At 51.2% G+C, this 57,256-nt stretch carries 57 protein-coding genes, 1 tRNA gene and 1 pseudogene (2 of these 59 cut by a window edge); 16 read left to right on the top strand and 43 right to left on the bottom strand.

Annotation, left to right across the window (positions count from 1 at the left end; translation table 11 throughout):
- Nucleotides 1–666, bottom strand: the 5' portion of a protein-coding gene (locus tag FDX19_RS22435) for an iron ABC transporter permease (protein WP_137384453.1). 348 nt of this gene lie to the left of the window's left edge; 666 of the gene's 1,014 nt are visible here — the first part of the coding sequence; it begins with the start codon at nt 664–666; the stop codon falls past the left edge of the window.
- The gene (locus FDX19_RS22430; RefSeq protein WP_137384452.1) at nt 663–1,490 is read right to left on the bottom strand and encodes an ABC transporter ATP-binding protein; all 828 of its coding nucleotides are present in this window, start codon (nt 1,488–1,490) and stop codon (nt 663–665) included. The genes FDX19_RS22435 and FDX19_RS22430 overlap by 4 nt, the downstream gene beginning before the upstream one ends.
- 446 nt (nt 1,491–1,936) lie before the next feature.
- Between FDX19_RS22430 and FDX19_RS22425 the strand changes: the two genes are divergently transcribed.
- Nucleotides 1,937–4,099, top strand: coding sequence for a TonB-dependent siderophore receptor (locus FDX19_RS22425; RefSeq protein ID WP_137384451.1), 2,163 nt, complete (start codon nt 1,937–1,939; stop codon nt 4,097–4,099).
- 180 nt (nt 4,100–4,279) lie between these two features.
- Nucleotides 4,280–4,789 carry a hypothetical protein gene (locus FDX19_RS22420; protein ID WP_137384450.1) on the top strand — a complete coding sequence of 170 codons (510 nt, stop codon included), beginning with the start codon at nt 4,280–4,282 and terminating at the stop codon, nt 4,787–4,789.
- A gap of 104 nt (nt 4,790–4,893) precedes the next feature.
- Here the strand turns inward: FDX19_RS22420 and foxA are convergent, their stop codons facing one another.
- The 3 genes from foxA to FDX19_RS22405 form a co-directional block, all read right to left on the bottom strand.
- Nucleotides 4,894–7,002 (bottom strand): ferrioxamine B receptor FoxA, encoded by a 2,109-nt coding sequence (gene foxA, locus FDX19_RS22415; protein ID WP_137384449.1) that lies wholly within the window; start codon nt 7,000–7,002, stop codon nt 4,894–4,896.
- A 121-nt stretch (nt 7,003–7,123) separates the two neighbouring features.
- A complete protein-coding gene (locus FDX19_RS22410; RefSeq protein ID WP_137384448.1) occupies nt 7,124–8,107 on the bottom strand; it encodes a helix-turn-helix transcriptional regulator in 984 nt (327 codons plus the stop codon).
- 115 nt (nt 8,108–8,222) lie between these two features.
- Entirely contained in the window at nt 8,223–9,128 is a 906-nt protein-coding gene (locus FDX19_RS22405; RefSeq protein ID WP_137384468.1) for a LysR substrate-binding domain-containing protein, read from the bottom strand.
- 109 nt (nt 9,129–9,237) lie between these two features.
- Here FDX19_RS22405 and FDX19_RS22400 point away from each other — a divergent pair, with 109 nt between their 5' ends.
- From FDX19_RS22400 to FDX19_RS25565, 3 genes and pseudogenes are all read left to right on the top strand, one after another.
- A complete protein-coding gene (locus tag FDX19_RS22400; RefSeq protein WP_137384447.1) occupies nt 9,238–9,864 on the top strand; it encodes a LysE family translocator in 627 nt (208 codons plus the stop codon).
- A gap of 217 nt (nt 9,865–10,081) precedes the next feature.
- Nucleotides 10,082–10,339 (top strand): YjhX family toxin, encoded by a 258-nt coding sequence (locus tag FDX19_RS22395; RefSeq protein WP_048212521.1) that lies wholly within the window; start codon nt 10,082–10,084, stop codon nt 10,337–10,339.
- A gap of 36 nt (nt 10,340–10,375) precedes the next feature.
- A pseudogene (locus FDX19_RS25565) lies at nt 10,376–10,564 on the top strand (SAM-dependent methyltransferase); the annotation flags it as partial.
- Between the two features lie 56 nt (nt 10,565–10,620).
- Here FDX19_RS25565 and FDX19_RS22385 read toward each other — a convergent pair.
- A complete protein-coding gene (locus FDX19_RS22385; RefSeq protein ID WP_305764231.1) occupies nt 10,621–11,190 on the bottom strand; it encodes a DJ-1/PfpI family protein in 570 nt (189 codons plus the stop codon).
- Between the two features lie 217 nt (nt 11,191–11,407).
- Here FDX19_RS22385 and FDX19_RS22380 point away from each other — a divergent pair, with 217 nt between their 5' ends.
- The 6 genes from FDX19_RS22380 (at nt 11,408) to FDX19_RS22355 (ending at nt 18,677) form a co-directional block, all read left to right on the top strand.
- The gene (locus FDX19_RS22380) at nt 11,408–11,944 is read left to right on the top strand and encodes a M48 family metallopeptidase (protein WP_137384445.1); all 537 of its coding nucleotides are present in this window, start codon (nt 11,408–11,410) and stop codon (nt 11,942–11,944) included.
- Between the two features lie 208 nt (nt 11,945–12,152).
- The gene (locus FDX19_RS22375; RefSeq protein ID WP_137384467.1) at nt 12,153–13,805 is read left to right on the top strand and encodes a sensor histidine kinase; all 1,653 of its coding nucleotides are present in this window, start codon (nt 12,153–12,155) and stop codon (nt 13,803–13,805) included.
- Nucleotides 13,798–14,496, top strand: a complete 699-nt coding sequence (locus FDX19_RS22370) for a response regulator (protein ID WP_137384444.1) — start codon at nt 13,798–13,800, stop codon at nt 14,494–14,496. The genes FDX19_RS22375 and FDX19_RS22370 overlap by 8 nt, the downstream gene beginning before the upstream one ends.
- 183 nt (nt 14,497–14,679) lie before the next feature.
- Nucleotides 14,680–15,768, top strand: a complete 1,089-nt coding sequence (locus FDX19_RS22365) for an ABC transporter substrate-binding protein (RefSeq protein ID WP_137384443.1) — start codon at nt 14,680–14,682, stop codon at nt 15,766–15,768.
- A gap of 76 nt (nt 15,769–15,844) precedes the next feature.
- On the top strand, nt 15,845–17,614 hold the full coding sequence (locus FDX19_RS22360; protein WP_137384442.1) for an iron ABC transporter permease: 1,770 nt from the start codon (nt 15,845–15,847) through the stop codon (nt 17,612–17,614).
- On the top strand, nt 17,607–18,677 hold the full coding sequence (locus tag FDX19_RS22355; RefSeq protein ID WP_137384441.1) for an ABC transporter ATP-binding protein: 1,071 nt from the start codon (nt 17,607–17,609) through the stop codon (nt 18,675–18,677). Before FDX19_RS22360 ends, FDX19_RS22355 begins: the two co-directional genes overlap by 8 nt.
- Before the next feature lie 391 nt (nt 18,678–19,068).
- Here the strand turns inward: FDX19_RS22355 and FDX19_RS22350 are convergent, their stop codons facing one another.
- From FDX19_RS22350 to FDX19_RS22310, 9 genes are all read right to left on the bottom strand, one after another.
- Nucleotides 19,069–21,513 (bottom strand): S8 family peptidase, encoded by a 2,445-nt coding sequence (locus FDX19_RS22350; RefSeq protein WP_023225875.1) that lies wholly within the window; start codon nt 21,511–21,513, stop codon nt 19,069–19,071.
- Nucleotides 21,514–21,531: 18 nt separating this feature from the next.
- Nucleotides 21,532–22,515 carry an AAA family ATPase gene (locus FDX19_RS22345; RefSeq protein ID WP_023246052.1) on the bottom strand — a complete coding sequence of 328 codons (984 nt, stop codon included), beginning with the start codon at nt 22,513–22,515 and terminating at the stop codon, nt 21,532–21,534.
- Between the two features lie 346 nt (nt 22,516–22,861).
- Nucleotides 22,862–23,134: an ogr/Delta-like zinc finger family protein gene (locus tag FDX19_RS22340; RefSeq protein WP_023225877.1), complete on the bottom strand. Its 273-nt coding sequence runs from the start codon at nt 23,132–23,134 to the stop codon at nt 22,862–22,864.
- Entirely contained in the window at nt 23,134–23,895 is a 762-nt protein-coding gene (locus FDX19_RS22335; RefSeq protein ID WP_137384440.1) for a septation initiation protein, read from the bottom strand. Before FDX19_RS22335 ends, FDX19_RS22340 begins: the two co-directional genes overlap by 1 nt.
- 400 nt (nt 23,896–24,295) lie before the next feature.
- The gene (locus FDX19_RS22330; protein ID WP_137384439.1) at nt 24,296–26,968 is read right to left on the bottom strand and encodes a TOPRIM and DUF927 domain-containing protein; all 2,673 of its coding nucleotides are present in this window, start codon (nt 26,966–26,968) and stop codon (nt 24,296–24,298) included.
- Nucleotides 26,965–27,348 carry a DUF5375 family protein gene (locus tag FDX19_RS22325; RefSeq protein WP_137384438.1) on the bottom strand — a complete coding sequence of 128 codons (384 nt, stop codon included), beginning with the start codon at nt 27,346–27,348 and terminating at the stop codon, nt 26,965–26,967. Before FDX19_RS22325 ends, FDX19_RS22330 begins: the two co-directional genes overlap by 4 nt.
- Nucleotides 27,345–27,629 (bottom strand): hypothetical protein, encoded by a 285-nt coding sequence (locus FDX19_RS22320; RefSeq protein ID WP_001011721.1) that lies wholly within the window; start codon nt 27,627–27,629, stop codon nt 27,345–27,347. Before FDX19_RS22320 ends, FDX19_RS22325 begins: the two co-directional genes overlap by 4 nt.
- A 31-nt stretch (nt 27,630–27,660) precedes the next feature.
- Complete coding sequence (locus tag FDX19_RS22315) at nt 27,661–28,020, bottom strand: hypothetical protein (RefSeq protein WP_023225880.1); 360 nt, start codon at nt 28,018–28,020, stop codon at nt 27,661–27,663.
- Nucleotides 28,013–28,189 (bottom strand): host cell division inhibitor Icd-like protein, encoded by a 177-nt coding sequence (locus FDX19_RS22310; protein ID WP_024148073.1) that lies wholly within the window; start codon nt 28,187–28,189, stop codon nt 28,013–28,015. Before FDX19_RS22310 ends, FDX19_RS22315 begins: the two co-directional genes overlap by 8 nt.
- 130 nt (nt 28,190–28,319) lie before the next feature.
- On the opposite strand from FDX19_RS22310, the gene FDX19_RS25215 reads away from it, so the two are divergent.
- The gene (locus FDX19_RS25215; RefSeq protein WP_164519984.1) at nt 28,320–28,493 is read left to right on the top strand and encodes a hypothetical protein; all 174 of its coding nucleotides are present in this window, start codon (nt 28,320–28,322) and stop codon (nt 28,491–28,493) included.
- Nucleotides 28,494–28,520: 27 nt separating this feature from the next.
- On the opposite strand, the gene FDX19_RS25720 is transcribed toward FDX19_RS25215, so the two are convergent.
- The 6 genes from FDX19_RS25720 to proB form a co-directional block, all read right to left on the bottom strand.
- A complete protein-coding gene (locus FDX19_RS25720; protein ID WP_323368235.1) occupies nt 28,521–28,760 on the bottom strand; it encodes an AlpA family phage regulatory protein in 240 nt (79 codons plus the stop codon).
- A gap of 185 nt (nt 28,761–28,945) precedes the next feature.
- On the bottom strand, nt 28,946–29,770 hold the full coding sequence (locus FDX19_RS22300; RefSeq protein ID WP_023225881.1) for a hypothetical protein: 825 nt from the start codon (nt 29,768–29,770) through the stop codon (nt 28,946–28,948).
- Nucleotides 29,767–30,957, bottom strand: a complete 1,191-nt coding sequence (locus FDX19_RS22295) for an integrase arm-type DNA-binding domain-containing protein (protein ID WP_137384437.1) — start codon at nt 30,955–30,957, stop codon at nt 29,767–29,769. The genes FDX19_RS22300 and FDX19_RS22295 overlap by 4 nt, the downstream gene beginning before the upstream one ends.
- 164 nt (nt 30,958–31,121) lie before the next feature.
- Nucleotides 31,122–31,197, bottom strand: a tRNA-Thr gene (locus FDX19_RS22290).
- Between the two features lie 114 nt (nt 31,198–31,311).
- The gene (gene proA, locus FDX19_RS22285; RefSeq protein ID WP_137384436.1) at nt 31,312–32,565 is read right to left on the bottom strand and encodes a glutamate-5-semialdehyde dehydrogenase; all 1,254 of its coding nucleotides are present in this window, start codon (nt 32,563–32,565) and stop codon (nt 31,312–31,314) included.
- A gap of 11 nt (nt 32,566–32,576) precedes the next feature.
- Nucleotides 32,577–33,680, bottom strand: coding sequence for a glutamate 5-kinase (proB, locus tag FDX19_RS22280; RefSeq protein ID WP_137384435.1), 1,104 nt, complete (start codon nt 33,678–33,680; stop codon nt 32,577–32,579).
- Nucleotides 33,681–33,969: 289 nt separating this feature from the next.
- On the opposite strand from proB, the gene phoE reads away from it, so the two are divergent.
- Entirely contained in the window at nt 33,970–35,025 is a 1,056-nt protein-coding gene (gene phoE / locus FDX19_RS22275; protein ID WP_137384434.1) for a phosphoporin PhoE, read from the top strand.
- Nucleotides 35,026–35,081: 56 nt separating this feature from the next.
- On the opposite strand, the gene crl is transcribed toward phoE, so the two are convergent.
- The 3 genes from crl to gpt all read right to left on the bottom strand — a co-directional run bounded on the left by crl (nt 35,082) and on the right by gpt (nt 37,342).
- On the bottom strand, nt 35,082–35,483 hold the full coding sequence (gene crl, locus FDX19_RS22270) for a sigma factor-binding protein Crl (protein ID WP_005133595.1): 402 nt from the start codon (nt 35,481–35,483) through the stop codon (nt 35,082–35,084).
- Between the two features lie 57 nt (nt 35,484–35,540).
- On the bottom strand, nt 35,541–36,785 hold the full coding sequence (frsA, locus tag FDX19_RS22265) for an esterase FrsA (RefSeq protein WP_137384433.1): 1,245 nt from the start codon (nt 36,783–36,785) through the stop codon (nt 35,541–35,543).
- Between the two features lie 98 nt (nt 36,786–36,883).
- Nucleotides 36,884–37,342, bottom strand: a complete 459-nt coding sequence (gpt, locus tag FDX19_RS22260; protein WP_003031380.1) for a xanthine phosphoribosyltransferase — start codon at nt 37,340–37,342, stop codon at nt 36,884–36,886.
- Between the two features lie 261 nt (nt 37,343–37,603).
- Here gpt and pepD point away from each other — a divergent pair, with 261 nt between their 5' ends.
- Nucleotides 37,604–39,061, top strand: coding sequence for a cytosol nonspecific dipeptidase (gene pepD / locus FDX19_RS22255; RefSeq protein WP_137384432.1), 1,458 nt, complete (start codon nt 37,604–37,606; stop codon nt 39,059–39,061).
- A gap of 102 nt (nt 39,062–39,163) precedes the next feature.
- Here the strand turns inward: pepD and dinB are convergent, their stop codons facing one another.
- From dinB to lafA, 11 genes are all read right to left on the bottom strand, one after another.
- A complete protein-coding gene (dinB, locus tag FDX19_RS22250; RefSeq protein ID WP_137384431.1) occupies nt 39,164–40,219 on the bottom strand; it encodes a DNA polymerase IV in 1,056 nt (351 codons plus the stop codon).
- Nucleotides 40,220–40,285: 66 nt separating this feature from the next.
- Nucleotides 40,286–40,927, bottom strand: coding sequence for a DNA primase (locus tag FDX19_RS22245; RefSeq protein WP_137384430.1), 642 nt, complete (start codon nt 40,925–40,927; stop codon nt 40,286–40,288).
- Nucleotides 40,928–40,983: 56 nt separating this feature from the next.
- A complete protein-coding gene (gene lafU, locus FDX19_RS22240) occupies nt 40,984–41,982 on the bottom strand; it encodes a putative lateral flagellar export/assembly protein LafU (RefSeq protein WP_079939431.1) in 999 nt (332 codons plus the stop codon).
- 2 nt (nt 41,983–41,984) lie between these two features.
- A complete protein-coding gene (motA, locus tag FDX19_RS22235; RefSeq protein WP_079939432.1) occupies nt 41,985–42,848 on the bottom strand; it encodes a flagellar motor stator protein MotA in 864 nt (287 codons plus the stop codon).
- Between the two features lie 29 nt (nt 42,849–42,877).
- Complete coding sequence (locus FDX19_RS22230; RefSeq protein WP_137384429.1) at nt 42,878–43,594, bottom strand: FliA/WhiG family RNA polymerase sigma factor; 717 nt, start codon at nt 43,592–43,594, stop codon at nt 42,878–42,880.
- A 20-nt stretch (nt 43,595–43,614) separates the two neighbouring features.
- A complete protein-coding gene (gene fliL / locus FDX19_RS22225; RefSeq protein WP_137384428.1) occupies nt 43,615–44,085 on the bottom strand; it encodes a flagellar basal body-associated protein FliL in 471 nt (156 codons plus the stop codon).
- Nucleotides 44,086–44,092: 7 nt separating this feature from the next.
- The gene (locus tag FDX19_RS22220) at nt 44,093–45,268 is read right to left on the bottom strand and encodes a flagellar hook-length control protein FliK (RefSeq protein WP_137384427.1); all 1,176 of its coding nucleotides are present in this window, start codon (nt 45,266–45,268) and stop codon (nt 44,093–44,095) included.
- On the bottom strand, nt 45,265–45,588 hold the full coding sequence (locus tag FDX19_RS22215; RefSeq protein ID WP_043015277.1) for a hypothetical protein: 324 nt from the start codon (nt 45,586–45,588) through the stop codon (nt 45,265–45,267). The genes FDX19_RS22220 and FDX19_RS22215 overlap by 4 nt, the downstream gene beginning before the upstream one ends.
- Before the next feature lie 4 nt (nt 45,589–45,592).
- Nucleotides 45,593–45,985 (bottom strand): flagellar export chaperone FliS, encoded by a 393-nt coding sequence (gene fliS / locus FDX19_RS22210; protein WP_003843794.1) that lies wholly within the window; start codon nt 45,983–45,985, stop codon nt 45,593–45,595.
- A gap of 33 nt (nt 45,986–46,018) precedes the next feature.
- Nucleotides 46,019–47,344 carry a flagellar filament capping protein FliD gene (fliD, locus tag FDX19_RS22205; protein WP_137384426.1) on the bottom strand — a complete coding sequence of 442 codons (1,326 nt, stop codon included), beginning with the start codon at nt 47,342–47,344 and terminating at the stop codon, nt 46,019–46,021.
- A 196-nt stretch (nt 47,345–47,540) separates the two neighbouring features.
- The gene (gene lafA / locus FDX19_RS22200) at nt 47,541–48,455 is read right to left on the bottom strand and encodes a lateral flagellin LafA (RefSeq protein WP_137384425.1); all 915 of its coding nucleotides are present in this window, start codon (nt 48,453–48,455) and stop codon (nt 47,541–47,543) included.
- A gap of 554 nt (nt 48,456–49,009) precedes the next feature.
- Here lafA and FDX19_RS22195 point away from each other — a divergent pair.
- Both FDX19_RS22195 and FDX19_RS22190 read left to right on the top strand, forming a co-directional pair.
- A complete protein-coding gene (locus FDX19_RS22195) occupies nt 49,010–49,960 on the top strand; it encodes a transcriptional regulator (RefSeq protein ID WP_137384424.1) in 951 nt (316 codons plus the stop codon).
- Nucleotides 49,938–50,417, top strand: coding sequence for a hypothetical protein (locus FDX19_RS22190; RefSeq protein WP_137384423.1), 480 nt, complete (start codon nt 49,938–49,940; stop codon nt 50,415–50,417). Before FDX19_RS22195 ends, FDX19_RS22190 begins: the two co-directional genes overlap by 23 nt.
- Here the strand turns inward: FDX19_RS22190 and FDX19_RS22185 are convergent.
- From FDX19_RS22185 to FDX19_RS22150, 8 genes are all read right to left on the bottom strand, one after another.
- The gene (locus FDX19_RS22185) at nt 50,414–51,415 is read right to left on the bottom strand and encodes a flagellar hook-associated protein (protein WP_137384422.1); all 1,002 of its coding nucleotides are present in this window, start codon (nt 51,413–51,415) and stop codon (nt 50,414–50,416) included. The genes FDX19_RS22190 and FDX19_RS22185 overlap by 4 nt on opposite strands.
- 25 nt (nt 51,416–51,440) lie before the next feature.
- Nucleotides 51,441–52,370, bottom strand: coding sequence for a flagellar hook-associated protein FlgL (gene flgL, locus FDX19_RS22180; RefSeq protein ID WP_043015272.1), 930 nt, complete (start codon nt 52,368–52,370; stop codon nt 51,441–51,443).
- Between the two features lie 17 nt (nt 52,371–52,387).
- Nucleotides 52,388–53,764, bottom strand: coding sequence for a flagellar hook-associated protein FlgK (gene flgK / locus FDX19_RS22175; protein ID WP_043015271.1), 1,377 nt, complete (start codon nt 53,762–53,764; stop codon nt 52,388–52,390).
- A 97-nt stretch (nt 53,765–53,861) separates the two neighbouring features.
- Nucleotides 53,862–54,164, bottom strand: coding sequence for a rod-binding protein (locus FDX19_RS22170; RefSeq protein ID WP_029139422.1), 303 nt, complete (start codon nt 54,162–54,164; stop codon nt 53,862–53,864).
- 8 nt (nt 54,165–54,172) lie between these two features.
- On the bottom strand, nt 54,173–55,294 hold the full coding sequence (locus FDX19_RS22165; protein ID WP_137384421.1) for a flagellar basal body P-ring protein FlgI: 1,122 nt from the start codon (nt 55,292–55,294) through the stop codon (nt 54,173–54,175).
- 14 nt (nt 55,295–55,308) lie between these two features.
- Complete coding sequence (gene flgH, locus FDX19_RS22160; protein WP_003838808.1) at nt 55,309–55,974, bottom strand: flagellar basal body L-ring protein FlgH; 666 nt, start codon at nt 55,972–55,974, stop codon at nt 55,309–55,311.
- A 56-nt stretch (nt 55,975–56,030) separates the two neighbouring features.
- Nucleotides 56,031–56,816, bottom strand: a complete 786-nt coding sequence (gene flgG / locus FDX19_RS22155) for a flagellar basal-body rod protein FlgG (RefSeq protein ID WP_137384420.1) — start codon at nt 56,814–56,816, stop codon at nt 56,031–56,033.
- A 30-nt stretch (nt 56,817–56,846) separates the two neighbouring features.
- A protein-coding gene (locus FDX19_RS22150) for a flagellar basal body rod protein FlgF (RefSeq protein WP_043015267.1) crosses the window boundary here: on the bottom strand, nt 56,847–57,256 show its 3' portion. It continues 328 nt past the right edge of the window; 410 of the gene's 738 nt are visible here — the last part of the coding sequence; its start codon lies off the right edge, out of view — the gene reads right to left on this strand; it ends in the stop codon at nt 56,847–56,849.

Here is a 57,256-nt window from a genome sequence, read left to right as displayed (position 1 = left end):
CAGGCCCGGCGCAATAGCGAGCGCCAGCACCATACCGGCAAGCGACGGGGGAACGGCGCTTTTGAGACTTTCCCAATGCAGACCCGCGAGATCACCCACCAGCCAGGTGCGCATTGCCAACAGGGTTTGTTCATCCAGAATCAGGATCGCCGCAGTCAGCGATGACACCATGGCCGACAGCGCCACGCCGCACAACGTGACCTTCAGCGGCGTTAAGCCACCACGCCCGGCAGATGAAAGCGCCATCACCAACGAAAAGAGTGCCGCAGCACCGCCTGCCGCCAGCAATGGCTGGCTTACCCCCGTCACGCCAAGCGCGGCGCACAACACAACGACAAACGCCGCACCGGCATTCAGCCCCAGAATATGCGGCTCTCCCAGCGGATTACGAATCAACGCCTGCAACAGCACCCCCGCAACACCTAACGCCGCGCCGACCAGCATCGCCGCCGTCATGCGCAGCAGACGTAAGGAGACAATAATCCGGTGGTCGAAATTTTTCGCGTCAAAGTGGAACAGCGCCTGCACGACGGTCTGCGGGCTGATAGTGCGAGCGCCAACACCCAGCTGCGCCACCGCCAGAACACACAACAGCAGCGTTAACACGGGGAGCGCCAGCATAAACCGGCCACGGCGACGAGCCAGTGTGCTTGCCATGACCGTCATTGCGCTTGCCCGCCCGGCGCGCGGAACGGCATAAAGAACGGTTTGCCGGTGAGAGGATTCACCGACATCTGCACGTCGACGTCAAATACGTGCTTAATCAACTCGGGCGTGCAGTTTTCGCCATCATGCACGACGCCCTGCAGCGTCCCCTGTTTAAGGAATACCAGCATGTCCCCGTAATTCACGGCAAAATTCAGGTCGTGCAGGACCACAACCACAGTACGGCCATGATGGCGAGTGAGTGAATGCAGCAGTTCGAGGATCTCCACCTGATAGCGCAGATCGAGAAACGTAGTCGGCTCATCCAACAAGATGACCGGCGTTTGCTGTGCCAACGCCATCGCAATCCAGCAGCGCTGACGTTGCCCACCGGAAAGGCTCTCTACCGGTAAATGCGCAAAATCAGCAGTTCCGGTCAACTGGAGTGCCTGCTCCACGGCGCGTTCGTCATCGTCCGTCCATTGCGAAAGCATGTTCTGCCAGGGAAAACGCCCGCGTGATACCAGTTCGAAAACGGTGAGTCCTTCGGGCACCAATGGGGATTGCGGCAGGATGCCGAGCTGGCGTGAAACCGCTTTGGTGGGCTGTTGATGAATGGCTTTGCCATCCAGCAATACGCTGCCGCCGTGCGGTTTCAACATACGGGCGATAGTGCTTAACAACGTTGATTTACCCGAGCCGTTCGCCCCTACCAGCACCGTCATTTTGCCTTGCGGGATAGTAAGACAGATATCGTGGACAATGGTGTTATGGCGATAACCCGCAGAAAGCTGTTGTAGTTCAATGCCCGTTCTGTGGGCGGTATTTTCCACATGCTGTGGCATGTTCACTCCTGCGCCGCCGCATGGCAAAGCCTGCATGCGTAACTCTCTAAATAAAAATAAAACTCATTCTCTTTGTGATCTTGCTGGCTTGCACTGTAGTAGTCAAGCAATTACACCCTGTAGTTACATCACCTGTCGCCAACAACTAAAGCACAAATAAAAAACACTGAAAAATCAATAAAAATCATTCTTTTTCAATATATTAAAAATTAAATACCCGTAAATAAATGACGGTTAAATTGCGGCGAATCGTCTGTAGTTTCTTTTTCATTTTTACGTTTACTACTACAAACGCCCATGATTGAATGATTCTCAATTACACATCTGACGCCAGTAACGCCGGCTTACAGATGGATAAATGCAGGGCTGGCAAGCCGGGCAATGAATTGAATCAACCTGTTTCCCTGCCCATTTTTGGCAGGGTCTTTTGCGGAATAAATAAAATAATGGCTGAGTTAACGACTTACTTTTCGGGGATGAAAGGGCGGGCATTGTGCTCTGCTCTCTTTCTGGGCATGACAACAACACCTACGGTATTCGCAGCGGAGAAAGAGACGACTCCGCCTAAAGGGGAAGATACCATCACCGTTCGGGCAGATGCGTCGTCTGCCGATCAGGCCGTAACATCGGGTTACCAACCGCTGAGCTCGTCCACCGCGACGCTGACATCCATGCCATTGTTGGATATCCCACAAGTGGTGAACACTGTCAGCGATAAAGTTCTGGAAGATCAGCATGTCACGACGCTGGACGAAGCGCTGTATAACGTCAGTAACGTTGTGCAAACCAACACATTAGGTGGCACACAGGATGCGTTTGTCCGCCGTGGCTTCGGCGCAAACCGTGACGGCTCAGTGATGACCAACGGTCTGAAAACCGTGTTGCCGCGCAGCTTTAACGCCGCCACCTCACGCGTGGAAGTGCTGAAAGGCCCGGCCTCAACCCTGTACGGGATTCTCGATCCCGGCGGCCTGATTAATGTCGTCACCAAACGTCCGGAAACGCAGTTTGGCGGGTCGATTTCAGCAACCTCCAGCAGCTTTGGCGGCGGCACAGGGCAGTTTGACGTGACCGGGCCGATTGAAGGCACGCAGTTGGCCTATCGCCTGATCGGCGAATATCAGCATGAGGATTACTGGCGTAACTTCGGCACCAATCAGAGCACTTTCATCTCCCCGTCCCTGACCTGGTTTGGCGACAACGCCACCGTCAACGTGCTCTATTCACATCGCGACTATAAAGCCCCGTTCGATCGCGGCACCATTTTCGATCTCAACACCAAACACGCGGTGAATGTGGATCGCAAAACCCGTTTTGATGAGCCGTTTAATATCACCGATGGCGAATCGGATCTGGCGCAACTGAATGCCGAATACCGTTTCAACAGTGAATGGACAGCGAAATTCGACTACAGCTTTAGCCAGGATAAATACAGCGACAATCAGGCTCGCGTGATGGCTTATGATTCTGCCACCGGAAATCTGACCCGCCGTGTTGATGCCACTCAAGGCTCCACCCAGCGCATGCACGCCACGCGTGCCGATTTGCAGGGCAACGTCGATATCGCTGGCTTTTATAACGAGATCCTCACCGGTGTCTCTTATGAGAACTACGATCTGCTACGCACCGACATGATCCGCTGCAAGAACGTAAAAGGGTTCAATATTTATAATCCTGTCTACGGTACGTTGGGTAAATGTACTAACGTTTCTGCCGCTGATAGCGATCAGACCATTCAACAAGAGAGCTATTCTGCGTATGTGCAGGACGCACTGTACCTGACCGATAAATGGATTGCCGTCGCCGGGATGCGTTATCAGTACTACACCGAATACGCTGGCAAAGGCCGTCCGTTCAACGTCAACACCGACAGTAGCGACCAACAGTGGGTACCCAAATTCGGTATGGTTTACAAACTGACGCCGTCCGTATCGCTGTTCGGTAACGTGTCGCGATCCTTTATGCCGCAATATTCTATCGCCAGTTATATTGGCGAGCTGCCACCTGAAACCTCAACGGCTTATGAAGTGGGAGCAAAATTCGATATCTTTGACGGTATCACCGCCAATATTGCCCTGTTTGATATTGATAAGCGCAATGTGCTGTACAACGAAATGATCAATGGCGAAACCGTGGCGAAAACGGCGGGTCGCGTGCGTTCACAAGGCGTGGAAGTGGATGTCGCCGGTTCGTTGACCACCAACACCAATATCATCGCCAGCTACGGTTATACCGCCGCGAAAGTGACGGAAGATCCTGATTACAAAGGTAAGCCGCTGCCTAATGTACCGAAGCATACCGGCTCATTATTCCTCACCTATGATATTCAGAATGCCTTTATGGGCAATACCCTGACGATTGGCGGTGGGGGTCATGGGGTGAGTCGCCGTTCCGCAACCAATGGCGCAGACTATTATCTGCCGGGCTATTTTGTCGCCGATGCCTTTGCCGCTTATAAAATGAAGCTGCAGTATCCGGTCACATTGCAGCTCAATGTGAAAAACCTGTTTGATAAGACCTATTACACCTCATCCATTGCCACCAATAATCTGGGTAATCAGATTGGCGATCCGCGAGAGGTACAGTTCACGGTGAAAATGGAATTCTGATCCTCTTCATCCATTAACCCTGCCAATTCTGGCAGGGTTTCCCGCTTATTCCACCATTTTAAGATAATTGCACTTGTGCTGTCGCCGCCCCGTTTATACAACCCTAAAGCTCACCTGTAATGCGATGACGTTTATTTGCTATGGGCGACTGGGGACCACAATAATGAATGGGATAACATCATGACTAAAACAAAACTGACGCTGCTATTACCTTTATTTTTAGCTGGCTGTTCAATGAGTGACGGGGAATTAAGAAATGCCTATGCTCAGCATTATCAGCAGCCTGCGGCTTACGTTGAAGTCTATAAGCAAAAAATAGCCAGCATGGATATTAATACGCTGGCGCAATATGCCGCCGCAGAAGATAAGAAAAAAATGCGCGGGCAGCCAAGGTTGAAAATTGACGAGTTTATTACCATTGAGAACGTTCAGGCGAAAGATAATCGGGTAGTCTACGATTATACGCTTTCAGAACGCTGGCTGGCGCTGTCTGCAGATAAACAGCGCGAGAAGCAGAGCAATATGAATAAAGATTTGATCTACCGAACCTGTTCGTTGGAAACGGTACGTCTGGCGCAGGCAAAAGGGCTGGAAGAAGAACATAACTATTACCGCCAGTATCCTGACAAGTTAGCCTTCACCCTGAGAACCAGCGCGCAGATTTGTATGCAAAACGGTTTTACAAAATAGCCGCACTCACTATGCCTGATACGCTGTGCTTATCAGGCCTACAATTTGCACGCTGCCGTAGGCCGGATAAGGCGCCAGCGCCGCATCCGGCTAAAAAGAGAGACTCAGAATTTCCAGGATACGCTGCCAACAATGCTGCGTTCTGCGCCAAAGTAACAATAAGAAAGCGAGTTGCAGGCCGCGACATAGCGTTTATCGGTCAGGTTGTTAACGTTCAACTGCGCGCTCAACCCTTTAATACCGATATTCGTTAAGTCGTAACCCATCACCATATCCACCAATGTGTAGGACGGCAGGGTGTGAGTATTCTGGCGATCGCTGGTAATACCGTTAACGTAGCGCACGCCTGAACCCAGCGTCAGCCCCTCCAGAGGCCCCCTTTTCACATCGTAGCTTAACCAGGTGCTGGCCTGATTGCGCGGTGCATATACGGCACGCTTACCCTGCTCTTCCGGGCTGCTTTTCTTATAGCGAATATCGGTGTAGGTATACGCCGCCTGCAAACGGAAACTGTCCGTCAGTTGGCTAATAGCTTCCAGTTCCACCCCTTCAGATTCAATTTCGCCAATCGAACGGTACGGATCGGTCGGCTCTTCTTTGGTGGCAATATTGGTCTGATTAATGCGGAACACCGACGCGCTAAACTGGCTATTCAACCCTTCCGGTTCATATTTCAGCCCGGCTTCCCACTGCTTGCCTTTCATCGGTTCCAACAGGTTACCGTTCTCATCAGCAAAACTGGTTGGCGTAAAGGCGGTGGAATAGCTGATGTACGGCGCAACACCGTTATCGAACAAATAAAGCAGAGCAGCGCGACTGCTGAAGTTATTTTTGTCCAGATCGCTGCGAGTGCCGTTTTGCTTATCAATATTCGATATGCTCACCTGATCGTAGCGGCCACCGAGCGTTATACGCCAGCGATCCCATGACATCTGATCCTGCAAATAGTAGCCCGTCTGGCGCAACTTGTGCTTCTCGCGCGCATACATATTGATGTAATCCGGCTTCGCCCCGTACACCGGGTTAAACGCATCGATCGGCGGAAATGCCCCGTAATAGCCGGTAGTATTGTTACTGCGATCCTGATAATCGATGCCCACCAGCAAGCGGTGATTGACCTGCCAGGTATCAAAACTGCCGTCGAGCTGGTTATCCAGCGTAATGGCCGACATGTTTTCATCAGAGCCGGAATAACCGCGATTAAGCTCTGTTTCATTCAACCAGCCGGCCGCATACACCTGGTTCAGCTCAACGTCGGTATGCAAATAGCGTAACTTTTGCCGCACCGACCAGCCGTTATCAAACATGTGCTCAATGTTGTAGCCGACCATATTTTCACGGCGATCATATTTGTCGTAGTCATCCTCGCCTTCGTAGAAGGTGTTGGCGATCTTCTGCCCATAGTGTGGCACAACGGTGCCGTCATACGGCAGGCCGGAGTGGCTGCCACCTTCCGGGTCACGGTGCAGATAGGCCATCAAGTCAAGACGCGTCTGGTCAGTAATGCGCCAGGTCAGACTGGGCATCAGCGCGTAGCGCTCTTCTTTCAACGGGCCGAACTGCGAATCAGCATAGCGCGTCATGCCACTCAGGCGCGCCGCCACGCGGTCGTTATCGTCCAGCGCCCCGGTGACATCAAACGCAGCGCCGCGCTGATTGTTGTTTCCGGCAAACAGTTTCACTTCTCCGCCCGCATCAAACGACGGTTTACGCGATGTCAGCGCCACGATCCCGCCCGGAGAAGATCGGCCGTACAGCACGGAAGCCGGGCCGCGCACCACTTCAATATTGTCGAGAAACCACGGATCGACCACCAGCGAACTGTGCGAGTTGGTGTCGCCCATCATTTTCAGGCCGTCGAGATAGACGTTGTCCAGACTACCATCGGAGAAACCGCGCAGCACAATGTAGTCAAAGCGGTTGGAGGCACCAATCTGGTTACTGTACACCCCAGGCGTGTAGCTAACAGCCTGCCGCACGCTGGTCGCACCTTGTTCTTCAAATTGTTCACGGGTAACGATAGAGACCGATTGCGGCGTTTCGATATCCGGTGTGGCAAGCTTGGTCGCCCCACTTTGCATTTGCGAGGTGACAACCACCGTATCATTGTTTGTTGTTTCCTGCGCCAGCAGAGGAAAAGCCACACTGCCGGTCACCCATCCTACCAGCAGCGCCAACCGAGTCTTCGCGAACATGAACATCTCCCAAGGCATGTCTAATTGTAAATGAGAATTATTGCCATTTTTGTATCAGGAGTCGCTATGCCGAATGCCAGGTTGCGTATGCGCAACGCCAAATTATTAATCTGCCACGCGCATAAAATGGGAAAATGGATTAGCAAAGTTTGAGAACATCACCAGGCGGGAAGCCATAGCGACGACGAAAGGCTGTGGAAAAGTTGGTGGCATGCTGGTAGCCAGACATCCATGCCGCTTGCTGTACGCTATATCCTTCCAGCAAATAGCCACGCGCGCGTTCCAGGCGGCAGTCGCGCAGGTAGTCAAACACCGAGCAGCCATAGGCCGTGCGAAATTTACTGCGCAAACTGCTGGGGCTCATCGCCGCACGCTGCGCCAGCTCGTTAAGCGTGTAGTCATTTTCAGGGGTTTGCTCCAACAGGCGACGCACACTTTCCAGCCGCTGCTGCTCGCCACTGGCGGCGAGGCATTTACCGCTCTCTACCTGACAAACGCTGAGACCGTGACCAAATAATTGTAAAATCAGTCCTTCCAGCATCAACTGGCGGGAAACATGGCTAAGCGAGCCCTGCTGCGCATACTGTAATCCGCTGAGTAAAAACCCCGGCACCTGCCAGATAAGCGTTGGCGTCTGGCAGCTTTCCCACTCACGCATAAGGGATTCGAGTAATCCTGTGCGCCATGCCCCGTCAGGATACAACCCGAGTGATAGCGTCCGTAGCTTGCAGTCTGCAGGGTGACGGGCGCTCATCGCCTGACGTTCACTCAGACGCGAACTAAACGCCATGCCGGAACGTACCACATGTTCCTGTCCGTTGAGCGTCAGTATCACACAACCCTCCAGCACCACCAGCATATACAAGGGGCTACTGTACCGGGAGGTGGTTTCATACGGTTGCAGCACCTGTACATCAGAGTGTGTGACGCACATCCCGCAAGGGAGCATCATCTCCTCCACTTCCCCTTGCAACACGGCACTGGAACACGGAAGACCCGGTTTTTGCGCCAGTAACGGAAAACGGTAATCGATCCCGTAACGCTCACCAAAGTCCCTAAACTCACTGACGGAGAAGGTGCGGGTAAAACGTCCGGATGCATTCTGGGCGGTGGTGTTGTTCATGCTGTCTTCTGCACAGGAAATGGAATTTGCAACGTACGATGGGTGGCAACATTACCATTACCCGCACAACACAACAATAATAATGAGAATTGTTATCAATATGACATTCGCCGGGTTATTCCAGCCAGAGCAGTTCTGCCATGTCAGCCTCGGGCGCAGCTTCTTTTAACCAGCGATACAGCAACTCAATATTTCGAAGCCGGGTTGACGCTTTTGGCCAGACGAGGTAATAGCCGTCTCCTGTCGCGACCGCCTGTTTAAACGGTAACGCCAGCATCCCACTCTGAATAGCCGTCAGGCTTAAGAGCAGATCGGCGACCGCTACCCCATGCCCGCTCATTGCCGCAAGACTCCCCTGTTCCAGGGTGTCGAACACGTTGCCACGTGACAGGTTCAATGCAGGAAACGCTCCGCTACGCTGCAGCCAGCGACGCCAGTCGCGGCGATCGGCAGAAGGATGAATCAATTCACAGGCGGCGATATCACTTTGCGCCTGAGCCTGCAACGCAGGCGCGCAGACCGGGATAAGCCACTCCTGAAACAGCAAACGACTGTCCGTATCCTCACCAAAATAACCATTCCCCAACAGGATTGCACAGTCATATGGTTCGCGACTGAATGCGACGGAATCGGTGTCCATCCACACGCTGGAGATTTCAATCACCGGCGTTGGATGGGCTTCCCGGAAATGGCGCAGCACATCCAGCAGCCAGCGCATGGTCAACGTTGAGGGAGCTTTCAACCGCAGCTCATGACTGCTGCGACGAAAAGCATGGCAGGCATGTTCTAAACTCTGAAATCCGACCGTCAGCTGTTGCGCTAACCCCTGTCCTGAAGGCGTTATCTCAATACGGGGGCCGCTACGAACAAACAGTTCGCAGCCAAACCAGGCTTCCAGTGTGCGGATATGACGGCTTACCGCACCAGGCGTGACGTTCAGTTGAATAGCCGCTTTACTAAAGGACCCCAGACGGGCAGCAGCTTCGAAAGCTCTCAGGGCATACAGCGGGGGTAGCGTCATCATCGGCTTCTATGTTGAGTTTTACTCACAGTAGAGCGCAGTTTTATTCGTTTTTCAATGTGACACACAGGCGGAATACTGATGAAAAATAACGTCAGGATCATCAGATATGAATCTCGCTTTACTGGCTGTATACAGCCTCTCGGTGCTAACACTGTTGCTAACGCCTGGCCCTGTTGTGGCGCTGATTACCGCGACGGCGGCACAGTACGGCTATCGCCAGGCCTTTATGACGCTATGCGGAACGAACGGCGCTTCATTGCTACTGCTTGCGCTCGCTGCGCTGATGCTGGCAGGGGTGGTATCGCTCTCTCCTCTGCTGCTGTGTGTGCTGGGTATCGCCGGATCGCTGTATATCGGCTATAGCGCGTTTTGCAGCCTGCGGGCAAGAAATCAAGCCGCCAGCGAAGGCTTTCGCCAGCCGTCTCATGGGGGATTTATCAACGGTTTCCTGATTGGCGTGTCAAACCCGAAAGATATTCTGTTTTTCGTTTCATTCTTTCCCCAGTTCATCACCATTACACATAATTTCGCCACCAGCATGCTGGTACTCACGCTGGTATGGATCATTTTTGACGTTGCCGTTCTGTCGTTTTATATCGTGATGTTCAAACGCTGGATGCCCACGCGGTTTATCAGAGACAGCGTTTTTATCTCGTCCCTGTTCCTGCTGGCGGTAGCGGTGTTTGGCATTATCTATAATGTGGCCGCACTGCGGTTACAGATCACAAATTAGCGTCACAAGGGTTCCCCTCGAGGGACTGCCTGTTATCATTCAGCATGTAAATACCTTTCAACTCAACCCGAGGCTTTGATGCTGGAGAATGTCATCATCAGATAATCAGTTTGCCGACCTTATCAGGCCGGACTGGTTATCAATGCGCCGAAATCGAATGCAGACACCGCAGTGTGTTTGCACGTTTTGCACATGATGATTAAACAGGTTTTCCAGTATGAATTTATCCCGTCAGGAACAACGTACCTTACACGTTCTCGCCAAAGGTGGCCGCATTGCGCACGTCCGCGATAGCGCTGGCCGCGTCACATCCGTTGAATGTTATAGCCGCGAAGGATTGCTGCTCTGCGACTGCACGCTTGAGGTGTTTAAAAAGCTCAGAACCAAAAAATTGATCAAATCCGTCAATGGCCAGCCCTACCGCATCAACACCACCGGATTAAACAATGTTCGCGCCCAGTTAGATAATCGCTAAGGAGAGAGTGATGGATATTCCCAGAATTTTTACTATTACTGGCGTCAAATACCCGCTACGAAAGATATTGCCCAGGCATACGAGGCAGTTCGGTGGCTGGAGGTGAACCCAAACGATGACTTTACGCAGGAAGTCAGAGAGCAACTGAGGACGTCACCGGGACGCCATGTCACCTTCACCTGGGAATATCTCGGCTGGGGAGTATTCGCACTCATGCAACGGTAATTTTTTGCAGTCGGTATAGCCGGATGGGTTATACCGACCTGCAAAGCCAGTACCCGTTACTTCATTAATACTTCAACAAATTTAGCCAACCAGGCAGGATGAGCAGGCCATGCCGGCGCGGTAACCAGATTGCCGTCGACGTGCGCCTGGTCAATGCCGATATCGGCATAATGCCCACCGCTTAACCGAACTTCTGGCGCACACGCTGGATACGCGCTGCAGGTCCGGTTTTCTAACACTCCGGCTGCCGCCAGCAGTTGCGGGCCATGACACACAGCGGCGATAGGTTTGCCCGCGGAGTTAAAGTCTTGTACCAGTTGAATGACATCCGGATTCAGACGCAAATACTCCGGCGCCCGCCCACCAGGGATCAACAAGGCGTCATAATCCGCCTCGCGCGCATCAGAGAAATTCGCATTCAAGGTGAAGCGATGTCCTGGTTTCTCACTGTAAGTCTGCGCCCCATCAAAATCGTGAATGGCGGTCTGAACATAGTCACCTTGTTGTTTATCCGGACAGACGGCATCAACCCGGTGACCGAGCATTTGCAGAGCCTGGAAAGGCACCATCGTTTCATAATCTTCGACATAATCCCCGACCAGCATCAGAATCTTCTTCATGCACATCCCCCACTCACGGTTATTAATAATGAGAAATAACGGCCATCTTTACTATAGTTCACACGACTCGGGACATTACTAAATACCGCAGAACAATCGGCTGGATCAGCGGTGTATTAAAAATAAACGGCAGGTCAATTTATAGGCATCGATAATGAATAAAGCATGGTCTGCGCGGTTTACAGCATGCAAGAACCTTCACTCATACCGAGAGGACAGGACCATGAAGATGCACGCCATGACGAAAATACTGCCGTTGATTTGCCTGATCTCAGGCGGGCTGCTCTACTCTGCTGCAGCCAGCGCCATGGGCAATGACGATACCACCACACCAACATGCCCGAAGGGTCAGGTTTACGACAACAAAACCCAAAAATGTTTGCCCGAAAAAAGCAGCATGATCGACGATCAGGATAAAACGCAGTATGCGTATCACCTGGCGAAAACCGGCCATTATCAGGATGCCATCAATTTACTCGATACCTTACAGCAGCCCAATACGCGTGAAGCCTGGAACTATCGAGGCTATGCGACGCGCAAGTTAGGGCGTACGGATGAAGGGATAAGTTACTACCAACGATCGATTGCCCTTGATCCGCACTATGCGAAAGTGCGCGAATATCTTGGGGAAGCATGGATGGTTAAAGGCCGCCCCGACCTGGCGAAAGCAGAGCTGGCAACCATTAAGACTATCTGCGGCACCCAATGCGAAGAGTATCGCGATCTGAAAGCAGCGATCGACGGACACCCAGAGTCATAGACCGGAAGATCCAAAAAAATCACCGTCAACGATGCGCATTTTCAATGAATACAGCCGTTGGATCGCATCGTCGACATACCGTTTATTGCCTCAGAAATTCGCGGAGAATGTAGGCAGTTCACAACTCTGTCGTCCCTCGATTACGGTTCGTATTTTCGCATGATAGGCTTTTCAGATGACCCTTTCTGCTCTGGCCGCTGCGGACTACATGAAACTCAGATTGTCCTTTCAGGTAAAGCTGTTCCTCTCACTGGTGGCTTTTTCCTGCCTTCTGCTGGCGCTGCTTGGCGTATTGCTGTTTCACTTTATCGACCGCCAGTTGCACCACGATTTGGGCCAACGCGCGCGGGTACAGGCCAGCGAAATTGCCCTGATTCCCGGTCTGGCAGAAAAAGTTCAGCAGCGGGATATTCCCGGTATCGCACAACTGATTCAGCCGCTGCGCGCCGAAAGCGACGCCAGTTATATTGTGATTGGTGATGCGCGTGAACAGCATCTTTACCACTCAGAATCCCCGGAGCGCCTTAACCTGCCGATGATCGGCGGCGACAATGCTGACGTACTGCAGGGCAAAACCATTATCACAGTGCGTAAGGGCGGGATCGGTGTCTCGTTACGCAGTAAGGCACCTATTTTCGATAGCCATCATCAGGTAATCGGCATTGTCTCCGTCGGTTACCTCACCTCCTACATCGCCAATATCAACGCCCTCCTGCTGTGGCGCACCGGAATGTACGGCCTTGCCCTGCTGCTGCTGCTGTTTATTTTTTCCTGGTTACTGACCCGCACGCTGAAAAAACAGATGTTCGGCCTGGAACCCAAAGATATCGCCCAGTTGGTGCTACAGCAAAAGGCGTTACTGGAGGCCATGTACGAAGGAGTATTTGCGGTGAATGCCGATAAACAGCTAATACTCATCAACCGCGCCGCCAGGGAGATGCTCAATATTCGCCAGAGTGAACAAGCGTTGCTCGGCAAGCCGCTGGATGAGGTGATTCAACTGCCACCGTCGTTTTTCGCGCCAGGCAATACCGCTTATGACAGCCGCCATCACGATCATATTACCGTCCTGAATCAACGGGAAACCATCGTCAACCGCGTGGCTATTGAAGTTGAGCCGGGAACCCAAAGCGGTTGGGTATTCAGCTTCCGCGATAAGAACGATATCAATACGCTCAGCAGTCAACTCAGCCAGGTGACCCGCTATGCCGATAACCTGCGCATCATGCGCCACGAGCAGCTTAACTGGACGGCGACGCTCGTCGGCCTGCTGCAGATGCAGCGCTATGACGACGCGCTGCGTTATATCCAGGTACAGTCAGAGGGAGCCCAGCAGGTGCTGGATTTCCTCTCCAGGCAGTTTGTCTCTCCGGCGCTGTGCGGCCTGCTGCTGGGGAAATATGTCGGTGCCCGCGAGAAAGGTGTTGAGCTGGTTTTCGACCCCGCCTGCCAGCTCTCGCGCCTGCCGGAAGGGCTGAGCGAAACGGAGCTGATGTCGGTAATTGGTAATTTGGTGGACAATGCGGTCGATGCCACGCTGAAAACGCCAGCACGTACCGCGCCGGTGGAAGTGTATATATCGGATCGCAACCACGAACTGGTGATTGAAGTGGCTGACCGGGGCTGTGGCGTTGATGAGGCCATGAAGCCGCATATTTTTGAGCAAGGCTTCACCAGTAAACCCACTGACAGCAGTGAACTCACCGGTTCAGAACATGGTATTGGCCTGTACCTGGTCGCAGGCTATGTTCGTCGGGCCGGTGGCAGTATCGAAATAAGCGATAACATCCCGCAGGGTACCGTATTTTCGGTTTTCATCCCGTTCCAGATTTCACTTTCAGCAGGACCTTCCCATGACTGATATCCGCCCTCTTGAGGTTGTTATTGTTGAAGATGAGCCACATCTCGCACAGTTGCATCGGGAGTTTATTGAGCAAAACTTCCATCTGCGCATCGTGGGGATCGCGGGATCGCTGGAACAGGCCCGCGAGCTGATCCTCCGTCATCGGCCGCGTCTGCTGTTGCTGGACAACTATTTGCCGGACGGCCAGGGCGTTGAGCTTATTGATAGCCCGCTGCTCAAACAGTTTGAGTGCTCGGTGATATTCATCACCGCCGCCAGCGATATGCAAACCTGCAGCCATGCTATGCGCAGCGGCGCGTTTGACTACCTGCTAAAACCCGTGTTTTCCCACCGTCTGCGGGCCTCGCTGGAGCGCTTTATGTTGCTGGTACACACTCTGCGCCAGGTAAAGGTTGTTGACCAACATGCACTGGATAAACTGTTCAATTTACCCGCGGGTGAGGCATCAACCCAGCCATCAACAAAGGGTATTGAACCGGCAACGCTCGAGCGGGTGAAACGTATTTTCAGCGAACATCCTGACACCAGTTGGTCAGTCGAACAGGTGGTGGAAGACGCGGGGATCAGCAAAACCACGGGGCGTCGCTATCTGGAGTATTGCGTGGAAATTGGTTTTATTGTGATTGAGATTCAGTATGGGAATATTGGGCATCCAAGGCGGCTGTACCGCAAAGCCGATCGGGGATAAGTGCTGTAGCGCAAAAAACGAGGAGGATTACGCGCCGCTCTCACGGTTTCTATGGTGTTAATTACCGAAACAACGCCAACAATCACATTTCCACCAGCCGGCTCTCTCTCCCCTCTTGTCTCTCCCCTCCCATCCGCTATGTTGACTTTTAGTTCCTCAAATGTAATTAGAAGGTTAATAATAATGGCGAACACATTCCGCATCTCTCTGATCTCTGCTGCTGTTTTCATGTCGTTTTCTGCCCTGTCCGCGCTGCCGCAGGGGTATCCGGCTGACTACCAAAAGGTGGTTGATGCCGCCACCAAAGAAGGCAAAGTCGTGGTTTACTCCACAACGGATACTAAAGCGGCGGGGCCGCTGATTCAGGGTTTTGAAGCCACCTATCCGGGCATCAAAGTTGAATATAACGATATGAACAGCACCGAGCTGTATAACCGTTATATCAGCGAACAGGCTGCCGGCGGCGGCAGCGGTGACGTCATCTGGAGCTCCTCCATGGATACCGCGATGAAGCTCGCGACCGACTATGCCATGGAGTACGTTTCAGCAGAGCAGAACCAGCTACCGAAATGGGCGGTCTGGCACAACAAAGCCTACGGCACCACCTACGAGCCGGTGGTGTTTATTTACAACAAGCGCCTCATCCCGGCGAACGAGGTTCCGGATTCTCACGCCGCGCTGGCAAAGCTGATTGCAGGCCAGGTGGATAAATTCAAAAGCAAAGTCACCACCTACGATATCGAAAAATCCGGGGTTGGCTTCATGCTATCGGTGCTGGACTACAAGGCCGATCCAAACTACTTCAAAACATTGGCTGACGTGGCGAAAGGCGGGTTAGCCGTGCAATCGTCCACCGGTACGATGATGGAGCGGGTTTCATCGGGTGAAAACCTGATTGGTTATAATATCCTCGGCTCTTACGCCGAAGCGCGTGCCAAAAACGACCCGTCACTGGGCATTTCCTATCCGAAGGACTACACCCTGGTACTGTCACGAGTGTCTTTCATCAGCCAGCAGGCAGAACATAGCAATGCCGCCAAACTGTGGCTGGACTATGTGCTGTCTGAAAAAGGGCAAAACATCCTCGCCAACCAGGCCGATATTCCGTCTATACGTAACGATATCGATGGTAAAAATGACATCGACGGTATGACCAAAATGCTGGGTAGCGCGCTGAAGCCGATCCCGGTTGATGAGTCATTACTTGAATACCTGCAACCGAAAAAACGTCTGGATTACATCAAACAGTGGCGTGAAGCCGCGGCCAAATAAGAGCCAGAACCGGGCGCACGGTTCACTGGTGCGCCTGGTGCTCGTTTCCTGAATACGTGTTACCGGATCTCCGCTTATGAATGCATTACGCAGAAAGTGGCAAAGCTTGCCGCGTGGCATCGTCGTGCTGTTAACCGCGCTGGTTATCTACACGCCGTTGTCGTTCATCGTGATACAGAGCTTTTTGTCCGCGCCGTTCTTCTCGCCGGCAAAGGACTGGAGCCTTGAATCCTTTGGCTTTATTTTTACCGACCCTGACTTCTATAAAGCGCTGAAAAGCGGTTTTATTCTCGCATTCGGTCTGGTCATTATCGCCATTCCTCTGGGCGGCATACTGGCCTTCCTGATGGTACGTACCGACTTACCGGGTAGACGTCTGATTGAGCCGCTGATCCTGGTGCCTATTTTTGTTTCACCGATGGTGCTGGGTTTTGGCTATGTGGTGGCCGCAGGCCCGGTGGGCTTCCTGTCGCTGTGGACGCAGTCGCTGATTGGCTTCGTGCCGTGGAACATCTACGACATGTCGAGCATCGTGGTGATTGCGGGTCTGACGCACGTGCCGCACGCCTATCTCTATATCTCCTCGGCGCTGCGTAGCGTCAGTTCGGACGTGGAAGAAGCCGCGCGTATCTCCGGCGCTTCCCCGCTGCAGGTGATGACCTCGGTCAGCCTGCCGATGGTTCGCCCGTCTATTCTGTACGCCGTGGTGCTGCTGTTTTTCCTCGGTCTGGAAGTGTTTGGCCTGATGCTGGTACTGGGCGATCCGGAAGGCAACATGGTGCTGGCAACCTACCTGTATCAGTTGACCAATAAACTGGGTACGCCGTCGTATCACCTGATGGCGGCCGTTGCCGTGGTGCTGATCTGCCTGACCATACCACTGGTCATGCTACAGCGTCGCCTGATGCGTACCGCGAACCGCTTCGTCACCATGAAGGGTAAAGCCTCGCAGGCCCGCGCGTTACCGCTGGGTAAATGGCGCTGGATAGCGGGTACTGTGGTCGCGTTTTGGCTGACCATCACCATTGGCGTACCGTTGATGGGCGTGGTGCTGCGTGCGTTTATCTCCAACTGGGGTGTGGGCGTTTCGCTGTGGGATGAGCTGTCCCTCAGCACCTTCCGTACCATCTGGGAACAGCCGAACCTGCTGCGGGCCATCGTTAACTCCATGGCGATTGGCGTGATTGGCGGCGCGCTGGCGGTGGGCTGCTATCTGTTTATCGGCATCGCCATGCACCGTAAACCGGACAACACCACCCGCTTCCTCGACTACAGCGTGCTGGTTCCCCGTGCGGTGCCGGGCCTGCTCGCCGGTCTGGCGTTTCTGTGGGTGTTCCTGTTCTTGCCGATGTGGCTCGATAACGCACTGAAATCCGGCTGGCTTTCCGGCATGCCGTGGTCGCAGTGGCTGCGCGATAACCTGATTGTCTGGCTGCGCTCGTTACGCAGCACCATGTTCAGCGTCTGGCTGGCGTATACGGTGGTGTGGATGGCCTACGGCCTGCGCCTCATCTCCTCAACCCTGCTGCAAGTAGGGCCAGAGCTGGAAGAAGCGGCTCGCAGCACCGGTGCGACACGTGGGCAGATCACCCGCCACGTCACCATTCCGCTGTCGCGCTACGGGCTGATTGGCTCCTGGCTGCTGATGTTCCTGATCTTTGAGCGCGAGTACTCAACGGGCGTCTACCTGCTGTCGCCGGGCACGGAGACCATCGGCTCGATGCTGGTATCTCTGTGGGCGGCAGGCGCTATCGATATCGTTGCGGCGCTGTCGTTTATCAACATTGTGTTGGTGGTGATTGGCCTGGGTATTGCCCTACGTTTTGGAGTGAAATTACATGATTGAATTATCGGTCGAGAACCTGCACTTAACCTACGGTGATAACCCGGTGCTAAAGGGCGTGACCATGGACCTCAAACGGGGCGAAGTGGTTTCGTTACTGGGACCGTCCGGGAGCGGTAAAACCACCCTCCTGCGCGCGGTGGCCGGGCTGGAAAAACCGACACAAGGGTCAATTACCATCGGCAACAACAAAGTCTACGACGGCACCCCGCGCAGCGAAATCCCCGCCGAGGAGCGCAACCTGGGGCTGGTGTTCCAGTCCTACGCTCTGTGGCCGCATAAAACCGTATTTGAGAATGTGGCCTACCCGCTGAAGTTGCGCAAAGTCTCCACCGCAGAGATCAACCAACGGGTACAGGGGGTGTTGGATCAACTGGGCCTGGGACATCTGGGTAAGCGCCATCCGCATCAACTTTCTGGCGGTCAGCAGCAGCGCGTGGCGATTGGCCGTGCGCTGGTCTACAACCCGCCGGTTATCCTGCTCGATGAGCCGTTATCCAACCTTGATGCAAAACTGCGGGAAGAAGCGCGCGTATTCCTGCGTGAGTTGATTATTAATCTCGGGTTGTCCGCGCTGATGGTGACGCATGACCAGGGAGAAGCGATGTCGATTTCTGACCGCATTCTGCTGCTCAACAACGGCAAAATCGAGCAACAGGGTACGCCGCAAGAGATGTATGGTTCCCCAAAAACGCTGTTCACCGCTGAATTTATGGGCAGCAACAACCGTCTGCATGGCAAAGTCACTGAAGTGCGTGACGGCAAAGCACGTATTGAAGGACGTGACTGGGTTCTGTGGGGTCAGGCGGGCGACGGTGTTCAGGTTGACCATGAGGGCACCGCGGTGATCCGCGTTGAACGTGTGGTGCTGGCCGACGGACCAGGCGAAAACCAGTTGGCTCTCCCGTTGCTCACCAGCATGTATCTCGGTGACCGCTGGGAGTACCTGTTCCGCACCGTGGCTGATGATTTTGTCATCCGCGCCTACGGCAACGAAGTACGCGATCCGCAGCACTGCCACCTGGCCTTACCCGAAAAACATGTTTGGGTGTTCCCAAAATCCTGATGCCAGAAGGGAGCGGCTGTCGCTGCTCCTTTTTCTGCAGGAAGGATAGCGGTAATACAGAAGATATATTTGCGTACAATGAGATGATGATGCTGCTTATCGTGCTGATGACATCAGACGGGCTGGGCCTGGTACAGAAAAGGGTAAAAAATCAGTGCGAAGAAATAGAGAAATGGTGCGATAATAGGAGAAAAACAAAAACTTAAACCATTGTATTTATTGATGTAAAATATAAATCGATAACTAAATGCCCCCAGAAATGCCCCCATAGAATGTTATAAATACACTGGAAGGTACGTTATGAACGTTCCTACTATTGGCCCCCAAAAATCAGTAGATTTACAACATATGAAGATCACACCAGCCATTTCCATATGGCTGGTGTATCGGATTAAAGTTCAATTACGCTCTCTATTTCTGTATCTACTCTTAATAACTGACTAATTTCGTTGTGTATTTCTAAATTGTTTTCTTTAGTTTCAATAGAAATAATTAAGCTAAATCTTGCAATGCTAGATTGTCTATTTTCTTTTTTAAGTTCCTTCCACCATCCACTTACAGGATAAATAGCTATGAATTTTTTGTCAGCTAATTCTAATGCTGTTCCACTCCAAATATCGCTATGAATAGAACCTCTATTCCTTAAGGTCGGTCCTAATAACCATTGGCTAGAATCACTTTCACCAGCATCAAATTCTTGATTATCCTCTTTGAATTTTTTGTTTATTCTTGAAACAAACTCTCCTGACTCTTCACCTGGACTATTAAAATCAAATCTTAAACCGAAAGATCCATATTTATATTTGTTATCCCAGCCTCTCTCACCTGGATTAGGCTCTACAAAATAAGATAACGTTACTCTTAACTTTACATCCTCGCCACCAATTTTCTCTAATTCAGAAGAAGGCCATGGCAAAGAGTAAAGAATCATTTTATTTAAGGTGCCATCAACTGTGTAAGGCTGAATTGTATCTTCAACTATCAAATTAACAGACTGATCGCCGCTTGATACTGCTTTAGCTAAATTTGGGCAGCCATAACCTGACATTCTTAAAAGGGATTCAACATTCTGTTTTGTACGCAATGGGGCATGTCTTTCAAGTAATTTTCTTGGCCATGTAGCACTATGAACAACTAGTGCCCGAATCGTTTCTGGCCAATAATTTGGATATTGACCCCATAGTCTAGAAATGAAAAATGCAGCCATACCTGTAGCCGCGCTTGTTTCAGAGAAGCTACTAAAATATTCTCCGCGAGTGAAATCATGAGAGAGAGTTAATAAACTAAGCTCTTCTAAATTTGCCGTAAAATTGAGATCTTTATCATAACCAAAATTCCCTCCCTCAAAAACGACATCAGGCTTATAAGGTGAGGTATTTTTCCATATTCTTGATGTTGTCGATGAAGGACCTAGATCAGTTAATTCAGCTATAACATCATAACCGGGCGTTATAATATTGTCTTCGCTTGCCCAATATCCAATTGTTAAAGCATTATATGAGTTAGCGGGATCTTCAATTGAATAAGTAATATTTGCATCCGGATAATCAGAAATTAGATTAGGTGGAAGATTGCCTGCAGATAATATAAATAATCTTTTCTCTGGATCATCAGGACTACCTGCAGCAAGTCTGTCGATTGCTGCGGACCAACTAGTAGGCATCCCTCTTAAAGTATTTGGAGAGGACACAGCCATCGTAAATATCCGACGTTCTGAGGGTTGTTTGGCTTCTATATTGTAGATAGCATCAGTGGTAATAGCGCCATAAAGTTGAGGCTCATTTACGCCAGTATCAGGTAAAATTTTAGCTGACTCAATAACTCCACTTATCGGCAATTCTTTAGATTGTATTGCGTATTTAAGATCACCAAATAATGCTAATCCAGCAATACCGGTTCCATGACCTTTTAAATCGCTATTCGCCCACTGAGGTTCGGCTACAACTAGTGCATTTTGATTTACAAATGTATTAAGCAGTGGGTGCTGAGAGTTGATACCTGTATCAAGTATGCAAATAGGAATTAATGTATTTAGTTTTCGATAAGTCATACCATTAACCCACTGAAAAGCTTCAGCTGGTTTCAAATCAAGAAAATCTACACTCACAGCTTTCGAGGGCCGAACTTCCGAAATAATCTCCGTCATTTGTTGAAGCAGCATTAACTGATGCATAGAAGCACAGACTATTTTTACAACTCTATCTTTAAAACTAAGCGTGCCTTGTTTAACTGTTATCCCTAACTGACCACATAGTTGTTCAAATTTATTAAGAAGTATTTCTGGTTCTATATCACTTGAGTCCAACCATAACTCAAGATCGTGTATCTTATAGATATCATCAGGGAACTCATCTTGACTAAACCATAAAGCCCGAAAATTGCCATATTCTATATTAGATATAGATTCTATAAATGGTTGATTCTTCGGGTTACCTTTTTTTGTATTCTCAGTAGCATATTCTTTCAGAATCTTTTCAAGTTTAGAAAAACCGTCTACGGGCACAGAAACGTTTGCCATTGTCATACCATCTATAGTATTAACAGACATTATTTTCATCCCATTTGCATCTAAACTTTTTAAAACCATTCGTTCTTTAATTTCTGGATTTTCTTGAAAGGTTATTACGACCTTTTGAGGTTCATTTCCTTTACCTACTAACATCTCCACTGTTTTCTTTCTTTCATTATATATATTTATAGCAGTCTCTAAACTATGCCTCACTTTTGCAAAGTGGGCATTTCTATTCACCGGGCTTTTACCCTTTTTCGGGCCCCCAGTAACTGGTTTATAATCAATAAGTTGCTGTGGTAAGTCGATTTTAATGTGAGCCTTCATAATTCAGTCCCTATGTAATTATTTATATGCTTTTCTCTCTTCTAAAACCTTTTGAAGGTCTGTTTGATCAATTTTATTTAAGTTATTGATAATGGCAAACTTTATCGCATCATCACAACTTTTTGAAACCTCTGAGTAACTTAGCCCCTCAGCGCTACTCAACAAACTTCCCCACTCTTTTACGTTTAATTCAAAAGAATGATATTTTGACTTAATTAATTCAATTAAATTATCTTTTTCAGGCAAAGAATATTCGATCACATCATCAAACCTACGATATAAAGCACTATCTAGAATTTCTTTATGATTCGTCGCACTAATAATCAAACTATCAGAATGATGCTCATCTAATAATTGCAGAAAAGTATTTAAAACACGGCGAATCTCACCTACATCATTATGCATGCTTCTTTTTGAACCTATTGTATCGAACTCGTCGAACAAATAGACTCCTCTATTCATATTGATATATTCAAAAATACTTCGTAGTTTAGACGATGTTTCTCCCATAAACTTCGTTATAAGAGAATCCATTCTTACAGTAAAAAGAGGAAAATGTAATTCATGAGCAATAACGCTTGCCGTTAATGTTTTACCAGTACCTGGTGGACCATATAGTAGTAAATGTCTTCTCGGGACAAGACCATACTGCCTAATTTTAGATGCATTTTTATTCTCTTCTAAAAAACGCAATATCTTATTCCTGACGTCATTTGAAAGAATGACATCTGAAATTTTATTAGTCGGATGAGAAACAGTAAAAAGATCATTAGAGGAATGATTTATTACAGCAGTGCTCGACGAAAGTACTCGAGGGTAATTGTTCCCTTCGTTAGCTTGTAACTTAGCCTTTTCTACAAGTAATCTCAACTCATCGGCGAATTTTCCATGGCCTATCTTTGCTTCATGAGCTGCAATCTGTAGTACTACAGTCAAAAACTTGCGATCATCGCGTGCGATAAAATTTTTTACTAACGCTTTTAGTTGGTTTGCACTAGCCATGATTTAGTCCTGGTTTAAAGGCATTTAAAATTGTTTGAAAAGCCCCTCATGATCATATCATTACAGACTTACTTCAATCCAGAAAGCAGCATCAAACAATTAAACAAAATTAGTCAGCGTGCGCAGCCCCCCACGCCTGCCCGCTTCGCTTAACAGAATGGTTTTCATGCACCCAGTAAATCGTCTCAGGAGCCGCCACACAAGGGCTTTCGCGTCAAAAATGATGCATTAGACTCATGCGTTTTCATGCGCCATAGACATGCACTCATTCGCTCTCAGGCCAGCCAGGAAAAAGGCGTAAAAAATCCCGGTGCCGGGCCGGGATTAGGTAAGCGTTTTTTGCTAATCAGACAGGGATTTGCTGGCGGCTTGATAACTTTGATGCAGAGCCATAGCGATTGAGCGTTTTCAGTTGTTTTTCCGGCACTTGTACTTTGTCTGATTCCTGTTCATTACGACGGGGTTTCATAATTATCGTATCCACACTTTCCAGTGCGGTAAATGTACAGGAACATTCAAGATTCTGGCACTGATACCATGAGCGTTTAACCGATGGTGCTTCATAGGCGGAGGTTCTGGCGTGTGCCGTAGTGCCGCATTCGGGACATTTAAGTGCCATCAGATACCCTCCGCGGCTCGGTTACGTTTTTGCAGTTCTTCACGTTCCTGCCGGATCTTCATTTTATGAAGGGCCGCCGGAGAGGGAAGTTTGCGGAAATCAGCAAGGGCAGCATAATCCGGTGCAACACCTGCCAGTTTAAACACAGGGTCCTGTTCCGGCATCGCAGCGTTAGTAAGAGCCGGTTTGGTGATATGTTTGTGAATAAAGTCTTTCAGTACTGTGCCCGGGTCATTAACTGAATTCACCACCCCCACAACGGCACTGGCTTCCCGCCCCATTGTGGTTTTGAGCAGGCTCAGTGTCTGGATTAACGCCTTACCATGCGACTGCATGAAGTCTTCCCAGATTTGCTTTGCGCGAATTTCCACAAGGGTGTTATGTGCGCTGATATACTGCCCGGCTAATTTCCCGGCTTCCTGCGGTAATAAGGCATTTTCGCTTTCCTGAGCTGCCAGCAGTTCATCAAAATCCTCAAGCGTTTCTCGTCCCAGCGCAATTTCCGTGCGCAGTTTTTTCATTTCCTTTGAGACTACGCCCTGGCTTTCACGAAACAACGTGCGCCACTCCTCATTCAGGGCGTTCGTCGTGGCTTCCATTTCAGCGCGGCGCTGGCGGATAGTTGCAATATTATCCGCAGCCGCTTTCTGCCGACGACGTGTTTCAAGCCATGCACTTCTGGCTGTGTTCAGGGTTTCCAGTGCCCGCTGCGTTACAGCCGGAAAAGTGGAAAGGTTGTTATTCTCTGCTGGGTTGTTCATGACTTCTCCTGTCGGGTTGCTTCGTTACGTCAATTGTGTCGTGGCTGACACAAGCGCACTATCGGTGCTCAGTGTGTGGTGGCTGGTACAACGGGCGTTTGCGGTTATTCAGGCATGGCTATGAAAGCCAGCCAGATAAAAATGCCTCGGTTTCAGTCTGCGTTATGTCCCTGATGCGGTGGAACAGGTGAAACAGGTGTTACAGCATTGTTTTATAAAGTATTTATATGCACAGCACAGGTGGAACATCGCGTGTAACAGGGTGGAACAGCGGATCGGCTGGCGTTCCACCTGTTCCACCTCACTATTTCAAAAGGTGGAACAGGCTCAGCCCTTGTAAAATACGGTTGTTCCACCTGTTTCACCTGTTACCCTAAATAAATAAGACTCACGCAAAGCCTTAACCCGGCACCTCGCTGTTGAAGACATAGAGTCTGCGGGGATTCATCTCTGGCGGGCGAATGGTTGTCTGGAGCTTTCCGTCGGCAGAAGGCAGCAGATATCCACGATCCGCGCACAGACGCGCCACCTTGCGCGGGTCAAATCCCCGGCAGATTTCTTTCCAGCCAGATGGCATGACGTAGAACGTGGTGACGGCTTCCGTCCCCTGCGCGGTACTGCCTTTCTCCACCCTGCGCCAGCCCACCATATTGCCGGGGCGGTTGCGCTCGTCGTGCCAGTCTGCAAAGCGACTGTACTGATTCGCGGTAAAGAAGCTGCGTACCTGCTCCAGTGCAGCAATATCTTCCTGGTTGGCGGTGTGCCCGCGATCTTTCAGCCATGCGTTCAGGCAGACGCGGGTTGCCCGCAGCGCTTCCCCCTCAGGCCAGCCGGTGATACCCAGCCGGGTTGCCAGCTCGCCCGCCATCGCCACCAGTGCAAAGCGGTTGACGGCCCGGCCCACCTGATTTCCCGCATCTTTCGGGGTCAGGGCTGCGGTATATTCCTTCATCAGTGACTTTGCCTGTGCCGTCAGCCCGTTAAGGTCAGCGGTCAGGGCTTTCAGCCACTCCCGGAACGGCGAACCGTAGTAGCTGGAGGTGGCCCACTCCAGATGTTCCGCCAGTGCCTTGCCGCTGTCGAAGCCGTGCAGCACCTCAAATACGCCAAATTTCCCGGAATCGCTGGGGATCTGGATCATCCTGACTTCCATCCCGGCAAAGGTACGCTCACCAGCTTTTGCCGCATGTTCGGTCAGTGACAGCTCGCCGGTTGAAAAGAACAGCAGCCGCCACTGCTTACGGGTGCGCAGCTCACCGTCCGTACCGGCACGGCCCTTGCCCTGACCGTTTGCCAGCATGTAGGCGATATTGCCTGCCTCGCGTCCGTCCACCTCCCGGATCTCATCGAGCATCATGGCGGCATCGTTGCGGCGGCTGGCGCATCCCTCCAGCGCGTTGCCGGTTGCCCGCCACGTCTGCCAGTAGTCAGGCCCGCCGCAGACGGAGGTTGCCGCTTTCATTGTGGTGGTCTTACCGTCCGTCGATTCCCCCTTGAGGTGGTAGCCGCCGCCGTCCATACCAACCAGCCGTAACAGGGGGGCAGCAAACGCCAGACTGACGGCAAACGCCACGCGGGAGTTGCCGGTGCAGTAGCGGGAAACGTGCTCCCGCCATTCCTCCGTTGTGCCCGACACGCGGAAATCGCGACCCTGCACGGAAGTGGTCTGGAGAATGACACCCTCTGCACCTTCACCGCTGACCTCATCCTGCAGGACGTAAACCTGACCATGCCAGCCGGTGCGGCTGACGCAGGTCACGCGGCGTTCCGGTTTACAAAGAGAGATATATTCCATCAGGCGTGCGCGGGCCTCACCGGTGGTGCTGATATAGGACAGTCCGTTGACCAGCAGTACCCGGCGCAGCTCCTCACCGCTGCCGCTCAGCATTTCCATCGGCATCGCCCAACGGCGGCGCTCACCCCACGTATCTTCCCACTCCAGCAGTCGCCCGAAGTTACCGCCATCGGCATCGCAGGTGATTGCCGTCACGCGCAGCGGGTTGCATATTTTGACGTTCTGGATCTCCGTCTCACCGTTGCGCTGTACCTGCTTTTCATACCAGAGGTATTCCTGGGTTAGACGGAACCCGTGCGGCAGCTGCGTGCGGCCCTCCCCGCACAGCACCAGACCGTTACGAAAGGCTTCGCGGGCGCGGGTAATACCGTGCTCCCGATGGAAATCATTCCAGTCGGCCTTAATCTCTCCCGGTGGCAGCGTCATCCAGCCGCCAACGGCTTTTGCCGCCCGTTCAGCAAAAGATCTGCCGGGATTCTCGCCCCCGTCCTGAAAATCGTTATCACCGGCGATGATAATTTTCACCTCAGGCCAGCGTGCCCGCAGCGCCTGTGCGACGTTGGGCAGGTTGCCCGCAGATATGGCAGCCACTACGCATCCGGCGGTGATCTGGCTTACCGTCAGCGCCGTGGCGTAACCTTCGGTAATCACCACCTGTACCGGTGGTTCAGACGGTAACGGGCTGAGCGCCACAAACGCGCCTTTCATCGTGCTGCCGGGCAGTATGCTTTTTTCACCCGTCGGGGCGATAAGCTGCGCACCGGTCACGGCTCCGGCGTTGGTGGTGAGCGGTAACAACAGGGAGCCGGCAGGAAAATCCTTACCGCTGATATGCTGCACGCTTCCGGTCAGGGAGGCCGGATATCCGGCAAATCCTTTTCCGGTCAGATAGGGGCTTTCTCCCGTGTGGCTCTCTTTCATCAGCGCCGCCACGGTAAGGCTCATATCGCGTTTAGGGGCTTTTTGCCTGGCGGGCTTAACAGGCAGTTCCTGCACAGCCGGCACATTAAGCACCTGCGCCACCTCCTGCGCGGCCTTTCTGACGCCGTAACCGGTCATGAGCTTAACCAGATCCAGACCGTCACCATTACCGCACTGGCTGCAAATCCACGTCCCGCGCCCGTCAAGGTCATCGAGGCGAAAACGATCCTTGCCCCCACATTTCGGGCAGGGACCGTGCCTGCCGTTTTCAGGTACATCAATACGCAGCATCTGCAGAATAACGGGCCATTTCCCCCGCGCGGCGGCTGAAATCTGCGTAACCGTCTGTGTTGTCATACTTCCCCCTTATGCAGCGCCACACCCGTGCTGCAGAAGTCATCAAAGGCCGCCGGAAGCGTGCGATACAGCTCCGCCATCACTTCACAGCCGCGCACAGTCAGTACCGGCGGCGCGGTCAGCAATGATGGTTCCAGCATGTCAGTCAGCAGCGCCAGCGCCGCCGCTGCTCCCTGTGCTTCGCCATATTCGTTAATCAATGCGCACTCGATATGCAGGGCAATGGCCATTTCAATACGTTCAACCGTCAGGCTGTGCGGACCATATTGATCGCAGCCGGTTTCAGTCAGCGCTTTCTGGCGCCATGCCGATGCAATAGCCCGCCGGTAAAGCGCAGTAGTCATTTCTGCCGGAAAAATAGAAACCTGCGGCTGGTTCATTGGGTGCCTCCTTCAATCAGTTCGCAACTGTGCGCAATATCCGTCAAATCTGCCCGCAGGTACTCCATCAGCGCGGCAATGCCTGGCGCACAGCCTGCATCCAGCGTTCCGCCCTGAGACGGGTATTCAGAAAAGAGAAGCTGGAGCATGTCGCAGGCATTTCTTGCGCGAGTCAGCTTTCCGAAACCGTCCTCTGACAATCCATAGGCAAAAGCACCGGTATTGTGTTTTTCAGGCAAAGTGTGGCCCTGAGCACTGTTGTGCCCGTTTGAAAAATTCATTGTGGATTACTCCGTTTTCAGCGGCGTTTTGTCAGAGAAACTTTGAATAGTGATTGTCGTCAGGTTCAGCAGAACGCCGTATGCTGCGCTCCCGCCAGCGGGTAAATACCACAGACGGATGCAATGTCAGCGGGCCGGAGCCACTACCGCCTGCCGGAGCTGGTGAAGGTTTAAAGAGCGGCGCATCAAACAGGCGCGTATACCGCTGTTCAAACCATGCCAGAGGGCAGGAAGAAATCTGGTTGTCGCTGTCATAACGTATCAGCACTTCTCGGCTGAATTCAGGATTAGCCAGTGCCACGGAGGGAGTGGCTTCCATTAATCGGATAATGGTGACGGTCCAGCCATGTTCATGCTGCCAGCGTTCGCCGGGTTGCGGATAATTACGCATGTTCACCTCCACATGGAATGCGACCGGCAAAGCTCAGCACGTAGTCCGGGGCAAGTCTGCGTCGCGCTGAGCGCTCGTTATCTACGATGTTCCTTAACATCACAGGACGAGCATTGCGTTGACTGCGGTTGATCGCAGCAAATAACCAGGTACACTTCTGTTTAGCCATCTTCGTTACCTCTTTTAACGGTGGTTAAATGCTCGAGCGGTGTTCCAGCACTCTCGGGCATTGCTTTTATAGGCTTTCTAGCTCTACAATGGTAATTACCATGTAGGCATCATATGTTAGGGTAATTACCATGTCAACACCACAAGAAAAACGCTCTCCTCCATTCCAAATGCGTCTTAACGAAGATTTCAGGTTGCAGCTTGAAAATGAAATGCGCAAAGATGGAGATAACGCATTGGCATCTTGGATCAAGAGAATTTTACGTAAAGAGCTTCAATTACGCGGAATTGAGCCTAAAGGCTAAGCCGTTGGCTATTAATAAAATTAAACTCTACTGAATTGTGGGAGTAGACGCTAAGGTATTCCCACTTTTAATGTTTCTTGCCTTTTCCCTCATTCCTTCAAATTTCTGCCCAGAGTTTTCTTCGAACCCATCTCTCCACGTATAATAATCAGCTGCGCGCCAACGCGACATCCGTCCTATTTTTATAGGTTTAGGGAAACGATTTAAAGAAATCAACCGATAAATCCATTTATCACTTAGTAAGCAATCTGATGTAATAAACTTCATATCGATCAGAGAATCCATTGAAGGTCGTTGCAAAGTAGTATTGTCATGCTTGGATAACATTCATCATTCTCCGTTTATCTAAGTCTATTGGCTTCAACACGGAAAATTAAAACACATGTTATACATGAGAAAAATGTGACTAATGATAAAAACCCAAAATCATTAGCCACAACAATTGTTAACCTTCAGTTAAATTTTATATTTTTCATGCAGCTACGTAGCAAACCTACAACAGTATCATAGCTCAAAGGCGGCTCTCCGGTCTTAGGCCAGAACTCACTGGCGTGTTGAAAAAGATAATCAGCTATCGCTGCTGGACTCTCTCTTCTTAACCTCATATCACGATGATAGAGCGCAATAATAGCCATGAGTATTTCAGCTCGAGGAACTGCATGCTTTTGTTTTTGCGCTTCAGATTGTGATTTATATTTGTTGGTGTTTTTTATCCTCTTTTGCTCACATGATACTAAATCAATGAATTTTTGAATCTGTACTTTTGTAATCCACAAAACCTCAAAAAGATAATAATTTTCTTTTTCATCATAATTAACATAAAGCATTGCCTTACAATTTACATTAGGTATGCCTGCTACTAGAAAATGCAGAGGCCAGGAATCCGGTTGCCCTTCATGCTTAACTAACAGATCTTTATATTCATAATCAACAGCCCACAAACCGGATATGAAGCATCGAATAAAGCCATTCTTATCAATTAAATTATTTTCATCAGGAATTCTTATAGAACTTAAATCTGACAACATAATATTGCCATTTCTGTCTCGTGGTAAAAATTTCAGATTAGATAAGAACCCATCCATTTGACCATCGATCTTCAAACCACATGAAACATCATACTCATCATCATGAAATTCCATGCATAACTCTACATCTCGTTCTCTAGCAAACCAGAGTATATCCTTTTCATTACAACCAATTATTTCTGAAGCTTCATCTAATTGGTAGTAATCTCTAAGCAGAGAATCAGTATTATTAATTTTTAAAACATTCATTTATGAGTACCAACTAGCTCAGATAAATAATTAGCATACCATTGCATCATTTCTCTTCGCCCTTCGAGATATTGGGCATGGTTATAAATTCCACGAATAGAATTTTTGTCCAAATGAGCAAGCTGGGTTTCAATCCAAGCGCTGTTAAATCCTTTCTCATGTAGAATCGTACTCATCGTATGCCTGAAACCATGCCCCGTAACACGTCCTGCATATCCAATACGTTTAAACACCTGATTAATACTTGCTTCACTCATAAATTTGCTAGGATCGTTACGCCCAGGAAACATCAAAGGATAGTTTCCAGTCAGTTCCTTTAAGGTTTCAAGAAGGGCTAATGCTTGTTTTGAAAGCGGCACAAGATGCGCACGACGCATTTTCATGCGTTCTTTTGGTATCTCCCAAAGAGCGTTATCAAAATCAATTTCACACCATTCAGCGGCGCGTAGCTCACCCGTTCTCAGTCCAGTCAGGATAAGTAAATGTGCTCCTAGCACAACAATCGGGCTTCCTGTATAGGCATTCAGGGTGGTAAAGAACTCGGGTAACTCGGTGGCTTTAAGGAAAGGATAATGGGCGGCTTCGTGGCCCTGCATTGCGCTGGCGAGATCCGGTGCAGGATTGTAAATTGCTCGCCCTGTTACGATGGCATAACGGAAAACTTCTCCACATCGCTGGCGGACTTTCTTCGCTTTTTCCATCGCACCTCTGGCTTCTATCAGTCTCAGCACCTCCAGTAGTTCGAGGGGTTTAATATCCGCAATAGGTCGTTGCCCGATATGGGGAAAGATATCCTTCTCGAAGGCCTCAAGGATGTCGGAAGCGTAGCCCTCTGACCATTTTGGCGACTTCATCTTGTGCCACTCTAACGCTACCTCTTTGAACGGGTTGACTATCTCAGTGGCAGAGGTCAAAGCCAGCTTCTTCGCTTTCTTTACTTCGCCTGGATCGTTACCTGCTGCGAGTAATTTCTTTGCGTCTTCGCGCTTTTGCCTAGCATCGGCAAGGCTGACAGCTGGATAGACGCCAAAAGATAAGCGTTTTTCTTTACCCGCGAAGCGATACTTCATTCGCCAATATCGTGAACCATTGGGTTCTACTTGAAGATACAGGCCGCCGCCATCAGCGAGCTTATAGCTCTTCTCTTTTCCTTTGGCGGCTTCAACCTTACGAGCATTCAGCATCATTGGGGGCACATTTCCTAGACCGAACAGAGCATGCCCCTGATTGTGCCCCCAATTGCATGTTGATTTCAAGAGACAAGGGTTGACCTCAGATGACTGAAAACAACGTAATATATATGTTTTTAAAGGATTTTGTTGATGTTGGTTGACTTGAGAAAACTAGGGGATGGTGCCGATAATAGGAGTCGAACCTACGACCTTCGCATTACGAATGCGCTGCTCTACCAACTGAGCTATATCGGCCCTGATAAGGACATGTCCACGAATGCGAACACGGGGTAGAAGGTTAAAACTAACCGGGCGATGCGTCAATGGCCTTGTGAATCAAACGCCTATTTTTGCATCACCCGGTTTCAATTACGCACGAATCGTGTCGTCACCAAAGCCAATCCACTTGTAAGTGGTCAGTGCTTCCAGCCCCATTGGGCCACGTGCGTGTAATTTTTGCGTGCTCACGGCGACTTCCGCGCCAAGTCCAAACTGACCGCCATCGGTAAAACGGGTAGAGGCGTTTACGTACACGGCGGAAGAATCAACTTCATTCACAAAACGATCGGCGTTGTGCAGCGTACGCGTCAGAATCGCATCAGAGTGCTGGGTGCCGTGTTCGCGAATATGGGCAATGGCGTCATCCAGATCGGCGACAATCTTCACGTTCAGATCCAGCGATAAAAACTCATCGTCATACTGTTCCGCTTTTACCGCCACGACGTTTGCCGGTCCGGCCTGCAATGCGGCCAGCGCAGCATCATCTGCATGAAGCGTCACGCCGCTTTCTGCCATTTGCTGGCTTAGAGCAGGCAGGAAGCGCTCAGCGATACTCTGATTCACCAACAGTGTCTCGACAGTGTTACACGTGCTCGGACGCTGGGTTTTGGCGTTGACGATAATCTTCAGCGCCGGGGCGATCTCAGCCGTATCATCTACATAGATATGACATACGCCAATACCACCGGTGATCACCGGGATAGTCGACTGTTCACGACACAGCTTATGCAGGCCCGCGCCACCGCGTGGGATCAGCATATCGATGTACTTATCCATACGCAGCATTTCAGCGACCAGCGCGCGGTCCGGATTATCTATCGACTGCACCGCTGCTGCGGGTAAACCGCAGGCTTCCAGCGCCTTTTGGATCACCGCCACGGTCGCGGCGTTGGTCCGGTACGTCTCTTTCCCACCGCGCAGAATTGCCGCATTACCGGTTTTCAGGCACAGGGAAGCAACATCAACAGTGACGTTTGGGCGCGCTTCATAAATCACGCCAATCACACCCAGCGGAACGCGACGACGCTCCAGACGCAGGCCGCTATCCAGCAGACCGCCGTCAATCACCTGCCCGACCGGGTCAGCGAGATTACACACCTGACGTACATCGTCAGCAATCGCTTTCAAACGCGCAGGAGTCAGCGCCAGGCGATCGAGCATCGCTTCGCTCAGGCCGTTAACTCGCGCCTGCTCAACATCTTGTACGTTCGCGCTGAGGATGCTTTCTGTTTGCGCTTCCAGTTCATCAGCAATGGTTTCCAGCACGCGATTTTTTTCACGACTGGAGAGTAGCGCCAGCTTGTATGACGCAGCTTTGGCAGCAATGCCCATTTGTTCCAGCATATGCCTGTTCCTTAACGGGTGATCATATCGTCGCGATGGACAGCAACCGGACCGTATTCGTAGCCCAGGATGGTGTCGATCTGTTGTGAGTGGTGCCCGGCAATACGGCGTAGCGCATCACTATTATAGCGAGTGACGCCATGGGCAATATCACGCCCTTCGAGGTTGCAGATGCGGATCACTTCACCACGAGAGAAGTCGCCTGTCACGCTTTTAATGCCTTTTGGCAGTAATGAGCTGCCGCGTTCCAGAATCGCTGCGGTTGCACCCTCATCAACGGTAATCTCCCCGGCAGGCGGAGCGCCGAAAATCCAGCGTTTACGGTTCTCCAGCGGAGAAGCCTGCGCATGAAAACGGGTACCGACAGAAACGCCGTCCATCACATCGCCAATGACGCCCGGCTTGCTGCCTGCAGCAATAATGGTGTCGATCCCGGCGCGGCACGCGACATCGGCAGCCTGCAGTTTTGTTCCCATGCCGCCGGTTCCCAGCCCCGAGACGCTATCCCCGGCAATGGCGCGCAGCGCATCATCAATACCGTGCACATCTTTGATCAACTCAGCCTGCGGGTTAGTACGCGGATCGGCGGTGAACAGACCCTGTTGATCGGTCAACAGCAGCAGCTTATCGGCACCCGCCAGGATCGCCGCCAGCGCCGAAAGGTTGTCGTTATCACCGACTTTAATTTCGGCGGTCGCCACTGCGTCGTTCTCATTGATGACGGGAACGATGTTGTTATCCAGCAGCGCGCGTAGCGTATCGCGGGCGTTAAGAAAGCGCTCTCTGTCTTCCATATCCGCACGCGTCAGCAACATCTGGCCGATATGAATACCGTAAATTGAGAACAGCTGTTCCCACAGTTGAATCAGTCGGCTCTGCCCTACCGCCGCCAACAGCTGTTTCGACGCTATCGTCGCCGGAAGCTCTGGGTAACCAAGATGCTCACGTCCGGCGGCAATCGCGCCCGAGGTAACGATAACAATACGATGCCCTGCGGCATGGAGCTGCGCGCACTGGCGAACCAGTTCGACGATATGGGCGCGGTTCAGGCGGCGCGATCCGCCCGTTAACACACTGGTGCCAAGTTTTACCACCAGCGTCTGGCTGTCACTCATGATTCTCTGCCATTCAAAATTGGGGAAAATGATATCAAACGAACGTTTTAGCAGGACTGGCCCCGGTTGCCAACAGCCAGCGCACAAAGCATGAAATTTTATTGCGCAGGATCAGCAAGCGTAGCGGCAGATTTTGACGCATTTATTACAGACACAAAAAAACATTCTTTTTTAAAAATATTCTTACTTTGTCATAAAACGTTCATTGCCAGACGTTAAAAACCCTCCTGTCTTTTAACGGGGATCACACCCAGTAAATATTAGCGCGTACTTTAAATCAGGAATGAAAATGAAAAAGAGCACTCTGGCATTAGTGGTGATGGGAATTGTTGCATCGGCGTCCGTACAGGCGGCAGAAGTCTATAACAAGAACAGTAATAAACTGGACTTGTATGGCAAAGTCAAAGCAATGCACTACATGACTGATTATGACAGCAAAGACGGCGACCAGAGCTATATCCGCTTAGGTTTTAAAGGCGAAACACAAATTAACGATCAACTGACCGGTTATGGTCGTTGGGAAGCTGAGTTTGCAGGGAATAAAGCGGAAAACGAAACCAACCAGCAAAAAACACGTCTGGCTTTCGCCGGTGTGAAATTAAAAGATTTTGGCTCGTTTGATTACGGTCGTAACCTGGGTGCGCTGTATGACGTGGAAGCGTGGACGGATATGTTCCCGGAATTCGGCGGTGACTCTTCCGCGCAGACCGATAACTTTATGACCAAACGTGCCAGCGGCCTGGCCACCTACCGTAATACCGACTTCTTCGGCGTCGTCGATGGTCTGGATCTTACCCTGCAATATCAGGGCAAAAACCAGGACCGCGATGTGAAAAAACAGAACGGCGACGGCTTTGGTACCTCCGTGACGTATGACTTTGGCGGCAGCGATTTCGCCATCAGTGGTGCGTATACCAACTCCGACCGTACTAATCAGCAGAACCTGCAAAACCGGGGTACTGGCGATAAAGCAGAATCCTGGGCGACAGGTTTAAAATATGATGCCAATGATATTTATCTGGCAACGTTCTATTCTGAAACGCGCAATATGACACCTATTTCCGGTGGCTTTGCTAACAAAACTCAGAACTTCGAAGTGGTCGCTCAGTACCAGTTTGACTTTGGTCTGCGTCCATCCCTGGGTTATGTGCTGTCAAAAGGCAAAGATATTGAAGGCGTAGGCGATGAGGATCTGGTGAATTATATCGACGTGGGCGCGACCTATTATTTCAACAAAAATATGTCGGCCTTTGTTGATTATAAAATCAACCAACTGGATAGCAATAATAAGCTGGGCATCAACGATGATGATATCGTCGCGGTGGGTATGGTCTACCAGTTTTGATATAGCATAAAAAAAGCCGGATGGGGTTGCGCCGCCATCCGGCTTTTTTCTGTTCATTATGCCGTTAATTTAACCGGCTCATCCTTAAAGTCGTCAGCAGGCTCCAGCGCCAGATTCAGCGTCGTTAACAACCCACGCAACTTTTCATGAAACTCGCGTAAGGTGTATTCCAGTCGCTCTACCACTTCAGTCTCTTTAATCGGCACGGCGGTCCAGTTGCCGTCTTTATCGAACAAACCAAACTGGTAGCTGTACGTAAAGCGTTTCTCCTGCGCTTCCAGCTCCATCCACCAGCCCCAAAATTCACGTTTCTCTGGTGCCGGTTTCACGTTGACGCAAACAGCCAGACAATCGAAAAAGAATCGATTATCTTCGCACTGCCCTTCGCGGATGTAGGGGCCAAGCGCGGTGAATTTTTTGATCAATCTGCTTTTCGGGTGTCCACTCGGTAACGTCATTGCGATCTCCTTAGGTGAAGCAACTGTTTTACCAAACCAATAAAATTTAGCAATCTATTAACACAATCTATGATTGATCCACCCGGTAATTTCTTGCAGCGCTTTGTCAAAATTGCGATACACCGGGTTGAACGGAATCTCCAGCAGCTTACCGTCGGAAGATGAAGATGTGATTAAACGTGACTCATCTTCCGGGCTAAATGGATCGTTTTTCCAGAACCCCGACAGCATTGGCGTTGGACAGCGACGGCCCAGCAGCCCTTGCACCTTTAATGAATAGCGGTTTAGCTCGACGCGCAGCGCTTCATCAGACGCATCGTGCATCCCCAGACGGCTGGCCAGAACGTCAAGATACATTTCCGGTACTGAAGCCTGACGTTGCGGGTCGCTAAGCAGCGCATGCACCACCGGTCCGAGACAGGCCACCGCCTTCAGGCGCGATGATTCAAGATAGGCCAGGCGTACTGCAACGTTAGCGCCAAAGCGAAAACCGAATGCCGCCACACGGGTGTGATCGACCCAGGGAATATTCGGCAGCGCTTTTAATACATGTTGATGCAGCAGGCTGGAGTCCTGGGTCAATTTCCATTTTGATGAGAATCCAACCGAAGGCATATCCAGCGTCAGCATGGCAATACCGCGCGGTGCGAAATAGCGCTCATACAGGGTGTAGTAGTCGGTTTGCATGGAATCCAGGCCACCGCACATCAGCACCGTCGGGAACGGGCCGTCACCTTTTGGCATGTGCAGGAAGCCGGTTATCGGCGCACCGCCGGCAACGGCAAATTCCATCTCGCGCAGCGTACCTGGCAGTCGCTGGGCCGCCTCTTCGTAAGCACGGTTGGCCAGGGCCTGCGCCTGTTCTGCCAGCTCATCGCCTTTTAAATGCGGGTATGCTGCAATGTTGTACAGCGTGGAGGCATGCAGCCAGTGGCGACCACTCACCTGCGGGTCCTCTTCCGTAGACGCTTTCTGTTGCCAGTCCATCGCCTGCTTCGCCCACTCGTAGATCCAGTTTCCACCACGATAGCCAATGACCGTATCGTAGAGCTCTTTATCCGTGCGTTCGGCTTCGCTCATGACGATACGCGCCTGCACTTCAAGGATTTCACGTGGATCGACCCCACGCCAGATCCACATCAGACGGTTCACCATGCGATACCAGTGCGGGATTGTTTTGCCATCCAGAGCGGACTGCACAGACGGCTGCGCGCCGTGATTAAAACGACGAACCAAGGTTGACGTTTCAGGATGTTTGAAGCGGGGTTTAAACAGAACTTCGCTGAGGTTAGCCTGCGACATGATTACGGCCTCCATGAGTACTCACTAAGGCATAGTGTAACCTGACACCGCACAAAAAGAACAACGCCCGGCAGTGCGGGCGTTGAAAACTTTTTAGATTAGCGACCAGAGATCGGCGGAACAAATACCACGCCCATATCCCACGGCTGCTCAATCCAGGTATCCTGAGGAATATCAACCACATAATCATTCACCAGCGGGCGACCAGCCGGCTTAGCGAAGATCGTGACGAAATGCGCTTTAGGGTACATTTCGCGGATAGCAACGGCAGTACCACCGGTGTCTACCAGGTCATCGATCACGATGAAACCTTCACCGTCACCTTCCGCACGCTTCAGCACTTTCAGTTCGCGCTGATTGTCGTGATCGTAGCTGGAGATGCATACGGTATCGACATGGCGAATACCCAATTCACGCGCCAGCAATGCGCCCGGCACCAGACCACCACGGCTAACGGCAATAATGCCTTTCCATTGTTCAGAAGGCATCAGGCGGCTTGCCAGTTTACGTGCATGGATCTGCAACATGTCCCAGGTGACGACGTATTTTTCGCTCATGTGAAGTGTCCCAGCCTGTTTATCTACGGCTAATTAATAAATTGAGGGTGAATCAGGTTGCGCGAGATTATAGAGATCTGACGCACTAAAAACCAGTGTTTCGCGGAATCCGCGCCTCTTTTTGCATGCTTTATACTAGCCGTCAGCGAAGAAAGTGGTATTCTCAATCGCATCGCGCAAGCCTGACTTGTGGTGTTTTTAATTCCGCTAACCCCGTGGCCTGCAAGCAAGTTTTGTAGGACATCGCCAAGGAGACTCAACGTGTCTGAACTGTCTCAGTTATCCCCGCAACCGCTGTGGGATATTTTTGCCAAAATCTGTTCTATTCCTCATCCGTCCTACCATGAAGAGCAGCTCGCTGAACACATTCTGAGCTGGGCCCAAGAGAAAGGTTTCCACGTCGAGCGCGATCAAGTCGGTAATATCCTGATTCGCAAACCTGCTACCGCAGGCATGGAAAATCGCAAGCCGGTCGTTCTGCAAGCGCACCTGGATATGGTCCCGCAGAAAAACAACGACACCGTACACGACTTCACTAAAGATCCTATCCAGCCTTATATTGACGGCGAATGGGTAAAAGCCCGTGGCACCACGCTGGGTGCGGATAACGGCATCGGTATGGCGTCTGCGCTGGCCGTTCTGGCTGATGACAACGTGGTACACGGCCCGTTAGAAGTCCTGCTCACCATGACCGAAGAAGCGGGTATGGATGGCGCGTTTGGTTTGCAGGCTAACTGGCTGCAGGCAGATATTCTGATCAACACCGACTCTGAAGAAGAAGGTGAGATCTACATGGGTTGCGCAGGCGGTATCGACTTCACCTCAAACCTGCCGCTGTCCCGTGAAGCTATTCCTGCTGGCTTCCAGAGCTTTAAGCTGACCTTAAAAGGCCTGAAAGGCGGTCACTCCGGTGGCGAAATTCACGTTGGCCTCGGTAATGCCAACAAGCTGCTGGTACGTTTCCTGGCAGGCCACGCCCAAGAGCTGGATCTGCGCCTGGTTGACTTCAACGGCGGTACGCTGCGTAACGCGATTCCGCGCGAAGCCTTTGCGACCCTCGCCGTGGCTGCCGATAAAGTTGATGCATTGAAAGCGCTGGTCAGCACGTATCAGGAGATCCTGAAAAACGAGCTGGAAGCCAAAGAGAAGAATCTGGCGCTGCTGCTGGATGCCGTCAGCAACGACAAAGCCGCACTGACTACCCAGTCTCGCGATAGCTTCATTCGTCTGCTGAACGCCACGCCAAACGGTGTAATCCGCAATTCCGACGTAGCAAAAGGCGTGGTAGAAACCTCGCTGAACGTCGGCGTGGTGACCATGACTGACGATAATGTCCAGATTCACTGCCTGGTTCGTTCGCTGATCGACAGCGGTAAAGACTATGTGGTAAGCATGCTGGATTCGCTGGGCAAACTGGCTGGCGCGAAAACGGAAGCCAAAGGTGCGTATCCTGGCTGGCAGCCGGATGCAAACTCACCGGTTATGCACCTGGTGCGTGAAACCTATCAGCGTCTGTTCAACAAGACACCGAACATCCAGATTATCCACGCTGGTCTGGAATGTGGTCTGTTCAAGAAACCGTATCCGGATATGGACATGGTTTCCATTGGGCCGACCATCACCGGTCCGCACTCTCCGGATGAGCAGGTTCATATTGAAAGCGTCGGTCATTACTGGACGCTTCTGACCGAGCTGCTGAAGTCTATTCCAGCGAAGTAAGATTCTGCGCTAAATGCCGGATGGCGCTACGCTTATCCGGCCTACATGCTAATTTGTAGGCCAGAGAAAGTTTTTATGCCGCCATCCGGCAATACATCAGAGTCAAATTCCCAGCAGTAGCTGTCTTTCCATCTGCGGGTCCAGCAGCGTGACGTGTAATCCCACCAGCCTGACACCTCGCCCTCCCCTACGCTCGTTCCAGGTATTGCGCGCCGTCGCGATCAGATCCTCTTTATTTAAGCGCGGCCAGACGTGTTCCTGCGTGGTCTGCTGAAAATCATTAAACTTGAGTTTTATCCCCTGACGAGCGATGAAGAGATCGGGCTTAACCTTTGCCAGCCGCCGTTCCAGTTCGGGATAGAGCCGTTCAATTATCGCCTCACACTCCGACCATTCGTGAATATCTTCTGCCAACGTACGTTCCACGCCGACGGATTTACGCAGCCTGTCGTTGTTGACGTCACGCTCATCAATACCCTGACTGCGCTCCCACAGCACACGACCAAACTTGCCGAAGCGTTTGAGCAGCATTGCCAGGTCGTATTTTTGAACATCTTCACAGGTCCGTAATCCCATCGATTCCAGTTTCGCGGCTGAGACTTTGCCGACGCCGGGAATTTTGCCTAACGGTAATGTTCTGAGAAATTCGGGAACATCCGTGGGAGTAATCACATATTGCCCATTGGGTTTGTTGAGATCGGAAGCGATTTTTGCCAGAAATTTTACCGGCGCAATTCCAGCTGAGGCGGTTAACTGTAACTCGTTAAAAATTGTCTGGCGGATTTCCTGAGCGATTAGCGTAGCTGAGCCGTGGCAGTGGGTGCTGTCGGTCACATCCAGATAGGCTTCATCCAGCGAAAGGGGTTCGATGAGCGAGGTGTAGCGAGAGAAGATGGCCTGAATCTGGCGAGAGGCCTCTTTATAAGCGTCGTAACGGCCGGGTAATAAGGTGAGATGCGGGCACAGTTTTAGCGCCATTCCCGTAGGCATTGCGCTACGCACACCAAACTTTCGTGCCGGGTAATTGGCGGTGCTGATGACTCCCCGGCGTTCGCGACTGCCGCCAATAGCAATGGGAATATCACGCAGGGCGGGGTTGTCGCGCATTTCCACCGCCGCGAAAAAGCAGTCCATATCGACATGTATGATTTTACGCATCGCTCGCCTCCCACAACACTGTTTAAGTATACAGTATTTTTATGATGTGAGAAGTATGATTATGCCTTACGCCGGACCATTCATGACGAAGCGTGCATCGCACAGGTAACGCACGATGTCCGTTTTCGTATGCTCCGCTGGATTGCCCGCCGTGCTGACAAACAGTTTATTCACTTTGCGAATATTTGCCCGCAGCAGTTTTTCGATCGTCATCAGACGAAAGGCATCATTTTCAACGCAGAAAAGCTCGTAATCACCCAGACGTTCACCGCAAATCTCACAGTGATTCATCCAGTAGCGTAGCCCGGTGGTTTTACTTTTATCGAGGTAGTAATTGCTGGCTTTGATGTTCTTTTTTATCTCTTCAGGCAGAGAATTAATGTGGAACAAAAAGCTGTTACGCCTGACCGACTGCCAGCCCTGACCATCCTGATTTTTCTTAATAAAGCGGGTAAACATCACGCCATGAATACGGGTAATTTGGTGACAGCTCCAGCAGTGCATCTTCGAGGTAATAACCAGATAGTACGGCGCGACAATATTGAAACTGTCGATATTGTAAACATAGTCACGCAGCGCCCCGTTTAACTCATGAGGCTCGGTGTACCAGATACCTGAAACCTGGTCGAAATGTGCGCCCTGACAGGCCACATCGGTGACGTTATCAGTATGAATATCCAATGGAATAATATGGGTTACATCTATCATATTGCCTTCCTGAGGGATAGTTTTCCCCCACGTTGCGTGGGGGACGGAGAACGTAGTTAATGCGTGACGGGAGCAGATTGTTGACGTAAAGAAGTCACCTGCTTTTGCTTGTCCAGTTTATCAACCAGCGGTTGCACAACCTTCTCTCCCTGCTGGCCGAAATATTGATACAGCGTATCGGAAGCGCTTTGCGTCAACACCATAATCTCAATGCGACGGTTACCGGCGCTTTCCGGGTTTTTCGCATCTAACAGCATTTGGTCCGCCATTGCGCTGACCTGCATGACTTTATCCTGCGGCATTCCAGCATCTTCCAGCACGCGTCGTGCCGACAAGGCGCGGTCACCGGAGAGGTTCCAGTTGTTGTAAATGTTGCTCTTATAGCTCATCGCATCCGTATGTCCGGTGATAATTATCTTGTTATCCAGCGAGTCAAACACGGGGGCCAGCTCAACCAGCAGCGATTTAAAGAACGGCATAATTTTGGCGCTACCGCGTTCAAACATATTCCGGTTCTGGTCATCTTTAATCAGTACGCGCAGCCCCTGAGGAACAATTTCCATTTCAAGGTTGGTTTCCATATGTGCATTGCGGGCGATGACGTTAATGTCGGTCGCCAGCTCACCCAATTCGCGGGCTGATTTTTGCTTCAGTAACGCCGTTTTTTCGTTTACGTCCAACGCCTTTTTCGCGTTATCTTCCGTAATCTTCGCCGTTTCCTGCGGGTTGGTGGTTTTATCGAGCTTATTGCGCGTGACGTTTTTCTTCTGCGCACCCGGCGCTATCGGCTGCTTGCCCAGTTTGTTTAACGGTGCCATGCCGCCACCGTTAAAGATTGACTGACCATGCAGCGCCGCCACAATATTTTCACGGTCGGCTTTACTGACACTGTTCACAATCCACAGCGTCATAAACAGTGCCATCATCGCCAACGTAAAGTCAGCAAATGCCACCTTCCACGCTCCTCCGTGATGACCTGCATGACTCTTCTTTATTTGTCGGCGGATAATAGTGGTTTTCGCGCCGCGATCGCGACGATTTGGCCCCTTCCTCATGCTTATTCTTGCTCCAGCATCGCATTGACCCACGCATCCAGGTTGGCGAATGTAGGTTTGGATGCCAGATGAAGAAGTTTACGCCCGGCATCGACCGCCAGCAGCGTCGGCTTACCGCCTGCTTGCGCCACCAGCACGGTACGTACGCATTCAAGCAAAGAGTGTTCCGCCCGTGCCTGCTGTTCCATGGCGTTTGCCAGTGGGTCCATCAGGCAATAACAGATGAAGACCCCCAGGAATGTCCCCACCAGCGCCGCCGCCACTTTCAGGCCGATAAGCGCAATGGAACCGTCGATTGACTGCATGGTGATGATGATACCCAGCACCGCCGCGCAAATACCGAAACCAGGCATGGCCTCGGCGGTACGTTGCAGGGAGCGCGAAGGCGTTAACAGCGATTCTTCCGCGGTATCCAGTTCCTGATCGAGGATACCTTCCAGCTCATGGGCATCAATTTTGCCCATCGCCATCAGACGGAAGTTGTCGGCGATAAAGGTCACCAGGCGTTTTTGGGTCAGCACCAGCGGGTATTTCTGGAAAATGGTACTCTCTTCCGGCTGTTCGATATGCTGATCCAGCATACGCAGACCGCCGTTTTGCACCATTTCCAGCAGCTCATACAGACACATCAGCAGCTGACGCTGAAACTCCGGACCCATTTTCTTTTTACTGATTACGCCTTTAATCTGGCGAACGATCTCTTTCAGCACATGCATCGGGTTACCGATAATCATCGCGCCCAGACCGGCCCCCATAATAATAATAATCTCGGCTGGCTGCCAGATAGCAATAAGCTGTCCACCCGCTTCAAAATAGCCACCAAATACGCAGCCTAAAACCACCAATAAACCAAAAATCTTTTGCATTACGTCCTCCGCATGTTGATTCGAAATTGTTAATCTGGATATAAACAATCACGAATCTTGTGCGTGATTTTTTTATTCATTTGACAAATACGGGCTTCAGTCAGCCCTAATACCAGCGCAATCTCTTTTAAATTCATATCGTGCTGATAATACATTGAGAGCACCAGTCCCTCTTTTTCGCTGAGTTGGCTCAGGGCATAACCCAGCATTTCCTGCGTGACGAATTGTTCCTCAAGCCCCCGCCCTTCGAGCGGTGCAATCGGCATATCGCCATTTAGTAATTCATCCAGACTGGCCAGCGATTCGGCGCCTTCCAGCTGTTGGTATTCCTGATAATCTTCAGACGACAATCCCAGCCGGGATAGCTCCTCACATGAGGGTTCATGCCCGAGCCGGGTACGCGCATCACGAATCAAATCTTTAATCTGATGGTATTTTTGTCGTAGCTGACGAGGCCGCCAGTCGAGGCTGCGCAGCTCATCGAGTATGGCGCCACGGATACGGTGGACGGCATAACCGGCAAAGCCCTCATCCGGTTGACCATAGCGGCGAATCGCGTTCAGCAATCCCATCAGCGCCGTTTGTTCCATATCCTGCCTGTCCATAACGCAGGTACATTGCGGCGCAAGTTGACGCACTACTTTGCGCACCAAAGGAAGATAAGCCTGTAAATAATGGCTCTCTTGCTTTGGCGTTAGCACGGGCGTCGCATTAAAGTCGTCTGACTCGTAAGCATCCTGGATCATGTTATTTCCTGGCGTGTCGCTTATTGAAACACGACTTTTTTCACCAAAATGTCCTTATAAGGTGTCGCCATTTTGCGTTTCGCTAATTCAGTTTTCAGGTTTTCAAAAATTTTCTTTCTGATATCGGAGATCTTCAGCGCCCGAATATCTTCATATTTCATATTCGAGAGCTCATCTACCGTAATACTTTGATAGAGCGGTTCGTCCTTCTTAATTTTTTCAGCGTCTTTCTCTGAATCAACGACCATTACCAGTTCCGCGACCATATAGCGATCGCTACCTTCATTATCATGAAGCGTAACCACCGTTTCCGGCAGGGAGACAAAAATACTGCTGGACTCATCCTGGCTATCTTCCGCTTCATGCGCAGGCTTATCTGCTGCAGTTGCGGTTCCTTTAGTCATAGAATGATAAATGCCCCATCCTGCGCCCCCTGCAATACCCAGCGCCACGACGGAGCTAATCAGACACGCGATAACAATTTTCTTCATCTTGCTTTTACACTTTGATCAGAACGGATTCGTTCTGTTGAAATTGAGGTTCATCGTTAAGCGTTAGCGCCGACGCCACCTCGTCCTGTTGATTACCTGACTGCTGTTGCTGCTGTTGCGATTGCCCTTCGGAAGAGACCTGAACGTTCACTTCCATGAAGTTCTGTGCCGTGAGGTGCTGGCGTAAGTTTTCGCTAAATTGCTGCAACGAGCGGCAGACATCACTCTGATTTGCACCGATATGAACCATCAGCTTTCCGGCATCCAACTGCACGGCAATTTCCAGTTTGCCAAGCGAAGGAGGATCAAGACGAATAGTCGACACCTGCTGTTGCTGGCCCAACTGGAATTGAATTCTGTCTTTGAGCAGTGCGGTGAGCTTCTCCCCGAGTTCCTCTGTCGACAGCGTGGTAGGCGCCGAAACTTGCGTCGACACCACGTTATGGTCGCTCAGGGCGTTCATCGGCTGATTTCCCTGCGCCGCCGTAGTGAGCAAACTTTGTGTCGCAAGCGTTGGGTTAACCGCCACGCCATCCGTTTTTCTCACCGCCATCGGGCGAGGAACGCTATGATCCTCAGACTTCACGCGGGCGGAAATTTGCTGTGACGTTGAAAGCGAAGCAGGTTCAGGTGTGATCGCACGCAGATCCTGGGCGGAGAATGTCGCCAGTTTGGCCTGCTGATCCGGCGTTGCCTGAGGCAAATCCTCGCCGATCGACGCCAGCAACGTTTGCAGCTTAGGCGGCAGTGACGATAAATCCGTGGCATGCTGCTCAGCCGACGGCGAGGACGTTTTTCCTTGTTGAGCCATCGCGCCCGCCAGTTGACGCAGCAGCGATGAACCTGATTGGGAGGTTTGCACCTGCGCCAGCATTTTCAGCATCTCACCGTCCGGCTGCTTCTGGGTTGGTGCAGACGCTGACGCCTGAGCCGGTTGCGCCAGCAGCATCGCCAGCAATGCCTGCATAGCCGCAGGATCTGCATCATCGCGCTGATGCCCGGCCGCCGACGCCTGCTGTTGGTTGACTTTTGCGCCAATCAAACGTTCAGCCACCGCGTTAAGCCCAGCCTGCGGCAAAGAAAACGTGCTGCCGCTCGTTGACGTTGTTGGGGCTGAGATAGCCGCCTTTTCCGGTGTGGCCTCTGCCAACGCACTGGCCGAGGCCAGTAATACAGGATTCATGCCTTCTCCGAAATTAAATTAACCATTGAGTACGCCAACATTCCTTCCTGGTTTTGCTGATGTTGATCCATGCGCGCTTTGAGTTCTTCCGCACGCTGCGTTCGCCGGGTTATTAGCGCCTCAAACGCCGCATGCATTTTACTTTTCACTTCCCTCAGCGCCCCGGCATCAGTTTCCCAGGCGGCATAGTCATGAAAAACGCGCATCACCTGCTGATGCAGGCCGGGTAATCGTCGCCAACGCTTGTTATCCAGCGCGTCATTCATCTCTTGTACCAGGGCATAAAGCTGCTGTTGCTGTTGCAGACGCTCTCTTTGCATCGCCTTATCCCAGTTTTGCCGACAGACCTTCCCAGCCCGTGCGCAGATTCGTCAGGATGAGGATCACTTCATCAATTTTTTCCAGCGACAATTCGCCGCTGGCTTCGTACAGGCGGTAGACGCAGTGGTCATACAGCCGGGACAGATTCACCACCAGCTCGCCGCCGGTTTCAAACTCCAGCGAGCTGGTTAAGGCGTTGAGAATATCGATGCATTTGTTGATGCTTTGCGCCTTACGCTCGTAGCGTTTGTTCTCAATGTGGCTTTTGGCGCGTTCCAGCTCGTCCATCAGCCCCGAAAACAGCACCAGCACCAGCTCTAACGGCGATGCTGCTGCGGTACGCGCTGCAAGATCCATCTCTTTGTATTGCGAATAACCATCCTGCGTGTCGTACATGTTGATTCTCAGTCCTTCTCTTAAACCAGCCGGTTACATAAATGCGGCCATACTCACTTTCATGGTGTACGTTTGAACCAGCGTATTGGTGTACTCTTCCACGTAGCGCTCGTAGTTGGTGTTATAGGTTTCAGTCAGCTGATCGCTTTCGTCCTGAATTTTGCTCTGCTGGTCATCAATGTTTTCCTGACGCATGGCGATGATGCCGTTGCTGGAATCCAGATAGCTTTCCATCAGGTCGTCCATCTGCGCGACCATGCTGTCTTCCCCGACGAAAATAGAGGTCAAACCGTCCGGATTTTCTTCCATTTCTTCGCTGAACTGGGTGGAGTCAATTTGTAAGTGACCGTCGGAATCCAGCGTGATGCCATAGTCGACAATCGAAACACCACCGTAGGAGGCGTGAGCGATATCATCCATCTGATTTGCCAACGAATTCATCCCGGCATCACCAGCAAAAACTCCGGCAGCCGTGTCGTCATCGCCGTAGCTGGTCAATGAATCGATGGTGTCGATTAACGTGTTGTAGGCATCTACGAAGGTTTGCACTTTGGCCTGCGATCCGCTGGAGTCTTCCGCGACGGTAAAGGTGGTCAAATCATTAGGATCATTAGGATCGCTGGCCTCAGTGAAGGTCATGGTTACGCCGGGGATCACATCGTCAAAGGTATTAGTGCTGCTGGTGATTGCAGGACCCGTTTGACTTCCCAGATGAATCTCTGCGTCCTGCGCATCCGTGACGTTATTTTTGCTGGCTGCTATCTCATCAGAGAAAGAGGTGTTTCCCGTTACGCTAACCGAGAATGCGCTTTGCGCTCCCGTGGTATCGGAAGTCAGCATGATAGTGGTTGTCCCGTCGGTTTTGACCAGTGCCGCCGACACGCCGGGGTTGTCGTCCGAGTCATTGATCGCGTCAACCAGTTCACTGGCATCAATGAAACTGTCGCCGTCTTCATCAGCAGCAGCAAGATCGATATCCATGGTCGTGCCATCATCCATCGTGAGTTCAAACGTACCGGATGCGCTAAACGTGTCATCGCTCATACTGAAGGTTGTCTGCTGCGCCTGCGCCAGCTGCGAAACATAAAATGAGTAAGTCCCGGCCTGCGCTTCCGAGTTCGCCGATACGGTATTCCCGTCATTACTAGAGGTAGCAGAAAACGTCAGCGGACCATCGGTGTCGCTGTTCAGCGCATCGATTGCCGTTTGAAAGTTCGTCAGCGCGGTACTGAGCGAGTCCAGACCGCTGCTCTCTGCATTCAATTCGTTCTGTTCGTTCTGCAAATTCGTCGCCTGGGTGGCAATATCGGCGTAGGCAAGTTCTTGTGCTAATTTTTGGATCGGACTCGTAAAGCTCATAATCGATGACTCCGTGCAACGTTATTTATGTAATAGCAAAACGCATGCCAATAATTTTTATTATTCATATTCAGCAAGTTAGATTAGTGGCGGAAATGCGTCTTCCCTTCCCCAGGAAGGTTTACAGGTAAAAAACCGGTCGCTGAAAGCACAACACCGCCGGATGGCGGTGTTGTAAATGACGTTACGTCAGGAATTACTGCAGCAGGCTGGAAACCATACTGGACATGCTGTTGGACTGCTTCAGCATGGTGATGCCGGTTTGCATCAGCACCTGTTGCTGGGTCATGTTGGACGCTTCCGTCGCGTAGTCGGTATCCATAATGTTACCGATCGCCACTTTAGTGTTGTCCTGCATGCTGGTCAGGTTAGCCGCGGTGTCGTTCAGACGGTTGATAGATGCGCCCAGTTTGGACTGGATCTTAGACACGTCATCCATTGCAGTCTGGATAGTTCCAATCATCGCGTTTGCAGAGCCAGAAGTGGTCAGTTCGGAGCCGCCAGAGATACCTGCGCTACCGGTCTTATCTGCCTGGTCACCTTTGAAAGAAGCACTAACCTGATCCAGCGCGCCAACCAGAGCGTCCAGTTGGCTGGAGATGTTAACGGTCATGGTGTCAGAAGATTCAGCACCAACCTGGAAGGTTACGCCGCTCTGGAACAGACCATCTTTACCGGTGTTGCTGGTACCGGAAACACCGAACAGGTTGGTGCCGCCGTAAGTGGTGTTCTGCAGCATGTCGGACATCTGCTGACCCAGTTCGTCGTATTCGTCCTGCATCGCCTGCAAATCTTCGTCGTTGTAGGTTCCGTTCGCTGCCTGCGTGGACAGGTCTTTCATACGGCCCAGTACGTCGGTCATTTCATCAAACATGCTGTCTGCAGTATGCAACATGGCAGTGGCATCGTTGATGTTGCTCAGCGCAACGCCCATACCGCTGGACTGTGCAGTCAGGCGATTAGCTATCTGTTTGCCCGCAGCGTCATCTGCAGAAGAGTTAATACGGTTACCTGTCGCCAGACGTTCCATAGAAGTAGACAGTGATGCGCTGCTTTTGTTGATAGCATTAACAGCAGACATTGATGCGGTATTAGTATTAATCGATAACATGGTACAGCTCCTTGGGAATAATCGTTTTCGTTTCGATACCCTGTAAAAACGACCACCCGTTTGGAAAACTTAAAGCGCTGCAAAAAAAAATTTTCCACGCTCCTCACCACCTCGTTAACCAGAGAGATAATCTCTCTACTCTATTTTAGCTTTCCGTGCTTATCACCACCAATATCCATCACATAAGGAAGATCTCAATTCATATTTAATTAAAAGATTATTAGAAATATCTAATAACGGGTTGTTCTCTTACACATCAACAGGGCTAACTTAATGATACCAATGAGTTTATACTTAATCAAAATCTCATTAGTCACCCACTTCCTGACCTTATTTTACATTTGGTTGCAAATGGCCTATATTTTTATATTGTGAGTCTCAGGCTCTTTCGCTACATTTCAAACCCTCTTTCAGACAGCATAAAAAACACTCAATAGCGATTCGGCTGCCGTTTCACAGCCAAAAGACATTTCAATGTCTCCAGAATTTTAATGCACTGATTTTTAACGGTGTGGCACCAGGGATATAAAAATCTTGCGCGGGTATATAAAACCATGAGTATTGTAGTCAACAACTGGCGGATGGATTCCTCGCTGAATGCGTTAATCCATTGTGAAACAGGCGAGATACGTCGTCTGGGCGAATACCATTTTATTCTGTTAGAAACATTAGCTAAAAATGCCGATGTTGTTTTATCTCGTTCATTTTTAATGACCGCAGTATGGAAGAATCGCATCGTTGGTGGAAATAGTCTGCCGACAGCCGTTCATGCCCTGCGCGTTGCGATCGATGATGACGGCAAGCAGCAGGATATTATTAAAACCATACCTAAAAAAGGGTATTTGTTTAATAAAAACTATCTGACTGAACTCATTGAACCTAATGAAAATAAAGCTGATGACAGCGCCGACGATGTCACCGAAGAGAATGCTAAGGTTGCTGAAACCCTTGTGTCTGAAGCGCTACTGCCATCAACAGGAAAAGAACAAATATATTTAAATAACAGTCAATTGCATGCAAAAAACAAGAGAAAACCGGTCATCAATCGTCATCCTTACCGGGCCGTTCTGATAACCTTACCCGTTATTGTTACCGCGCTGTTATTGTTTATCTTAATCTCTTATTTTAAAACACCGTCGGCCACTAAAACGCCAGAAGCTCCGCAACTGGTTAAAGAGACGCTGGCAAACGCCGACCGTATTACAGCTTATCAACTTTATGATCCAGGTGAGAATAAGAAATCGTTATCACTGGTTTCACAACATATTGTTCCTGGTGTAGAGCAGATCAATCAACTATTGGTTACACATAGCGCCTTGATGACCCTGTATTACCGGGTTTCTCTCAACAAACTTGCCCTTGATATTGTGCTAAGCAACCAATGCAATGACAACTGGCAGTTAGCGCTGAGCTTTGATAACTGGCTAAATAAAGATAACGAAATGAATGGTATTTTAATTAAAGAAGTGGAGAAAATGTTAAATGAAATGCCAAAATGCAAATAATTACGTTTTCCCCTGCCTGTCTGCTTTAACGTTATTTTGTACCTTCATGGCTCATGCCCACATTGAAAATACGGTTATTGTTAATTACGATCTTAATACTGGCAAAAACGTACATTATGAACTCATTACGAGCCCGCTGATAAAAAACACGACCGTTACTCTCGTCCCATTGGAGCAAAGTAACAAAACGCCATCCACGTTTAAGATTGCCGCCTGTATTAACCATTATGCAGGCACGTCAAAACAGGGGGAGTTTCATTTTAGTACGACCAAAACCGATCAAAACGACTCTCGGCTGGCAAATTTCGGGTCATTTGTGACAGAACACAACCTGCATACGTGGTGGATTCATTTAGACGCGCAGCAAAATTTGCTTTTTACACAGGATATTGGAGGTCTGTTAATTACAGACCTCTCTGCTTTTACTTTCTCAACAAAAGCATGCCATCAGGATTAGCTTAATAAACTACGGACCGTCTGGCTGGAAAGCCGGGCCTGTCCGTTGACTGCCTGTGCTAATACCTGGTAATTGTGATTAGCATGGTCCAATACCCCACCCAGTGATTCAGAGGCTTTCACCGCACTTTCTGCCTGCGGAAAACGTGCCATACCGTCAATTAGCTGTCGGGCTTTCTCCTGCTGCGCGGCCATTTGCGCACGCTGATCGCCAATGATATCCAGCGCCTGCTGCAAGCCATCCTGAGAGCGGGAACTGCCCTGCGCGATATGTTGCAGAAGGTCTTCTGAACGGGACGGATCGGCAAACGTTTTGAGTGGAGTAAACGCCGAAGTCTTCGCATCAACATCGCGTACGCTCAGGGTTTGCTGGATCTGCTGCCACTGCTTTTCCGTGGTGGAAAAGCTCAACGCCCCCTGCTGATCGTGCACCTGCACCCCGACACGGCGCAGCGCGTTGCTCATCATCATTTTATACTGGCTGGGATCCAGATCCTCACCGACCACCACCGCAGAGTGCTGCGTTTGCCGCCCGTCAGAGACACTAAACATACGTGAACTTATCGCGTTTTTTTGCAGCATTTGCGCCAGTTCAGGTGAGTGAAAAGTCACTCGCGCCTCACCCTGTAAAACCGGACGCAGCTGCCTGTCGACCGCATCTCCGGACAATGTTGGTCGTTTTTCCAGCCACTGGGTAAGTTCAGCCCCTTTTTGCTGCTGCGCCTGTCCACCGCGGCGTGATGCGTGACGATAGTCCAGCAAATGCTGCTCCAGTTGACCCAGGTAGTGATCGGCCTGCTGCAGCGTGGTGAGCTGATCGTTAAGCTGCACGCTGTAGCGCTGGGGCCGGGTGGTAATAAGGGGCGAAGCCGGGTAATCACTCGCCGTGGCGGGTAACTTTTGACGGACAGGGGCATTCTGCGCAACGGTATGCTGTTGCACAGAAGGATTAAGCGCTCCGCTACCGGAGAGTGATGTTGTATTTAAACCGACCTGCATACTATTCCTGAGCTACTGCTAACTGTTAAATCACACTGAAAAGGTTCAACTCACTCACTTTGGAGTAGGTTTTTAAGGTGGCTTCCATCGCCATTTCCAGACCGGTAAAGGTAATAGAGGCCGGACCATAATCCAGATCGCTCAACTGACTGATAAGCTGATCGTTGGAGGTGGTGATATCCGTCTGAGCGCCGCTCAGCATGGTCATTGTATTCTGCGTTTCACCAATAGTGGCGATTGAGGCGTTGAGCGCGTCAGAGGCTACATCCACCGTATCGATGGCATTTTGAATATCGCTTTGTACCTGCGGATCGGCAGGATCTACTGACGGATCCTGCAACTCTTTCGACAGCGACGTCAGGGTGTTCAGAACGTCGAGGCTGTCGCCGAAGAAATCGCTGACTGCAACATTGGTATCAACCTCAACGCCATTAGACACCGTGGTCTGGCGGTGATCGTCGTTACCCTGGTAGGTATAGCTGTCGGTCACCCCGTCGCCGTCTTCATCTACCGCGACAATTGGTGGTTGATCGTTCACCGTCCCGCCAAATACATAGTGACCGTCTTCATCCTGATAATTCAGCGCTGAGACCATCGCTTCGGTCATCGACTGAATATCCTGCCCCAGGCTGGATAACGACTCGGCGGTATTGGTGCCGTTGGCGGCCTCCAGCAGATCGTCGCGAATCGCTAACAAATCGTTATTGACGCCATCCAGAATAGACTCCTGCTGGCTCATCCCCGCCGAGGCGGAATCAATATTGGTTTGATATTGATCGAGTGCCGATTGCTGGCGGTTAAGCTGGGTGATGCGTGTCGCAGCAATAGGATCGTCTGATGGCAGCAGAATACTTTTCCCCGTCGCCATCTGCGTGACGACGTGGGAAAGATCGCTGGAAAGGTCGTTAAAACTCTGCGTCATGGACACATAGGACTGCTGTGTAGTGACTCGCATATTCATTCTTCTCCCGGTTAGCTACACATTTCCAGCACAGAATCGAAAATGTCTGCGCCCGTTGAGATAACTTTGAGGTTGGCCTCGTATATTTGCTGGTAAGTAATGAGGTTCACCGCTTCTTCATCCATGCTGACGCCGCTGACGCTGCTCTGCTGGTTCTGCGCTTCGGAGTACACGTTCGCCGCCGCTTCCGCTTCCGTCTGGTTTTGCTGGCTGTAAATACCGATGTTACTGATGATCGACGAACAGGCTTCGCCCACGGTTACGCTGCCTAGCCCCTCTATATCCAACGGTTCAGTAGAGATGTTGATCAGCGCCTGCAGGTTATCGCTGTTGCCGCTTTCGTCCGGCGAGCTGGAAAACGCCAGTTCATCGGCGGTGATATCAGGATTCACCTCCAGCGGGCCATCAGAGGAGTTTTCATCATAGATAAACAGCGGTTCACCAGGATTCCCGTTCAGATCGTAGCCCTGCGCCAGCTGGGTGTTCACCGCATCGGCAAACTGCTCCGCCATGCTGTTAATCGTTCCCGTCAGCGGCGTCAGCACTTCATTCTGATAATCAAACAGCGCACCCAGCGAGCCGCCGGTATCGGTGTTCATGGATGACGTGGTTCCGGCGAACGTCAGCGACATGCTCTGCGTGCCATCGGCGTTGGTATCCAGTTCGATGGTAGAACTCTCCTGCCCACTGACCAACGGCTGACCGTTTTGCAGCGTGACGTTATAGTTGCCTTCATCATCAATATTGACCTGGACATCCATGATGCCGCTCAGTTCTTCCACCATCTGGTCGCGGGCGTCGTACAGCGCAGAGGCGTTATCGCCATTGGCTTCAGCTTCGGCGATTTGCTGGTTATAGCTGGCAATGCCGCTGGTCAGGGTGTTCACCTGCGCCACCATCGCCTGTTCCTGGCTGACTATCTCACTGCTTTGCGAATCGATGTAATCGAGGGTGTTATCCACGCGCAGCGCCAGCGCCCCGGACTCGCTGATCACCTGCTCACGCAGAGCGGAATCATCCGGGCTGGTGGTGGCTTCGTTGAGGGCAGCAAAAAAGTTGTCAAAGCCGCCGCTCAGGCTACTGTTATCGTCACTGAGCACGGTTTCCAGTTGAGTTAAATACTCCTGCTGAGTGTTGTAATAGCCGTAATCGCTGGCGGCATACCAGACCTGGTTCACCTGATACTGGTTGGATACCCGGCGAATACTGTCCACCTGCACACCGTTACCCGCACTGTTCGCCGAACCTGAGCTGGCACCAATGGTGCTGGTGATGGCCACCTGGCGGGTGTAACCGTCGGTCATGGCGTTAGCCGTGTTTTGTGCGGTTACGTTAAGCTCCACCTGCGCCGTCGATGCGCCGCTGTAGCCAATGTTAATCATGTCCATCAAAGAGTCCTCGCCGGTCAGTCCCCGGTCTGTCGTTAACAACCTTGCCGATTAAAAGCGGCGAAAAAACCACAGTTCTTAAGCCGCTGCGCAACCTTTATCCTTTGTGATGCGGGGAGAGCTGTTTGACGATCATCGCCGCAATCCCAATGCCGTGCTGCTGGGCCAGGCTGTTGCATAGCTGATCGTCATAAAACCCCTGCATCATGCGCACCGAATCGCTGTTAAACGGGTTATCTTTAGAATCGAAGATCTCATTGGTTTTACGCATCTCTTTCAGCATGTTGCGTAAGAAAATGGCTTCAAACTGCTGAGCGGCTTTCTGCAAATCGTTGTCTTTGATTTTCGGGCCCATTAACGCATCACTACCGTCAATGCCCCCGCTATGATTCACTTTGATGTCGGCCATTAAATCACCTCCAGATCGGCATCCAGCGCCCCGGCTTCATGCAGGGCCTGTAAAATAGACATAATGTCGTCCGGCGTGGCCCCCAGGCTATTGAGCGCATTAACCAACGTCTTCAGGCTGCTGGATTCAGGCAAGGTAATCGTGCCCGGTCGAGCATGATTCACTGAAATATTGCTCTGCGGCGTTACCGCCGTACGACCGCCGGCAAAGGCATTCGGCTGGCTGACGTTGCTGCTTTCACTGATGGAAACCGTCAGGCTGCCATGCGAAACCGCCGCCGCGTGCAGGGCAATGCCATCGCCCATCACCACCGTGCCGGTACGCGAGTTAAACACCACGCGGGCGCGTACTTTCTCGGCCTGAACCTGGACATCATCTAGCTGGGACATAAAGGCGACGCGCGCCCCGGGGCTGGTTGGCGCGCGGACGCTGACGTTGGTTGAGCTTTGTGCCGTCGCAATACCGCCAAATGAAGCGTTGATCGCCGCCGCAATGTTATTGGCATCTTTAAAGGAGGGACGTTTCAGATTAAGCGTAATGGTGTCGCCCATCTGGAAGTCGCTGGGAATTTCACGCTCGACCGACGCGCCGTTCGGTATCAGCCCGGCGGTCGGCGTATTCACGGTCACGCTGGAACCACTTGCCCCGGTCGCGTTCATCCCGCCGACCACCACGCTCCCTTGTGCGAGGGCATAAACCTCCCCATCCGCGCCGTGTAGCTGGGTGAGTAATAACGTGCCGCCACGCAGACTTTTGGCATCGCCAATCGACGAGACCGTGACATCAATGGTCTGCCCACGCGAATACATTGGCGGCAGCATCGCGCTGACCGCCACCGCCGCGACGTTTTTCACCTTAGGATCGATTTTACTCGGCAGCTGTACGCCAAACTGACGCAGCATGTTGGTAATGGTTTGGTTGGTGAATTTGACCTGGTTTTTATCCCCGGTTCCGTCCAGCCCCACCACCAGGCTGTAGCCGACGAGTTGGTTTTCCCTGACGCCCTGGACGTTGACCAGCGACTCCAGAGATTGCGCCTGCGTGGTGCCCGGCAGCGCCAGGCTCAGGGCGATAACGATGCCGTTTAACGCTTTCATCCAGCGCCCGCTTAAGTGTTGCATATCAAAATCCTGCATTAGATCGGGAAGAGAGGATGGTTAAACAGACGCGTCAGCCAGCCCGCCGCATTGGCATCGCTCAAGGCACCGCGGCCCGCATAGGAGATACGCGCATCAGCAATGCGCTGCGATGAGACGGAGTTGTCGTTTTGAATATCATCAGCACGCACCAGACCGCTCAGACGGATGTACTCATCACCCTGATTGAGGGTGAGCCATTTTTCGCCGCGAATTTCCAGAATGCCGTTCGACTGTACCGAGTGTACCGACACCGTAATTTCGCCGCGCAAACTGTTTTGCTGCTGCGAGGTCGCCGTTCCGTTGAAATCGCGATTGGCATCCACGGAAGCGGAAAGGTTATCTTTGGTATGCCCAAACAGAGTCGGTGCGCCGATATCGACGGTATTATTCTTACCGAAATTGGTTTTCGCCTGTTTGCTCGACTGGGTGGACTCTTCCAGCATCACGGTCAGGATGTCGCCCACCCGATAAGCGCGACGATCCGCCGTCAGCGACCACTTATAGCCCGTTTCAAACACCCCCCCCGCACGACCATCCGCCGTTGGCGGCGCCTCGGTTTTGGGAGGAGCAAAGAATTCGTCATTTTTTTTGACCAGGAGGGCCTGCGATTCGCACCCGCTTAACAGGGGCAGCAGGACCATCAGCCAGAGATAATTTTTCACGTTCTGCCTATTTCTGCCGGATGGCGCTGTACCATCCGGCATTTCACATTCTAAAGTTACAGCGTCTGACTAATAAACTGCAGCATGTCATCTGCCGCAGAGACCATTTTGGCGTTCATCTCATAGGCACGTTGCACCGTGATCATCGCCACCATTTCGTTGACGATATCCACGTTCGAACCCTCCAGGGCTTTGTCCTGTAACGTCCCCAGGCCATCCTCCCCCGGAATACCTTCCGTTGGTTGACCGCTGGCAGCCGTTTCCAGATACAGGTTGTCGCCTTCGGCTGAAAGCCCCGCCGGATTGGCAAAGTTCACCAGCGTCAGTTGCCCCAGTTCGGTCGGGTCGCTGTCGCCGGGCAGGATCGCCGTCACGGTACCGTCTTCGCCAAATGCCACGTTAGTTGCGCCGGACGGTACGTCAATTTCCGGTTGCAGAGGTAAACCTTCGGAGTTGGTTAGCACGCCGTCGGCGTTAATCTGCATGTTGCCGTCACGGGTATAAGCAATATCCCCGTTGGTCTTTTGCACCTGCCAGAACCCCTGCCCCATGATGGCGACGTTCATCGTGTCATCGGTGGTTTCCACATTCCCTTCGGTGAAGGTTTTTTGCGTTCCAACAATGCGCACACCGCTACCGAACTGCATTCCGGTCGGCATGATGTTGTTTTGATCGAGCATGGCGCCCGGCGCTTCCTGAGTCTGATAAAACAGATCCTGGAACATCACGCGGTCACGCTTAAAGCCCGTGGTGTTGACGTTGGCGATGTTGTTGGCAATCGCACTCATCTCAGCATCCTGCGCCGACAGGCCGGTTTTACTGATCCATAACGCTGCGTTCATAACACTTTATCCCTGATTAAAGGCGACGACTCAGGAGCCGCGTAGCAGCCTGTTGCCGGAGTCGCTGAGATCTTCAGCCGTTTTCATCATCTTGATTTGCGCTTCGAACTGGCGGTTCATCGCAATCGACGACATCATTTCACTCACCGCAGACACGTTACTGCCTTCCAGAAAGCCGCCGCTCACTTTGATGTTTTCGTCGCGCTGCGCCGGTACGCCATCCGCCGTCACCAGCATCCCTTCGCTATTTTTCGCCAGATTAGCAACCGGAATATCCACCAGCTTCAGACGATCGATATCCATGGTGGCGGTAACATCGCCGTCGTCGGGCGTAACCGACAGCGTGCCGTCACTGCCGAAAGAGGCAATCGCGTTCGGCGGCAAAATAATCGGACCGTTATCCCCGAGCACCACGTTACCGTCGATGGTCAGTTGCCCCT

Origin of the sequence: Citrobacter sp. wls619, assembly GCF_005281345.1 — a bacterium.
In the GTDB taxonomy this organism is placed as follows: Bacteria; Pseudomonadota; Gammaproteobacteria; order Enterobacterales; family Enterobacteriaceae; genus Citrobacter.
Note: the sequence above shows the minus strand (reverse complement) of the source record. Positions and strands in the feature narration are given on the sequence as shown.

Coding starts and splice junctions, on each gene's coding strand:
- FDX19_RS22185 (WP_137384422.1), bottom strand. CDS start 51,415: ATGCAGGTCGGTTTAAATACAACATCACTCTCCGGTAGCGGAGCGCTT.
- foxA (WP_137384449.1), bottom strand. CDS start 7,002: ATGCCTTGGGAGATGTTCATGTTCGCGAAGACTCGGTTGGCGCTGCTG.
- flgG (WP_137384420.1), bottom strand. CDS start 56,816: ATGAACGCAGCGTTATGGATCAGTAAAACCGGCCTGTCGGCGCAGGAT.
- FDX19_RS22215 (WP_043015277.1), bottom strand. CDS start 45,588: ATGCAAAGAGAGCGTCTGCAACAGCAACAGCAGCTTTATGCCCTGGTA.
- FDX19_RS22335 (WP_137384440.1), bottom strand. CDS start 23,895: ATGAACAACCCAGCAGAGAATAACAACCTTTCCACTTTTCCGGCTGTA.
- FDX19_RS22395 (WP_048212521.1), top strand. CDS start 10,082: ATGAATTTATCCCGTCAGGAACAACGTACCTTACACGTTCTCGCCAAA.
- gpt (WP_003031380.1), bottom strand. CDS start 37,342: ATGAGCGAAAAATACGTCGTCACCTGGGACATGTTGCAGATCCATGCA.
- FDX19_RS22230 (WP_137384429.1), bottom strand. CDS start 43,594: ATGATCCAGGATGCTTACGAGTCAGACGACTTTAATGCGACGCCCGTG.
- proB (WP_137384435.1), bottom strand. CDS start 33,680: ATGAGTGACAGCCAGACGCTGGTGGTAAAACTTGGCACCAGTGTGTTA.
- FDX19_RS22430 (WP_137384452.1), bottom strand. CDS start 1,490: ATGCCACAGCATGTGGAAAATACCGCCCACAGAACGGGCATTGAACTA.
- FDX19_RS22320 (WP_001011721.1), bottom strand. CDS start 27,629: ATGAATTTTTCAAACGGGCACAACAGTGCTCAGGGCCACACTTTGCCT.
- FDX19_RS25720 (WP_323368235.1), bottom strand. CDS start 28,760: ATGAAGTTTATTACATCAGATTGCTTACTAAGTGATAAATGGATTTAT.
- crl (WP_005133595.1), bottom strand. CDS start 35,483: ATGACGTTACCGAGTGGACACCCGAAAAGCAGATTGATCAAAAAATTC.
- flgK (WP_043015271.1), bottom strand. CDS start 53,764: ATGGACATGATTAACATTGGCTACAGCGGCGCATCGACGGCGCAGGTG.
- proA (WP_137384436.1), bottom strand. CDS start 32,565: ATGCTGGAACAAATGGGCATTGCTGCCAAAGCTGCGTCATACAAGCTG.
- FDX19_RS22410 (WP_137384448.1), bottom strand. CDS start 8,107: ATGAACAACACCACCGCCCAGAATGCATCCGGACGTTTTACCCGCACC.
- FDX19_RS22360 (WP_137384442.1), top strand. CDS start 15,845: ATGAATGCATTACGCAGAAAGTGGCAAAGCTTGCCGCGTGGCATCGTC.
- motA (WP_079939432.1), bottom strand. CDS start 42,848: ATGCAAAAGATTTTTGGTTTATTGGTGGTTTTAGGCTGCGTATTTGGT.
- FDX19_RS22330 (WP_137384439.1), bottom strand. CDS start 26,968: ATGACAACACAGACGGTTACGCAGATTTCAGCCGCCGCGCGGGGGAAA.
- FDX19_RS22375 (WP_137384467.1), top strand. CDS start 12,153: ATGAAACTCAGATTGTCCTTTCAGGTAAAGCTGTTCCTCTCACTGGTG.
- FDX19_RS22420 (WP_137384450.1), top strand. CDS start 4,280: ATGACTAAAACAAAACTGACGCTGCTATTACCTTTATTTTTAGCTGGC.
- fliL (WP_137384428.1), bottom strand. CDS start 44,085: ATGAAGAAAATTGTTATCGCGTGTCTGATTAGCTCCGTCGTGGCGCTG.
- FDX19_RS22365 (WP_137384443.1), top strand. CDS start 14,680: ATGGCGAACACATTCCGCATCTCTCTGATCTCTGCTGCTGTTTTCATG.
- FDX19_RS22380 (WP_137384445.1), top strand. CDS start 11,408: ATGAAGATGCACGCCATGACGAAAATACTGCCGTTGATTTGCCTGATC.
- FDX19_RS22340 (WP_023225877.1), bottom strand. CDS start 23,134: ATGGCACTTAAATGTCCCGAATGCGGCACTACGGCACACGCCAGAACC.
- fliD (WP_137384426.1), bottom strand. CDS start 47,344: ATGAGCTTTACGAGTCCGATCCAAAAATTAGCACAAGAACTTGCCTAC.
- FDX19_RS22300 (WP_023225881.1), bottom strand. CDS start 29,770: ATGAATGTTTTAAAAATTAATAATACTGATTCTCTGCTTAGAGATTAC.
- frsA (WP_137384433.1), bottom strand. CDS start 36,785: ATGTCGCAGGCTAACCTCAGCGAAGTTCTGTTTAAACCCCGCTTCAAA.
- FDX19_RS22325 (WP_137384438.1), bottom strand. CDS start 27,348: ATGAACCAGCCGCAGGTTTCTATTTTTCCGGCAGAAATGACTACTGCG.
- FDX19_RS22195 (WP_137384424.1), top strand. CDS start 49,010: ATGAGTATTGTAGTCAACAACTGGCGGATGGATTCCTCGCTGAATGCG.
- FDX19_RS22385 (WP_305764231.1), bottom strand. CDS start 11,190: ATGTGCATGAAGAAGATTCTGATGCTGGTCGGGGATTATGTCGAAGAT.
- FDX19_RS22315 (WP_023225880.1), bottom strand. CDS start 28,020: ATGCGTAATTATCCGCAACCCGGCGAACGCTGGCAGCATGAACATGGC.
- FDX19_RS22310 (WP_024148073.1), bottom strand. CDS start 28,189: ATGGCTAAACAGAAGTGTACCTGGTTATTTGCTGCGATCAACCGCAGT.
- FDX19_RS22355 (WP_137384441.1), top strand. CDS start 17,607: ATGATTGAATTATCGGTCGAGAACCTGCACTTAACCTACGGTGATAAC.
- FDX19_RS22245 (WP_137384430.1), bottom strand. CDS start 40,927: ATGATAGATGTAACCCATATTATTCCATTGGATATTCATACTGATAAC.
- lafA (WP_137384425.1), bottom strand. CDS start 48,455: ATGTTATCGATTAATACTAATACCGCATCAATGTCTGCTGTTAATGCT.
- FDX19_RS22295 (WP_137384437.1), bottom strand. CDS start 30,957: ATGATGCTGAATGCTCGTAAGGTTGAAGCCGCCAAAGGAAAAGAGAAG.
- FDX19_RS22425 (WP_137384451.1), top strand. CDS start 1,937: ATGGCTGAGTTAACGACTTACTTTTCGGGGATGAAAGGGCGGGCATTG.
- FDX19_RS22400 (WP_137384447.1), top strand. CDS start 9,238: ATGAATCTCGCTTTACTGGCTGTATACAGCCTCTCGGTGCTAACACTG.
- FDX19_RS22370 (WP_137384444.1), top strand. CDS start 13,798: ATGACTGATATCCGCCCTCTTGAGGTTGTTATTGTTGAAGATGAGCCA.
- FDX19_RS22350 (WP_023225875.1), bottom strand. CDS start 21,513: ATGAAGGCTCACATTAAAATCGACTTACCACAGCAACTTATTGATTAT.
- lafU (WP_079939431.1), bottom strand. CDS start 41,982: ATGAGGAAGGGGCCAAATCGTCGCGATCGCGGCGCGAAAACCACTATT.
- FDX19_RS25215 (WP_164519984.1), top strand. CDS start 28,320: ATGTCAACACCACAAGAAAAACGCTCTCCTCCATTCCAAATGCGTCTT.
- FDX19_RS22165 (WP_137384421.1), bottom strand. CDS start 55,294: ATGCAACACTTAAGCGGGCGCTGGATGAAAGCGTTAAACGGCATCGTT.
- FDX19_RS22220 (WP_137384427.1), bottom strand. CDS start 45,268: ATGAATCCTGTATTACTGGCCTCGGCCAGTGCGTTGGCAGAGGCCACA.
- FDX19_RS22345 (WP_023246052.1), bottom strand. CDS start 22,515: ATGGCTAGTGCAAACCAACTAAAAGCGTTAGTAAAAAATTTTATCGCA.
- fliS (WP_003843794.1), bottom strand. CDS start 45,985: ATGTACGACACGCAGGATGGTTATTCGCAATACAAAGAGATGGATCTT.
- FDX19_RS22190 (WP_137384423.1), top strand. CDS start 49,938: ATGAAATGCCAAAATGCAAATAATTACGTTTTCCCCTGCCTGTCTGCT.
- FDX19_RS22405 (WP_137384468.1), bottom strand. CDS start 9,128: ATGACGCTACCCCCGCTGTATGCCCTGAGAGCTTTCGAAGCTGCTGCC.
- dinB (WP_137384431.1), bottom strand. CDS start 40,219: ATGCGTAAAATCATACATGTCGATATGGACTGCTTTTTCGCGGCGGTG.
- phoE (WP_137384434.1), top strand. CDS start 33,970: ATGAAAAAGAGCACTCTGGCATTAGTGGTGATGGGAATTGTTGCATCG.
- flgL (WP_043015272.1), bottom strand. CDS start 52,370: ATGCGAGTCACTACACAGCAGTCCTATGTGTCCATGACGCAGAGTTTT.